The 56326-nt window shown below is 60.6% G+C and carries 55 protein-coding genes and 1 tRNA gene (1 of these 56 cut by a window edge); 24 read left to right on the forward strand and 32 right to left on the reverse strand.

The annotated features are described in order from the left end of the window. Positions 1 to 530: 530 nt before the first annotated feature. A complete protein-coding gene (locus IP76_RS12365; RefSeq protein WP_054158535.1) occupies positions 531 to 1493 on the forward strand; it encodes a hypothetical protein in 963 nt (320 codons plus the stop codon). Between the two features lie 15 nt (positions 1494 to 1508). Continuing rightward, positions 1509 to 1631: a hypothetical protein gene (locus IP76_RS23610; protein ID WP_306765478.1), complete on the forward strand. Its 123-nt coding sequence runs from the start codon at positions 1509 to 1511 to the stop codon at positions 1629 to 1631. A gap of 5 nt (positions 1632 to 1636) precedes the next feature. Here IP76_RS23610 and uvrB read toward each other — a convergent pair whose 3' ends face one another. Continuing rightward, positions 1637 to 4675: an excinuclease ABC subunit UvrB gene (gene uvrB / locus IP76_RS12370; RefSeq protein ID WP_054158536.1), complete on the reverse strand. Its 3039-nt coding sequence runs from the start codon at positions 4673 to 4675 to the stop codon at positions 1637 to 1639. Positions 4676 to 4935: 260 nt separating this feature from the next. Here uvrB and IP76_RS12375 point away from each other — a divergent pair, with 260 nt between their 5' ends. Continuing rightward, positions 4936 to 5811 (forward strand): hypothetical protein, encoded by an 876-nt coding sequence (locus tag IP76_RS12375; protein WP_054158537.1) that lies wholly within the window; start codon positions 4936 to 4938, stop codon positions 5809 to 5811. A gap of 22 nt (positions 5812 to 5833) precedes the next feature. Here IP76_RS12375 and IP76_RS12380 read toward each other — a convergent pair whose 3' ends face one another. The 3 genes from IP76_RS12380 to IP76_RS12390 form a co-directional block, all read right to left on the reverse strand. Then, positions 5834 to 6607, reverse strand: a complete 774-nt coding sequence (locus IP76_RS12380; RefSeq protein WP_054158721.1) for a DeoR/GlpR family DNA-binding transcription regulator — start codon at positions 6605 to 6607, stop codon at positions 5834 to 5836. A 137-nt stretch (positions 6608 to 6744) separates the two neighbouring features. After that, complete coding sequence (locus tag IP76_RS12385) at positions 6745 to 9819, reverse strand: autotransporter domain-containing protein (RefSeq protein WP_197278336.1); 3075 nt, start codon at positions 9817 to 9819, stop codon at positions 6745 to 6747. Positions 9820 to 10136: 317 nt separating this feature from the next. Continuing rightward, positions 10137 to 12158: a bifunctional diguanylate cyclase/phosphodiesterase gene (locus tag IP76_RS12390; protein WP_245281453.1), complete on the reverse strand. Its 2022-nt coding sequence runs from the start codon at positions 12156 to 12158 to the stop codon at positions 10137 to 10139. Between the two features lie 330 nt (positions 12159 to 12488). On the opposite strand from IP76_RS12390, the gene IP76_RS12395 reads away from it, so the two are divergent. After that, on the forward strand, positions 12489 to 12839 hold the full coding sequence (locus IP76_RS12395; RefSeq protein WP_054158723.1) for a DMT family protein: 351 nt from the start codon (positions 12489 to 12491) through the stop codon (positions 12837 to 12839). A gap of 79 nt (positions 12840 to 12918) precedes the next feature. On the opposite strand, the gene IP76_RS12400 is transcribed toward IP76_RS12395, so the two are convergent. Next, a complete protein-coding gene (locus IP76_RS12400; protein WP_054158539.1) occupies positions 12919 to 13356 on the reverse strand; it encodes a hypothetical protein in 438 nt (145 codons plus the stop codon). Between the two features lie 122 nt (positions 13357 to 13478). Between IP76_RS12400 and IP76_RS12405 the strand changes: the two genes are divergently transcribed. After that, positions 13479 to 14264 (forward strand): helix-turn-helix transcriptional regulator, encoded by a 786-nt coding sequence (locus IP76_RS12405; RefSeq protein ID WP_197278337.1) that lies wholly within the window; start codon positions 13479 to 13481, stop codon positions 14262 to 14264. 54 nt (positions 14265 to 14318) lie between these two features. Here IP76_RS12405 and IP76_RS12410 read toward each other — a convergent pair whose 3' ends face one another. Continuing rightward, the gene (locus tag IP76_RS12410) at positions 14319 to 14699 is read right to left on the reverse strand and encodes an acyl-CoA thioesterase (RefSeq protein ID WP_197278339.1); all 381 of its coding nucleotides are present in this window, start codon (positions 14697 to 14699) and stop codon (positions 14319 to 14321) included. Positions 14700 to 14881: 182 nt separating this feature from the next. Here IP76_RS12410 and IP76_RS12415 point away from each other — a divergent pair, with 182 nt between their 5' ends. The 3 genes from IP76_RS12415 (at position 14882) to IP76_RS12425 (ending at position 18830) form a co-directional block, all read left to right on the forward strand. Continuing rightward, on the forward strand, positions 14882 to 16690 hold the full coding sequence (locus IP76_RS12415) for a methyl-accepting chemotaxis protein (protein ID WP_054158542.1): 1809 nt from the start codon (positions 14882 to 14884) through the stop codon (positions 16688 to 16690). Positions 16691 to 17150: 460 nt separating this feature from the next. Then, positions 17151 to 17879 (forward strand): hypothetical protein, encoded by a 729-nt coding sequence (locus IP76_RS12420; RefSeq protein ID WP_054158543.1) that lies wholly within the window; start codon positions 17151 to 17153, stop codon positions 17877 to 17879. 126 nt (positions 17880 to 18005) lie between these two features. Then, complete coding sequence (locus IP76_RS12425) at positions 18006 to 18830, forward strand: sulfite exporter TauE/SafE family protein (RefSeq protein ID WP_054158544.1); 825 nt, start codon at positions 18006 to 18008, stop codon at positions 18828 to 18830. A gap of 564 nt (positions 18831 to 19394) precedes the next feature. On the opposite strand, the gene IP76_RS12430 is transcribed toward IP76_RS12425, so the two are convergent. From IP76_RS12430 to IP76_RS12440, 3 genes are all read right to left on the reverse strand, one after another. Continuing rightward, positions 19395 to 20423: a GlxA family transcriptional regulator gene (locus tag IP76_RS12430; protein WP_054158724.1), complete on the reverse strand. Its 1029-nt coding sequence runs from the start codon at positions 20421 to 20423 to the stop codon at positions 19395 to 19397. A 281-nt stretch (positions 20424 to 20704) separates the two neighbouring features. Next, positions 20705 to 21013, reverse strand: coding sequence for a hypothetical protein (locus IP76_RS12435; protein WP_156318559.1), 309 nt, complete (start codon positions 21011 to 21013; stop codon positions 20705 to 20707). A 20-nt stretch (positions 21014 to 21033) separates the two neighbouring features. Continuing rightward, a complete protein-coding gene (locus IP76_RS12440; protein ID WP_054158546.1) occupies positions 21034 to 21234 on the reverse strand; it encodes a hypothetical protein in 201 nt (66 codons plus the stop codon). Positions 21235 to 21341: 107 nt separating this feature from the next. On the opposite strand from IP76_RS12440, the gene IP76_RS12445 reads away from it, so the two are divergent. Both IP76_RS12445 and IP76_RS12450 read left to right on the forward strand, forming a co-directional pair. Continuing rightward, positions 21342 to 22238 (forward strand): LysR family transcriptional regulator, encoded by an 897-nt coding sequence (locus IP76_RS12445; protein ID WP_054158547.1) that lies wholly within the window; start codon positions 21342 to 21344, stop codon positions 22236 to 22238. Positions 22239 to 22325: 87 nt separating this feature from the next. Continuing rightward, positions 22326 to 22763, forward strand: coding sequence for a thioesterase family protein (locus IP76_RS12450; protein ID WP_054158725.1), 438 nt, complete (start codon positions 22326 to 22328; stop codon positions 22761 to 22763). Between the two features lie 55 nt (positions 22764 to 22818). Here the strand turns inward: IP76_RS12450 and IP76_RS12455 are convergent, their stop codons facing one another. The 3 genes from IP76_RS12455 to IP76_RS12465 form a co-directional block, all read right to left on the reverse strand. Next, entirely contained in the window at positions 22819 to 23820 is a 1002-nt protein-coding gene (locus IP76_RS12455; protein ID WP_245281454.1) for an alpha/beta fold hydrolase, read from the reverse strand. Between the two features lie 124 nt (positions 23821 to 23944). Continuing rightward, complete coding sequence (locus tag IP76_RS12460; RefSeq protein ID WP_054158549.1) at positions 23945 to 24571, reverse strand: histidine phosphatase family protein; 627 nt, start codon at positions 24569 to 24571, stop codon at positions 23945 to 23947. A gap of 44 nt (positions 24572 to 24615) precedes the next feature. After that, positions 24616 to 25341: a pyridoxamine 5'-phosphate oxidase family protein gene (locus tag IP76_RS12465; protein ID WP_054158726.1), complete on the reverse strand. Its 726-nt coding sequence runs from the start codon at positions 25339 to 25341 to the stop codon at positions 24616 to 24618. A 64-nt stretch (positions 25342 to 25405) separates the two neighbouring features. Here IP76_RS12465 and IP76_RS12470 point away from each other — a divergent pair, with 64 nt between their 5' ends. Beyond that, positions 25406 to 26842 (forward strand): PLP-dependent aminotransferase family protein, encoded by a 1437-nt coding sequence (locus tag IP76_RS12470; protein WP_054158550.1) that lies wholly within the window; start codon positions 25406 to 25408, stop codon positions 26840 to 26842. Positions 26843 to 26863: 21 nt separating this feature from the next. Here IP76_RS12470 and IP76_RS12475 read toward each other — a convergent pair whose 3' ends face one another. Both IP76_RS12475 and IP76_RS12480 read right to left on the reverse strand, forming a co-directional pair. After that, positions 26864 to 28567, reverse strand: coding sequence for a PAS domain-containing methyl-accepting chemotaxis protein (locus IP76_RS12475; protein WP_054158551.1), 1704 nt, complete (start codon positions 28565 to 28567; stop codon positions 26864 to 26866). Positions 28568 to 28734: 167 nt separating this feature from the next. Next, positions 28735 to 29337, reverse strand: a complete 603-nt coding sequence (locus tag IP76_RS12480; RefSeq protein WP_054158552.1) for a TetR/AcrR family transcriptional regulator — start codon at positions 29335 to 29337, stop codon at positions 28735 to 28737. 96 nt (positions 29338 to 29433) lie between these two features. Between IP76_RS12480 and IP76_RS12485 the strand changes: the two genes are divergently transcribed. Continuing rightward, a complete protein-coding gene (locus IP76_RS12485; RefSeq protein WP_054158553.1) occupies positions 29434 to 30030 on the forward strand; it encodes an NAD(P)H-dependent oxidoreductase in 597 nt (198 codons plus the stop codon). Between the two features lie 5 nt (positions 30031 to 30035). On the opposite strand, the gene IP76_RS12490 is transcribed toward IP76_RS12485, so the two are convergent. From IP76_RS12490 to IP76_RS12520, 7 genes are all read right to left on the reverse strand, one after another. Then, positions 30036 to 32069, reverse strand: a complete 2034-nt coding sequence (locus IP76_RS12490; protein WP_054158554.1) for an ASKHA domain-containing protein — start codon at positions 32067 to 32069, stop codon at positions 30036 to 30038. A gap of 276 nt (positions 32070 to 32345) precedes the next feature. After that, on the reverse strand, positions 32346 to 33308 hold the full coding sequence (locus IP76_RS12495; RefSeq protein ID WP_054158555.1) for a methyltetrahydrofolate cobalamin methyltransferase: 963 nt from the start codon (positions 33306 to 33308) through the stop codon (positions 32346 to 32348). Positions 33309 to 33377: 69 nt separating this feature from the next. Then, positions 33378 to 34475 carry a methylenetetrahydrofolate reductase gene (locus IP76_RS12500; RefSeq protein ID WP_054158556.1) on the reverse strand — a complete coding sequence of 366 codons (1098 nt, stop codon included), beginning with the start codon at positions 34473 to 34475 and terminating at the stop codon, positions 33378 to 33380. A gap of 3 nt (positions 34476 to 34478) precedes the next feature. Beyond that, the gene (locus IP76_RS12505) at positions 34479 to 35078 is read right to left on the reverse strand and encodes a methylenetetrahydrofolate reductase C-terminal domain-containing protein (protein WP_054158557.1); all 600 of its coding nucleotides are present in this window, start codon (positions 35076 to 35078) and stop codon (positions 34479 to 34481) included. Beyond that, positions 35071 to 35373 (reverse strand): virulence factor, encoded by a 303-nt coding sequence (locus IP76_RS12510; RefSeq protein ID WP_054158558.1) that lies wholly within the window; start codon positions 35371 to 35373, stop codon positions 35071 to 35073. Before IP76_RS12510 ends, IP76_RS12505 begins: the two co-directional genes overlap by 8 nt. Positions 35374 to 35481: 108 nt before the next feature. Continuing rightward, positions 35482 to 36279, reverse strand: coding sequence for a formyl transferase (locus IP76_RS12515; RefSeq protein ID WP_054158559.1), 798 nt, complete (start codon positions 36277 to 36279; stop codon positions 35482 to 35484). Further along, entirely contained in the window at positions 36279 to 36926 is a 648-nt protein-coding gene (locus IP76_RS12520) for an exopolysaccharide biosynthesis protein (protein ID WP_054158560.1), read from the reverse strand. The genes IP76_RS12515 and IP76_RS12520 overlap by 1 nt, the downstream gene beginning before the upstream one ends. A 260-nt stretch (positions 36927 to 37186) precedes the next feature. Between IP76_RS12520 and IP76_RS22820 the strand changes: the two genes are divergently transcribed. After that, positions 37187 to 37339: an entericidin B signal peptide protein gene (locus IP76_RS22820; protein WP_197278340.1), complete on the forward strand. Its 153-nt coding sequence runs from the start codon at positions 37187 to 37189 to the stop codon at positions 37337 to 37339. Between the two features lie 18 nt (positions 37340 to 37357). Here IP76_RS22820 and IP76_RS12525 read toward each other — a convergent pair whose 3' ends face one another. Beyond that, positions 37358 to 37972, reverse strand: coding sequence for a DUF1638 domain-containing protein (locus tag IP76_RS12525; RefSeq protein ID WP_054158561.1), 615 nt, complete (start codon positions 37970 to 37972; stop codon positions 37358 to 37360). A gap of 35 nt (positions 37973 to 38007) precedes the next feature. On the opposite strand from IP76_RS12525, the gene IP76_RS12530 reads away from it, so the two are divergent. Then, the gene (locus IP76_RS12530) at positions 38008 to 38169 is read left to right on the forward strand and encodes a hypothetical protein (protein WP_054158562.1); all 162 of its coding nucleotides are present in this window, start codon (positions 38008 to 38010) and stop codon (positions 38167 to 38169) included. 28 nt (positions 38170 to 38197) lie between these two features. Beyond that, positions 38198 to 38332, forward strand: coding sequence for a hypothetical protein (locus tag IP76_RS23615; RefSeq protein WP_306765479.1), 135 nt, complete (start codon positions 38198 to 38200; stop codon positions 38330 to 38332). Between the two features lie 49 nt (positions 38333 to 38381). On the opposite strand, the gene IP76_RS12535 is transcribed toward IP76_RS23615, so the two are convergent. After that, a complete protein-coding gene (locus tag IP76_RS12535; RefSeq protein ID WP_054158727.1) occupies positions 38382 to 39083 on the reverse strand; it encodes a B12-binding domain-containing protein in 702 nt (233 codons plus the stop codon). Positions 39084 to 39356: 273 nt separating this feature from the next. On the opposite strand from IP76_RS12535, the gene IP76_RS12540 reads away from it, so the two are divergent. Beyond that, on the forward strand, positions 39357 to 40922 hold the full coding sequence (locus IP76_RS12540) for a trimethylamine methyltransferase family protein (RefSeq protein WP_054158563.1): 1566 nt from the start codon (positions 39357 to 39359) through the stop codon (positions 40920 to 40922). A 98-nt stretch (positions 40923 to 41020) separates the two neighbouring features. After that, the gene (locus IP76_RS12545) at positions 41021 to 41773 is read left to right on the forward strand and encodes a hypothetical protein (RefSeq protein WP_054158564.1); all 753 of its coding nucleotides are present in this window, start codon (positions 41021 to 41023) and stop codon (positions 41771 to 41773) included. Here the strand turns inward: IP76_RS12545 and IP76_RS12550 are convergent. Next, on the reverse strand, positions 41751 to 42461 hold the full coding sequence (locus tag IP76_RS12550) for a ParA family protein (RefSeq protein ID WP_054158565.1): 711 nt from the start codon (positions 42459 to 42461) through the stop codon (positions 41751 to 41753). The genes IP76_RS12545 and IP76_RS12550 overlap by 23 nt on opposite strands. Positions 42462 to 42841: 380 nt before the next feature. Between IP76_RS12550 and IP76_RS12555 the strand changes: the two genes are divergently transcribed. Further along, positions 42842 to 43396, forward strand: coding sequence for a phosphodiester glycosidase family protein (locus tag IP76_RS12555; protein WP_245281455.1), 555 nt, complete (start codon positions 42842 to 42844; stop codon positions 43394 to 43396). Between the two features lie 6 nt (positions 43397 to 43402). On the opposite strand, the gene IP76_RS12560 is transcribed toward IP76_RS12555, so the two are convergent. The 6 genes from IP76_RS12560 to IP76_RS23620 form a co-directional block, all read right to left on the reverse strand. Next, complete coding sequence (locus tag IP76_RS12560) at positions 43403 to 43744, reverse strand: hypothetical protein (RefSeq protein ID WP_054158566.1); 342 nt, start codon at positions 43742 to 43744, stop codon at positions 43403 to 43405. 170 nt (positions 43745 to 43914) lie between these two features. Further along, a complete protein-coding gene (gene bmt / locus IP76_RS12565; RefSeq protein ID WP_054158567.1) occupies positions 43915 to 44934 on the reverse strand; it encodes a betaine--homocysteine S-methyltransferase in 1020 nt (339 codons plus the stop codon). 122 nt (positions 44935 to 45056) lie between these two features. After that, a complete protein-coding gene (locus IP76_RS12570) occupies positions 45057 to 46109 on the reverse strand; it encodes a glycine betaine/L-proline ABC transporter ATP-binding protein (RefSeq protein ID WP_054158568.1) in 1053 nt (350 codons plus the stop codon). Beyond that, the gene (locus tag IP76_RS12575; protein WP_054158569.1) at positions 46102 to 47016 is read right to left on the reverse strand and encodes a proline/glycine betaine ABC transporter permease; all 915 of its coding nucleotides are present in this window, start codon (positions 47014 to 47016) and stop codon (positions 46102 to 46104) included. The genes IP76_RS12570 and IP76_RS12575 overlap by 8 nt, the downstream gene beginning before the upstream one ends. A gap of 233 nt (positions 47017 to 47249) precedes the next feature. Further along, a complete protein-coding gene (locus IP76_RS12580) occupies positions 47250 to 48248 on the reverse strand; it encodes an ABC transporter substrate-binding protein (protein ID WP_054158570.1) in 999 nt (332 codons plus the stop codon). 624 nt (positions 48249 to 48872) lie between these two features. After that, positions 48873 to 49001 carry a hypothetical protein gene (locus IP76_RS23620; protein ID WP_306765480.1) on the reverse strand — a complete coding sequence of 43 codons (129 nt, stop codon included), beginning with the start codon at positions 48999 to 49001 and terminating at the stop codon, positions 48873 to 48875. A 241-nt stretch (positions 49002 to 49242) separates the two neighbouring features. Between IP76_RS23620 and IP76_RS12590 the strand changes: the two genes are divergently transcribed. After that, the gene (locus tag IP76_RS12590) at positions 49243 to 50697 is read left to right on the forward strand and encodes a cobyric acid synthase (protein ID WP_054158572.1); all 1455 of its coding nucleotides are present in this window, start codon (positions 49243 to 49245) and stop codon (positions 50695 to 50697) included. 14 nt (positions 50698 to 50711) lie between these two features. Here IP76_RS12590 and IP76_RS23625 read toward each other — a convergent pair whose 3' ends face one another. Next, on the reverse strand, positions 50712 to 50837 hold the full coding sequence (locus tag IP76_RS23625) for a hypothetical protein (protein ID WP_306765481.1): 126 nt from the start codon (positions 50835 to 50837) through the stop codon (positions 50712 to 50714). 181 nt (positions 50838 to 51018) lie between these two features. Further along, positions 51019 to 51108 (reverse strand) — tRNA-Ser (locus IP76_RS12595). A 245-nt stretch (positions 51109 to 51353) separates the two neighbouring features. Between IP76_RS12595 and IP76_RS12600 the strand changes: the two genes are divergently transcribed. From IP76_RS12600 to metG, 5 genes are all read left to right on the forward strand, one after another. Then, on the forward strand, positions 51354 to 52394 hold the full coding sequence (locus tag IP76_RS12600) for a septal ring lytic transglycosylase RlpA family protein (RefSeq protein WP_054158573.1): 1041 nt from the start codon (positions 51354 to 51356) through the stop codon (positions 52392 to 52394). Between the two features lie 80 nt (positions 52395 to 52474). After that, positions 52475 to 53647 (forward strand): D-alanyl-D-alanine carboxypeptidase family protein, encoded by a 1173-nt coding sequence (locus IP76_RS12605; protein ID WP_054158729.1) that lies wholly within the window; start codon positions 52475 to 52477, stop codon positions 53645 to 53647. 165 nt (positions 53648 to 53812) lie between these two features. Then, positions 53813 to 54523 (forward strand): dTMP kinase, encoded by a 711-nt coding sequence (tmk, locus tag IP76_RS12610; protein ID WP_054158574.1) that lies wholly within the window; start codon positions 53813 to 53815, stop codon positions 54521 to 54523. Next, complete coding sequence (locus tag IP76_RS12615; RefSeq protein WP_054158575.1) at positions 54520 to 55545, forward strand: DNA polymerase III subunit delta'; 1026 nt, start codon at positions 54520 to 54522, stop codon at positions 55543 to 55545. Before tmk ends, IP76_RS12615 begins: the two co-directional genes overlap by 4 nt. Before the next feature lie 183 nt (positions 55546 to 55728). Next, positions 55729 to 56326, forward strand: partial view of a methionine--tRNA ligase gene (metG, locus tag IP76_RS12620; protein WP_054158576.1) — the 5' end (the start) only. It continues 956 nt past the right edge of the window; the window shows 598 of its 1554 coding nt (coding positions 1–598); the start codon lies at positions 55729 to 55731; its stop codon lies off the right edge, out of view.

Genomic DNA, 56326 nt, shown 5'->3' on the forward strand with positions numbered 1-56326 from the left:
CCGATCCCGCCTCGCCTGACATCGCATCGTCAGGTGTATCCGAGGGCGGAACGGGGTGAGTGTAATGCGGCTGCAAAAAGCGGGGATGAAAAACAGGATGCGGGTTTGATTTTGCTGGAGGTTTCCTGAAACTCATCCCCGGACCACTACGGGAATTGAGGGGCTTTTTGGTTTAGCGCGAAGGGTCTAGAGCGTCGCCTCCGCATAAGCGTGAATCCGATTCACTTGCTTCTTTCGCAAATACAACTAAAGGTATACTTATTTCGGTGTTGATTGAAAATTCGCAAAACTATTTGTTGATTGGACGTATGGCTCAAATCGCGTTCCGAAATAGCCCTCTTATGGCTACAGCGGTGGCTACCGTACCTAAGTCGCGAAATATAAATATGTGAGTCTGTGAAGATCCGCTGCCTGAATGAGGTGGTGGTGTCGCTTAATGAAGCCTTCGTATTTTGTCACGGGTGCTTGAGTAGATTGCGATTTGAATTCAATTTGAAAGTTCCGGAGTTTTCTCGGGTTGCGGTAATTTCATGAATAACATCATGCCACTGACCTTCCTGGCGCTCGGCATACTCGTCGTGCTTACGGCCATCATTTATGCTTTTATTCGCATCGGAGGATATTGGCTTACCGGACTTTTAAGCTGTCAACGCCGGTTCGCTACTGTCCTTCAGATCCTGGTTGTAATCGCAATCGCAGCGCCGTTTCTTTTTTTGAGCGGAGATATTCTGCGAGGCCGGATCCTGGGCATTTTCGCGCTAACGACGACCGATCCTCGGGAGCTATTTGGACGCTTCGAAAACTCAACCAGTTTGGAACCCGTTACGTTTGAGTTTCCTGATTCAGAAAGACTGCGATCACCCACCGTCATGCCGCAGATGCGCCTGGCAATTCCCCGCGCATATATCAATCGGACGTCTCCGCTGAACTCCGGAAACGGCATTTTAAGTGTCGGACTTAATGTCATCTCCTCGACCTTCGAGCCATATCGTTTAGGCATTCGGCGGATTGCAGCCGAGAGGAAAGCCAGTGGCCTTCCTGCCGGCAGGAGGAAAGGAGAAGCGGATCCAGAATTGAACATAGTGCTGCGCACCGATCCGGTATTGTCAGAGGAGGAACGTCAGAGGACGTTGCGGGACTTCGTTCTTAATCGAAACGCCAGTGATGATGCCTGCATACGGCAAGCTGGGCCTTTCCCAGGTTCCGTCGAGTATCGACCGAGGGATATTAATTCGCCTCGCAGCGCGGCATGCCTTCACTCCCATGAACGAGACGGATTTTTCGCCGTCCTGATCTACCGCGATGGTCGCGTCATTCACAGCGTCATCTGCCGGGAGGCAACTACTCCATGTTTCGTAACGGGATATCGACAAAAATATTGGTTTTATTACATTAATTTTTCGAGGTTCAAGCTTGCGGAAACGTTGAACTTTCTCCAGCGCACAGATGAGCTCCTTTCTCAATTCGAAATCCGCCCAGATACCGACCTTTAGGAGCACTTGTGTGCAATGGTGAAGATTACCTCCAATTACACCATGTCCCTGTCCAAGGCCGAGCTGGACATGCTGGACGGCTTGCTCCAGGCAGGTGGGAAAGCCGCCTTCTATAGTGCTGCCTATTCAGGGAAATAGAGCCGTCACCGCCCCGGTCGCCCCGTCTTGCCCTTCGTCCGGCCCTTGCGCTTCTTATCCATCGGATCCTCGTAGGAGCCGGCGCCAGCGCGGGCGCGGATGATGGGGCGGGGGTCGTCGGGATTCCCCTCCCCAACCCTCCCCACAGGGGGGAGGGGGCTGGTTGTGCCTGCCGGCTTCTCCGGCAGCTTGCCGGTCACCGGTTTTTCGGTGCGGCCGACGGTCATTTCGTCGAGTGTGTTCTTGCGGAAATAGGAGCTTTCCGGGCCGGATTTCGGCAGGGGGACGGCGCCGTCGGTGCCGGGGCCCATGTCGTCGATATGGGGTTTGGAGAAATAGCTGCCCTTGCCCTCGGGAACGCCGGATTTGTTGCGGCCGGAGGGGGAGATGCGGGGTTGGTCAACAGACCCCTCTCCAGCCCGCCCCACAGGGGGGAGGGAGTCCGTCGCGTTTGGAGCGACCTTGCGGCTTCCTCCACCGCCGCTCTCCGTTGCCTTCGCCTCCTGCTTGGCGATGGGGTCGTCCATGGCGGCGAGTTCGACGGCTTTGAGGCGCTTGATTTCGTCGCGCAGGCGGGCGGCCTTTTCGAAGTCGAGATCGGCGGCGGCGTCGCGCATGTCCTTTTCCAGCGCGTTGAGATGGCTCTGGAGGTTGTTGCCGACGAGGTGACCGCCATCGGCAAAGCCCTTGCCGGAGACGCCGGAGATATCGGCGCGGACATGGTCGCGCTCGTAGACGCTGTCGAGAATGTCGGAAATGCGGGCCTTGACCGATTCCGGCGTGATGCCGTGTTCGATATTGTAGGCCACCTGCTTTTCGCGGCGGCGCGCGGTTTCGTCCATGGCGCGCTGCATGGAGCCGGTGATCTGGTCGGCATAGAGGATGACCTTGCCATCGACGTTTCGCGCGGCGCGGCCGATGGTCTGGATGAGCGAGGTTTCCGAGCGCAGAAAACCTTCCTTGTCGGCATCGAGGATGGCCACGAAGCCGCATTCGGGAATGTCGAGGCCTTCGCGCAGCAGGTTGATGCCGACGAGCACATCGAAGGCGCCGAGGCGCAAGTCCCGGATGATCTCGATCCGCTCCAGCGTGTCGATGTCGGAATGCATATAGCGGACGCGCACGCCCTGTTCATGCAGATATTCGGTCAAGTCTTCCGCCATGCGCTTGGTGAGCACGGTGACGAGGGTGCGGTACCCCTTGAGCGCGGTTTCGCGGATTTCGCCGAGCACGTCATCGACCTGGGACTTGGCCGGACGGATCTCGACCGGCGGGTCGATCAGGCCTGTCGGGCGGATGACCTGTTCGGCAAAGACGCCGCCGGCGGCTTCCATTTCCCAGTCGCCGGGCGTGGCGGAGACGGCGATGGTCTGGGGGCGCATGGCGTCCCACTCCTCGAAGCGCAGCGGACGGTTGTCCATGCAGGAGGGCAGGCGGAAGCCGTATTCGGCGAGCGTCGCCTTGCGGCGGAAGTCGCCGCGATACATGCCGCCGATCTGCGAGACCGAGACGTGGCTTTCATCGATGAAGAGCAGCGCGTTATCGGGGATGTATTCGAACAGCGTCGGTGGCGGCTCGCCGGGCTTGCGGCCGGTGAGGTAACGCGAATAGTTCTCGATGCCGGCGCAGGAGCCGGTGGCCTCGAGCATTTCGATATCGTATTTCGTCCGCTGTTCCAGGCGCTGGGCTTCGAGCAGGCGGCCGCCCTTTTCGAGCTCCGCGAGGCGCATTTTCAGCTCCTCCTTGATCGACTTGATCGCGCCGTTGAGGGCGGGCCTCGGCGTCACATAGTGGCTGTTGGCGTAGATCTTGACCGTCTTCATGTCGCCGGTCTTGTGGCCGGTGAGCGGGTCAAATTCGGTGATCGACTCGATCTCGTCGCCGAACAGCGTGATGCGCCAGGCGGCATCCTCCAGGTGGGCGGGGAAGAGTTCGATCGTGTCGCCCCGCACGCGGAAGGAGCCGCGGACAAAGTTGATGTCCTGGCGCTTGTATTGCTGGGCGACGAGGTCGGCCAAGAGCTGGCGCTGGTCGATGCGGTCGCCGACCGACATCTGGAAGGTCATGGCGGTGTAGGTTTCGACCGAGCCGATACCATAGATGCAGGAGACGGAGGCGACGATGATGCAGTCGTCGCGCTCGAGGATGGCGCGGGTGGCGGCGTGGCGCATGCGGTCGATCTGTTCGTTGATCGACGATTCCTTCTCGATGAAGGTATCCGAGCGCGGCACATAGGCTTCCGGCTGGTAGTAGTCGTAATAGGAGACGAAATATTCCACCGCATTGTCGGGGAAGAAGTTCTTGAACTCGGAATAGAGCTGGGCGGCCAGCGTCTTGTTCGGTGCGAGGATGACGGCGGGACGCTGGGTGGCTTCGATCACCTTGGCCATGGTGAAGGTTTTGCCCGAGCCGGTGACGCCGAGCAGGACCTGGGTGCGGTCATCATTCGACAGGCCCTCGACGAGGTCCTTGATCGCGGTCGGCTGGTCGCCGGCGGGCTCGAAATCGGAAGCCATGCGGATCTTGACCCCGCCTTCGGATTTCGCCGGGCGGGCCGGGCGGTGGGGCATCCACAGTTCGCCATTCTTGAACAGCGGATTGCCGCTTTCGATCAGCGCCGAGAGGGCCTCGACGGTGGCGGTCACGGCGCCGGTCGCCAGCGATTCGGCTTCTTCCAGCGACACATCCATGCCGGCGATCGGGTTCAGGCCGGCAGCGGCGCGGGTCTTCGGGTCGGAGGACGCGCCGATCGAGACGCCGCGGGAGGTCTTGGTCGAGGTGGTGTTCTTGGCGGTTGTTGGCTTGGCCTTTTCCAGCGCCACCTTCTCCGCATGGCGGCGGGCCTCGATCTCGATCTTCTTGCGATGTTTGCCGGCTTTTGACGCCAGTTCGCGCTGGCTCTCGACGGTCGAGGCCTCGGCCTCCGCCTCCAGTTGCTTCACCCAATCCGAAACCGAGCCGGAGAGCGGCGCGCCTTCGAAAGCGGTCTGCGGGGCTTCCTCGAAACCGGTCGAGGGGGCGGAGGATTTGGGAGACTTGGCCATGGCCGGAATATGGAGAAGCCCGCGTGGGATTGGAAGGGGCGGCGGCGGTTATTCGGAACAAAAACGCAACGGGGAGGCGGGTTGTTGCCAGGGTGGTGGCAGGAGGGAACACCGGATTGAGTGAGGGATCTATTGCGAAGGTCCAACGGGTTGCGCATAGTGGGGATGCAAGCTCGGGGAGATGCCGTATCAATCCTATCCTCACGCCCGCGCCAGAGACGAGGTCGTCGGAACCCGACTGGTCCGCAGTCCGGGCCTCCGTGCTTGTCCAGAACAGTGAACGCGCCATCACACTGCGACGGCTCAGGGGTCTCAAGGCTTTTGGCTGGGTGGGTTTCGCGTCGATCTGTGGCGTCGGACTCTGGATCAGCCATATCCGGTCCGAACCGGGGATCTTCGCCGCGACGCTGTTTCCGGCAGTGCTGGGGCTGGTAGCTTTCTCCCTGCTCATCGCGGCGAAGGAGCGCCGCCTCCAGACGGACTCCTATGTCGCGATTCTGCCCCTGCTGCTGCGGTCGCTGGATACCTGGTCGATCGTCACGCGGCGTCCCGCACGGCAGATCGCACGCATGCCGGGCCACTATTTCGTTCCGCGTGACGAGATCGATTGTGACTTTCATATCGAAGGCTCGATGCGCGGCATCCCATTCTCAGTGACGCAGGCTGTGCTGACACGGTCACCCGGTGACGAGACCGCCGAGACGACGTTTCGTGGCTTGATCGTCTGGACCCTGGCTTCGACTGCGTTTCCAGGCGACTTCGCGGCGCTGCGGCGGCCACCTCAACAGCGTTCGCTTTTGCGTGGCACGATGCTGCCGGATGGACTGATCCCTCTTCCGAACACCACGCATCTCGGGCGTTGGGCCTACGACTTCGTCACGACCGAACTGGGTGCGGCCAGCACCCGGTTGAAGGGAATGGTAGAGGCGACCGACGCCCTGCTAACGCTCAAGCTCGAGGACTTGCCGCAGGTGGCAATCAGGGGCTCTGACATATATGTGCTGCTTCCTGCGGCGCGCTTTGGCTGGGATGGACAAGAGCCAGTGCCGGTTCTCGATGTCGAGATCCATCTGAAACCATTTGTCTTGAACCTCATGAACGTGGTCGCATCGTTGGCCATAGTGCGAACTGTATAGACGCGACGCCTCTACGCCTGCATCAATCCGCCACCCTCAGCACGGTACCAGCCTCGGCCACCAGCCGGTCGAAGGGCGCGGCCGGCGGGCGGTCGGCGATGATTTCGTCGACATCGGAGAGATGCGCGAGTTTGACCAGGGCGCGGCGGCCGAATTTGCTGGCGTCGACGGCGAGAATGATGCGTTCGGCCTGGCGCATGGCGGCCTGGACGGCGGCGACTTCCGCGTGGTCGTCATCGCCGATATCGCCGGCGCTGTCGATGCCGCTCACCGAGATCACGGCATGGTCAAACTTGAAGCGGCTGATGAACTCTGGCGTTTCGGCCCTGAAGACACCGGCATCGACGGGCCGGACGAAGCCGCCGGGCACGGCGACGGTGAAATTCGTGCCTTCCGCCAAAAGAGTTGCGACGCGCAGGCTGTAGGTGACGATCCGCAGGCCTTCATGACGCAGGAGGGCGTGGGCAACCGCTTCGCAGGTCGTCCCCGTATCGATGAACAGCGCCGAGCCATTGGCGATACCAGAGGCGACCGCCTCGCCGATCCGGGACTTGGCTTCGGCGTTTTCGACGCGTCTGGCGCGCAGAACCGTCGGGTCAATCGGCTGGGCAAGGGTGACCCCACCATGCAGGCGGCGGACCTTGCCGAGATGTTCGAGTTCGAGCACATCGCGGCGGGCGGTCTGGGTCGTGACGTCGAAATGCCGGGCGACGTCTTCGAGCGAAATATAGCGCGCCTGCTCAAGCTGGCGCAGCAGCGCGGTCTGGCGGCGCGTCTTCTTGTCGATTGTCGTCATCAAAATCATCCCCCGATGTCTGCGACCGCAGCGGGAAAGCTAACCTGCCACCCAGGAGGCGGCAATGCTGTGCCCAGCCCAGATCACAGGAACAGGGCGGATTGCTCCGCCCTGTTCACAACTTGCATGGCCAAATGTCAGAAGCGGACTTTCAGTCCGGCATTGACACCATGGCTACCGCCATCGGCGGCGAAGGCGCCGACATAATCAAGGGTGAGGGAGGCGCCGGGGTTCAGGTCGAAGCCAATGCCGGCCTTGACGAAAGCCGCATCTCGGTTGGCAGTGGTTCCTTCGATGGCAAAGGCGTCGCCGCGATCAAAGGCCAGCTCCGTTTCCGGCGCATCGCCAATGGCATGACGCCAGCCTGCCTCTCCATTGAGACGGAGCGCGGTGTCGCCGAGCATCACCGGCGTGGAGGCGCGAAGACCAAGGCTGGCAAAAGAGGCGTCATACTCGAAGCCTGCGCCAGAAAGGGCTGCTGCCCCACCCGTTTCGGCAAAGCTGCCGCTGCGAACATGAACGTGAGCAAGTCCGGCAAAGGGTTCGATCGTGCCCTGCGAGAGTTCGAAGCTATAGGCAGCTTCTCCGAAGAACTGGACCGTTGTGGTGTCGAGATCGGCACGCAGCGTTTCGTCAAAGCTGCCGAAGCGAACGTCACGGGTGACGTCAGCCTTACCGAAGGCGAGCGAGGATCCGTAGCTGAGACGCAGCTTGTCGAGTTTCGTCGCGCCATAGACACCAAGCACCAGACTGTCCACATCGGCCGAAGCATTGTAGCCGTCAGTCGACAGGCTCGTGCGTCCATAGCCCATCATCATGCCAAGGCGAGTGGAAGGGGCAGCCAGCGTGTCGATACCGAAGTACACGCCGCCACTGGTCCTTCCAAGATCGGCGACCCCGGCCGCTTCGGTGCTGCCATGTGCACCATAGGTGTTGATCCAGGGCTGATAGGCGGCATCACCGAAATCGCTCGTGTTCAGCGAGCGCAAATGGCTGCTGACAGCATCGCGGGCGTAGAGTGCATCTTCAGCCAAGGCACCGGAAAGCGACGGATAGATCTCACCCGAGAGCTGCCGCAGCGCCAGATCCGCCGTCGGCACGTCGAGCGTGACGATGGCGTCATAGAGCGCATCGCCGGTCGCGAAGTCTTCGACGATGCCGGCCACATTGCGGCCGTTGCGCGTTGATGCAATGTCGGCGAAGGCGGTGTTGTTGCGGTTGAGCCGCATGGTGACACCGTTGGCGCCGTAAGTCAGTTCCGGCAAGAGGAACGCGGCACTGGATGCAACGGATGCGAAGCTGCCGGAAATGCCGTTTCCAGCTGTCAGGATGTCATAGTCGGTTGCCGGCATGTAATTGCCGTTGGTGGGAATGAAATAGAGCTCTCCGCCAAGCGCGATAGCGCCGGTTGCGATCAACTTGTCCGTCTTGCCCTGATCGTCGACCTCAACCCGGAAGGTCGAACCGGCGTCAAAGGTCACGTCACCATTCACGGTGAGCGTGCCAATGGAATTGCCTGGCGCAAGCGTTCCGCCATCAGCCACACGCAGCTCGCCGACTGTGCCAACACCACCCAGAATGCCGCCGTCGAGAACCGTGGTGAGCGACGAACTCGCAATAGAGCCGTTGACCGACAGCGTGCCCGCTGCGATGCGGGTTTCCCCCGTATAAGTGTTGGTGCCGCGCAGATCGAGTTCGCCAGCACCTTCCTTGGTCAAGGCGCCCGTGCCCGAGATGATCCGGCCATGAGTGAGCTTGTGGCCAGCCGATGCGACATCAATGCTGCCGCCTATTCCTTCCAGGGAGACGTTGCGGTCAAGAGTGGTCATGCCGGTTCCGGCAATCCGCAAGCGACCGTCCGACAGGCGAAGCGTTGCCGCTGCGCCGCCAAGCGCCGCATCTTCATCGACGATCACGGTGCCGCCGTCCTTCACCAGTGTTTCATCGATGAAGCTGTGATCGTCGATGCAATAGTCGATGATCGCCTGACGCAGGCGCGGATCTGTGCTGGTGCAGTCGAGCAAAGTCTTCTTGTCTGCAAGCGTCAGGTCCGTCAGGATCGGCATGCCGTTGTCGTCGGCAATCTGGCCCAGATAGACGTCCGTTCGCATGTTGTTACGGGTCAGATAAAAGACCTTGTCCTTCTCGTTGAAAACAGCAGCTTCCGTACCCCAGACCAGTCGGCTCTGATTGGCCACACCCTGGGCATCCGCATATTTCTGGATGGCCGGACCGACCCACTTCATGTCATGCGCGACGACCTCGTGGTCGCTCAGTGGCGTCGTGCCGTTGTTGGCATAGCCGACATCATCAAGAACGCCGAGATAGGGGTTGGCGGGATCATCAGCGAGCTGCCACCACTTGCCATAGGGGCGGGAGACCAGGAAATGGTCAATCTTGACGCGATCCCAGCTCGGCCATGTGTTCGTGGCATCTTCGCCGGCGCTTGGCCATGTCGTGCTGCCATCCTTGATCGGATGAGGCTCGAAGCCTTCGCGTTCGCCCGGATTTTGCAGGAGCATGAACTGCTTCTTCAAAATATTCATGGTCTGAGGCGTGTTGCCCGCGACCGGATAAGTTTCCGGCGCGAACATCGCATCGGGGATCTGCGGATTGGTCAGCGTCAAGCCACGATTGGCCGCAATGAAGGCATCGAGCGCGGCACGATCGACCGCATATTCTGTGAGGAGCTGGTAGTAGAAGCTATTATTGGAGCGCAGGTAATCCCTGAGCAGAAGTTTCTGCTGGTCGACGTGATGCAGACCACGCTCCGATACGTCCCCGGCGTTGAAATCACCGACCACAATCACTGGACCATCAATCGTCTTCGACCAGTTCGTCAGGTTACGGGCTTCGTTGATACGATTACTGGACTGATCGCTGTAGTCGAGATGAACCGATGCGAGAGCTGTCTGGGGCAACATATTCTGTTCGCCAAGCGTGACATAGGCGAAGCGATTGCCCTGCGAGCCACCACCCGTCACAGTGCCCGGCGTGCTGTCGAGCCGTGTGGTGATGCCGGTGTCACCGGTCTGGGTGCTCGTGTAATTTCCGAGCCCTTCATTCGCCAGGACAACAGGGACCTGGGAGGCATAATTGCTGTTGCCGCTCAGTTCCTGCCAGGCAAAGGCATCGTAATTGCCGTTTTTGAGAAAATTGGAAATCTGGGTGAGGTCGGCTTTGAAGCGATCGTGCCACGTATTGATGGTCACGAGCCGAAACGTGCCGTCGGCCGCAAGGCTCGGGGCGGGCAAAGCGTAAAATGCGGCGCAGCAAAGCGCAATCGCGAGGGATGACGTGCTGCTGCGCCGCGCAATATCTCTTGCTCCAAAATGTAGTTTTTGTGACATAAATATAACTCCGCAAAATCAAAAGGTCATCGAAAGGGCAAAAATCGCTCTCCGACGAAGGTTATTGCAAAGTTAAATGTAACCTTTGTGACATTTTGGCTGACGACAAGCCGCTGCGACAGCACACTGAAGTCGCGCGCTGATTGCGATCATCTGTGGTGTCGTTCGGCGGTTTTGCCTCAGACGAGGGACAGGCGGGTGCGACCTGTTGTCTTACTGCGGCGTTCGACGCGCGCCGGACCGGCATTGTCGGCCAGCCACTCGACCAGGGCAACCGCTGTCATGGCGCGGGCGAAAAGGAAGCCTTGTGCGGTGGTACAGCCGAGCCGCTTGAGTTCGGCGGCATCTTCCTCGGTCTCGACGCCCTCGACGACGATGTCGAGCGAAAGCGAGCGGCCGAGGCCAACAAGGGCGGTGATCAGCTTCTGGTTCGTTTCGCTCAGTGAGACGTCCTGGACGAACTGTCGGTCGATCTTCAGCCGATCAAGTTTGAGGCCGATCAGATAGGCGAGGGAGGAATGGCCCATGCCGAAATCGTCAACGGCAAGACGGTAGCCGGCCTGTCCGAGCGCCGTCAGCTGCGTGTCGGCATGAGCCGGATCGAGGATCGCTTCCTCTGTGATCTCGATCTCAAGCCGATGCGGTTCGACGCCATGCGCATGCGTCACGCGCTCCAGCATGGCATCGACGGGGTAGAGGGCGAATTCGCGCGGTGACAGATTGACGGCAACCGTGATGTCGGAATGGCCGAGCGCATCGAGCTTGCGCACCAGCAGGCAAGCATCGGCGACGATGCGGGCCGTCAGCGCCTCCGATTGGTCCGTCGCGCGCGCGGCATTGACGATTTCCGGCGGGGGGATGAAGCCGAGCGTTGGATGATGCCAGCGGACCAGCGCTTCGACGCCGGTGACGCGGCGAGAGCCGAGATCGACCTGTGGCTGAAACCAGGCGCAGAGCATGTCGCCCTCGATCGCCTTCAACAGGTCCTGTTCGATCATCCGGCCCCGTTCGGCGTTGCGGCGCAATTCAGGATCGAATTCGCGCAGACCCCGGCGCTCCTGACGCTTGGCGTCATAGAGCGCCATGTCGGCGCAGGCGAGCAGATCCTCCGCATTTTCGGCATGGCAGGGATAGACCGCAAGTCCGCCGTTGAGGGCGATCGTCGACTGGCGCTGGCGCCAGGTCAGTGGCGAGCGGAAGGCCTCGAGCACGGCATCCGCATGGGCATGCCCGCGAGAACCCGCATTCTTGCCGGTGACGATGATGGCGAATTCATCGCCACCGAGCCGGGCGATCAGGCTGCCATCGTCCACCACCGAAGACAACCGGCGGCCGATCTCACGCAGGAGCGCATCGCCGTTGCTATGGCCCAGCGTATCGTTGATCGCCTGAAAGCGGACGACATCGAAAATGACCAGAACGACCTGCTCTCCGAGAACTGCGGCCCGGGCGATGTCGCCGGCAAGGCGGCCATGAAAGTGGACGCGGCTTGCCAGATCGGTCAGCGGATCGCGATTGGCCAGGGCCTCGAGCCGTCTGTTCTGGCGCAGGATGTCGCTGTTGGCGCGCGTCAGACTATCGGCCAGTGCTGTCGCATCCCGCCGTGCCAGCTGGCTGCTGATGAACAGGCGCTCGGCCCAGAGACTGCGATGGATGAAGACCCCGATGATGAAACCAAGCAGGGTGCCGACCAATGCGGCATCCAGTCCGCCCTGAAAGAGCAGGCTGACCATCAGCGATATGAAGATGGGCAGGGAATAGGACATGGCCATCGGCGTGTAGCCGATCTGGCGAATGACGGAGCCTGCTGCCATGCCCCCCATGATGATCAACAGCGAGGCATGCGCGCCGATGGCATCAAAGTGCGGGATCACAACGGGCAGGGCCGCCCAGACCATGCCCAGGCCGAACCCGCCGATCCACAGGACACGAAGACTAAGAAGAGGTGCCGATTGCAGAAGGCCGCGATGCTTGAGCAGCCAGAGAGACAAGGCACGAACGCCGATGACGATGAGGGCTGCCGCATACCAGAGAGCAACAGCAGGATCGGCCTCGCCCTGGCCGCGGAGAATGAGGACGGCTGCCGTCAGGCTGACGAGATTGAGAAGAAGCGCCGTGCGAAATCCGCCGACGATGTCTGCGACCTGCGCTTGCATCACAATAGGCAGAAATCGTCCGTCCCGGCCTTCCTGAATACTCATAAATCAACGCCTGTACAATTTGAATACACCCCAATAGCAGCTAGGGGTTTAACGCGTCGTTACAGTCGATGTGTCGATTCTAACCCAAAAAATCACGTATTTTCCAGCGTTTCTGCATATGCAGTTAGTTGAAATATCGACAGGTCGATTGGGTCCTCGCCAGCATTGTTGCAAGCGAAGCGAGCATTTCGACTCCTGTTTATCGAAGTCTCGAGATACAACCTGCAGACTCCTTGCAGCAGTCGGAAAAGCGGCCAGTATCAGGACTTCGATTCGCGAGGCTCCTTGCCGATCACGCCCAATCTCCCTCATTCCTCCGGTGCTCCGCTCATGCCAACTTTTTCGCCTGCCGCCCTCTGGCCCATCCTGCTTCTGTCCCTGTCGAACATCTTCATGACCTTCGCCTGGTATGGGCATCTCAAATACAAGACGTCCGCGCTCTGGATCGCCATCGTCGCGAGCTGGGGCATCGCCTTCTTCGAATATTGCCTGGCGGTCCCCGCCAACCGGATCGGGGCCGAGGTCTATTCGGCCGCCCAGCTGAAGACGATTCAGGAAGTCATCACGCTGATCGTATTCTCGGTTTTCTCGGTCTTTTTTCTCAAGGAAAGCCTGACGATCAACCATGCCATCGGTTTCGCGCTGATCGCGACAGGCGCGGCTTTCGTCTTCCGCGCCTGAGGACGTTCGCCCACGCCGACCTTGGCGGCGGCGTGGGCACGCTCTTCATTCACCGGCAAGAGTACCGGCTCCACTGGTCCTATGCGCCTGCCGGTCTCGCTACGCGCCCAAGCGACCAGGCGGGATAGACGATCATCAGCATCAGCCCTGTGTTCAGCACCATGTTGATGTGGCCACCGGCGAGGAAGGACCCGGTCGTGTCGACCAGATACCAGGCAAGCGTCCCCTCGATGAACAGCAGGCGCGCAAGGCTCGGATCAGCCGGCAGAAGACGGGTGGCAATCAGCCACATCATCACGCCCCAGCCGACCATGACGCCGCCGCTGATCGCCAGGAACAACCGTGTCTCCTCGGCCGCGATCTGCTGAGCGCCATCGAAGGGAAGGAAGACGAGATCGGTCAGCCAGACTGTCGGTAGCGACAGGGCGGGATGGGAGGCGAGGGCGACAAGTGCGCCAAGCAGGATGACGGCGACGCTGGCAAATTTCAGCCAGATACTGGCAGTGTCGATGGACATGACGGGTTCTCCTTTGCAATGTCACGGCCATGACGATCAGGCTTGGAAGCCCGACCTTCAATTACCAGGGAGGTAAGTGACGAAAGGATGGGGCAGCCTTAGGGTGGGTTATGGAGGGGCTGATGCAGATCGAATTCGGCAGACATCTGAAGGATTGGCGCGGCAGGCGGCGCATGAGCCAGCTGCAGCTTGCACTGGTGGCAGAGGTCTCGGCACGGCATGTTGCATTTCTCGAGACGGGGCGGGCAAAGCCGAGCCAGGCCATGGTGCTGCGCCTGGGCGAAGCGCTGGAAATGCCACTGGCGGCCCGCAACTTGATGCTCGATGCGGCCGGATTTCGGGCCACCTATGCGGCGCGGCCGCTGGAGAGCGAGGCCATGGCCGCGGTAAAAGCCGCAATCCGCCATATCGTCGACAATCACGCGCCCTATCCAGCCGTGGTGCTCGATCGCCATTGGACGGTCCTGGACGGCAATCGACCGGCAGGTGCCATGCTTGCCGCACTGGGACTTCAAAAGGGCGACAGCCTGCTTTCCCTGGTGACGGAGCCGGGGCGCGGTGCAGCGCTAGTCGAAAACTGGCCGGAACTGGCAAGCCATTTCATAAGCCGGCTCAGGATCGAAAGCGCCCATGTCGGCGGCGATTCCGTGCTTGACCGGGCGGCCTCGATTCTGGCGGCGGACCCGGCCTTGACCGGCGCGGTGCAGCATGGAGACATGCCGCCGGTCCTGCCGTTGAGGCTGAAGGTCGGGGGCGACGTGTTTCCGATGTTCTCGACGATTACCCAATTCGGGACCGCGACGGATATCGCGCTCAGCGATATCAAGATTGAAATGTTCTTTCCTGCCGACGCAAAGACGAAGACCCTGTTCGACGAACTGGCGGCGACGGGCGACGCCGATGGATGAACCCGGCCGGCGGTAAGCCTCAAGTGTTACCCGCAGGCGCGGTCGCCGATCCCGTCAGTTTGGCGGAACCGGCGTCGGTGCGCCTGAGGCGTCCAGCGCCACCATGACGAAACTGGCATGGGTCACCTTTTCCATCACATGGGTCAGATAGCGCTGAGCCCAGACCTCGACCGCAAGCGTGATCGATGTGTTCCCGACCCTGACGACATCCGTATAGACACAGAGCGTATCGCCGATCTTCACCGGAAGGGCGAACGCCATTTCGTTGACGGCAGCTGTCACGACGCGACCGCGCGCCCGTTCCGCCGCCCGGATGCCACAGGCCAGATCCATCTGCGCCATGACCCAACCGCCGAAAATGTCCCCGGCGGCATTGGCATCAGCCGGCATGGCGAGCGTGCGGAGGGTCAGTTCGCCGGTCGGCGCGACATGGATTTCGGCGGTCATGGCTTGCTTTCATAGTCAACGGAGAAGACCGAGATGATCACGCTGCGCGAAATTAGGCAATCAGTTCAATAGTGTCATCCGCAACGATCACCTGAAATTTAGCAGTTATTTATTCATGCAAATTAGAATGGGTTAACATCAAATTTTCCCAAAATCTAATGGGGGTACAAATGAAATCCATGTCCTTGTCCGTGCGGCTCTATGCGCTGGTTGCGCTGTCGCTGGCCGTACTGATTGGAACGCTGACCTACAGCCTGTTCTCATCCTATGATGCGTTGACACAGGAAAGACGTCTGGGGCTTGCGCAGATCAACGACAATGCCATGGCCATCTTCAACAAGTACCACAAGATGGAGCTCGAAGGCACGCTGACGCGCGAGGAGGCTCAAGCGCGGGCCAAGGATGTTGTTTCGGCCATGCGCTATGCGCCCGATGGCTACCTGTGGATCAATGACATGCAGCCGGCGATGGTGATGCATCCGATCAAGCCAGAACTCAACGGCAAGGATCTGAGCCAGAACAAGGATCCGAACGGCAAGCATCTCTTTGTCGAGTTCGTCAATGTCGTGAAGGCGCAGAAGGAAGGCTTTGTCGACTACTACTGGCCCAAGCCAGGATTCGATGCTCCGGTCGAAAAGTTCAGCCATGTCATCGGCTTCGAGCCCTGGGGCTGGGTGGTGGGCACCGGCGTCTATTCCGATGACCTTGCAGCACTTTTCCGCCAGACGGCGCTCAAATACGGTCTTTTGATTGCGGTTGCGATCGTCGCCATGCTGACCTGTGCCTATCTCGTCGTGCGCAGTGTCGTCCAGCCAATCAACCGGCTGAAATCGGCCATGAGCGATATTGCGGCCGAGCGCGTCGACACTGAAATCACCGATATCCGCCGCAAGGATGAGATTGGCGGCATGGCACAGACACTGGAGGTCCTGCGCGGCAGCGTTCGCGAACGCATCGACATGCGCCGCCGCGAGGCCGACCAGCAACACAGCCTTGATGGAGAGCGGGCCGAAAACGAGTACCGCCTGCGCAGCGCCTCAGACCGCCAGGCGCACGCAATCGGCACCATCGGCCAAGCCCTGGAGCGTTTGGCCGATGGTGACCTGACGGTGCAGATCGACGCGCTCGGCGCCGATTACGAAAAGCTCCGCCACGACTTCAACCGCGCCGTCGAATCGCTTTCGGGTGTCGTGTCGGCCATCAATCACTCCAGCGATGTCGTCACATCGAGTGCCGCCGATATCAGCGATGCGACCAACAACCTGTCGCGCCGAACCGAACAACAGGCGGCAGCCCTGGAAGAGACCGCAGCGGCCCTGGACGAGATCACGGCGACCGTGCGCACGGCAGCCGAACGGGCCGTCGAAGCCCGCGAACTGGTCTCCGAGACGAAACGCAGCGCCAACAAGTCCGGCGAGATCGTTCGCAATGCCGTGAATGCCATGGGCCGGATTGAGGGTTCGTCACAGAAGATCAGCCAGATCATCTCGGTCATCGACGAAATCGCCTTCCAGACCAATCTGCTCGCGCTCAATGCCGGTGTTGAAGCAGCAAGGGCTGGAGAAGCCGGTCGCGGCTTTGCCGTCGTCGCCCAGGAAGTGCGTGAACTGGCCCAGCGCTCGGCCAATGCCGCGAAGGAAATCAAGGAACTGATCAGTGCCTCCGCTACAGAGGTCGGCACTGGCGTCAGTCTGGTGCGCTCCACCGGCGATGCGTTGCTGGAGATCGAGGCGCTGGTCAACCGCGTCAACGACAGTGTCGAGACCATTGCGACCGCCGCACGCGAACAGGCGACAGGCCTTGCCGAGATCAACACCTCCGTCAACCAGATGGACCAGATGACCCAGCAAAATGCGGCGATGGTCGAGGAGACCTCTGCAGCCGGGCAGTCGCTGGCGCAGGAAAGCCACAAGCTGCGCCAGTTGCTGGCACGCCTGAAAGTGCATCATGCCGCCATGGCCGGCCGCCGCGCGGCCTGATCGAGCAACCGAGGCAATGAGGCATAAGGGCCGGTGCGACATGCGCCGGCCCTTATACCAAATCCCGAACACAGATACCGATGGGATGGTTTAGAACAGCCCCCTGCGAGGCGCGACGCGCTGTGGGCTCCTTGCGCATCGGCCAAACGGCACAAGCAAGGCGCGGGGCCTGTCAGCACCACCTTCGGCCGACTTCTCGGCCCCGCTGGCGTCGTCGAGATCCTGGACCGATGTGCACCGCTCTTCAAACCTCTTCTGGCCAACAGGACCGATGGAGCCGGTGCTCCGAGTTCCTATTTTCGAGGCTTGGAATTCACCTTTTGCTGAGGCTAATCTTTCTTAGTTCGCGTCAAGCCACCGCTTTGGTCGGCGGAATGGTTGCCGTTCATGGCGCGTTAAGCCGCCCGGGCTTAGCCTCCGGTTGAATGGCCCGTTTCGGGTCAACCGGGGAGAAATGAGTATGGTGTTTTCATCCCTTGCTGCGCGCTCGGCCCTGGTCGTGCTCGCCATCGTTTCCCTGCAGGGCTGCAGTGGCAGCGACCGCGTACCGCTGCTCGACATCGGAGCCAGTCCCGCCCGAGGCGACGTGCTGATCGGACGGGTCGATCCGCGGCGCGATGGCCGCCAGTTGATCGGTCGTGTCGATGCGCCAACCGCCTATGCGCCAGCACGCGCCAACACGGCTGCGCAGTCCGGCATCGCGGAACTGTCCCCGACCTCCGCCCCAACAACGCAGTTCGAGCAGCCACTGGCGGCAGAGGCCACGGTCATTCCCGACGGTGGCGTCGATATGGATGCAGGGCTCGGTGTCGGGGCAGGGACCTATGCCTCGGCGGATCTTCCGAGCACCCAGCACACCTCCGCGGAACAAAGCCCGACAGGCGATGGGATCGAGCCGCAGATCGTCACGCCCGTGGGCGCCATGGCGATTGCCGAAGGCTCCACCAGCCAGCCGGTCGTTGATGGCATCGGCTTCGACGATCCCGAGCAGATTGCGACGGGACCAATCACCGACGGCAATGCCGCGCCAGCACCGATGCAAGTTGCCTCCGATGGTGCCGGTGAGATCCTGCCGCTGTCGGTCGACAACGGCAACACCGGCATGACGGCAGACGAGTCCGTTGCCCCCGTCGAGCCGGAGGTGGATTGCTCGCTCTACCTCGACAAGCGCAATTGCCCGCGCGGTTGATGCGTTGGTGTACTGATCCGGGACCATTGGGGCTTGCCCTGTTCGGGACTGGGGCATAGATCGGGCGCCACGACTTGTCCATTCGTGGCGCGGCCTATGCGCTGCGACCTCCTCCGGAGCCATGCCATGCCGCCCTTAGCCGACCTCCTGATGTTTGCCGCCCTCCTGATTGTCGCCGGCGGCGTTGCAGGCCTGCTGGCCGGCGTTTTCGGCATTGGCGGCGGCGCAGTACTGGTGCCGGTCTTCTATCAGGTCTTCGGTTATGCCGGCATTCCCGACGAGATCATCATGCATCTCGCCGTCGGCACCTCGACCGCAATCATCGTGCCGACCTCGATCCGCTCCTTCAAGGCGCATCAGGCGCGGGGTGCGGTCGATATGGATCTCCTCAAGGGCTGGCTGATCGCCGTACCGCTTGGCGCAGTGCTGGCGACGGTTGTGGCCGCCTATGTCTCGAGCGAAGGACTGCGGTTGATCTTTGCCGTGATGGCGCTTCTCCTGGCGGCCCGCATGCTTTTTCTCACCAACCGCTTCCACCTCGGCACCGACCTGCCGGGCCAGCCGGCCCGCTTCATCACCGGCTCCGTGATTGGCCTCTTTTCCGGTTTGATGGGTATTGGCGGCGGCGTGTTCAACAACACATTCATGACGCTTTACGGCCGACCGATCCATCAAGCGGTTGCCACCTCGTCCGGCGTTGGCGTGCTGATCTCGATCCCGGCGCTTGTCGGCTTCGTTATCGCCGGCTGGGGTGAAGGCGGCCTGCCGGCGTTTTCAACCGGCTATGTCAACTGGATCGCTTTTGCGCTGATCATCCCGATTGCCATGGTGGTGACGCCCTATGGCGCCAAACTGGCCCATGCATTGAGCAAGAGACAACTGGAAACAGGTTTTGCCGTGTTCCTGCTGTTCGTTTCGGCACGGTTTTTCTGGAGTTTGTTTGGCGGGTGAGAGCCAAAGTTCAAGCTGCAGGTCGAATCACAACGCCGGATATATCAGGTCCGTTGAAACGGACGCGACTAGCCCTTCAATTTGCCAGTCAGGCGCTTCTCGTACCGAGAGAAACACCATAATTTGCGAAGGCTCCGATGGGGCAAACGCCTTGAACAACTTAAGGCTATGCCAAACTTCTGCAATCGGAAGCCCGAAGCTTTTTTGCATCGGAAATCGGGAGCAGGCCGGCACGGTGCGGCAATGTAAGCCTCTCAAGAAGTCCTTTCCGCCAGCCTTTGCAAGCCCTTGCCGACGACTCCAAGACGCGTGCTTATCGGGTACCGCTAACGGCTAGCCCTCATCCTGAGGCGGGAGCGTAAGCAACCCTCGAAGGACGAGGGCGGGTGGTCTGGTCTCGGGCCTTGGTCCTTCGAGGCCCGCTTGCGCGGGCACCTTAGGATGAGGAGTAACGTTGTCTTCATGCCACTTCTCTTTAGGGTAGGCGTTGGGCTCAGGAAAAGACCCCTCCCAAACCCTCCCCACAAGGGGGAGGGCTCAACCCCGCCCTTTGTGGCTCGCGGCTTACACCACGATCCCCGTCCGGTTGCTCGACATGGTGAGCTTGCGCTCTGCGCGCTCCTGCTGAGGCGAGCGGTTGTAGAGTTCGCGGTAACACTTGGAGAAGTGCGAGGCGGAAACAAAGCCGCAGGCGACGGCGACTTCAACAACCGGCATGGACGACTGGACGAGCAGGTGGCGGGCGCGGTCGAGGCGAATTTCGAGATAGTAGCGGGCAGGGGAGCGGCCCATCTCCTGTCGGAACAGTCGCTCGATCTGGCGGCGGGAGAGACCCGCGTCGTCGGCGATCTCAAGGAGCGACAGCGGCTCGGACAGATTGGCTTCCATCAGCTCGATGATCTGCAGCACCTTGGAATTCTGCACGCCGAGGCGCGCGCGGAGCGGAAGCCGCTGGCGGTCATTGGCGGAGCGAACGCGGTCAGTCAGGTGCTGCTCGCAGACACGGTTGACCAGGCCCTCGCCGAAATCCTGGCCGATCAGGTTCAGCATCATGTCGAGCGAGGCAGTGCCGCCGGCACAGGTGTAGAGATTGCCGTCGACTTCGTAGAGGTCGGCATAGACCTCCGCCTGCGGGAAGGTTTCGGAAAAGCCCGGCAGATTCTCCCAGTGGATCGCGCAGCGCTTGCCATTCAACAGGCCGGCCTGCGCCAGCACATGGGCGCCCGTACAGAGGGAACCGACGGCGACATTGCGGTTATAGGCTTCGCGCAGCCAGGCATTGACCGACTTGTTGTTGAACTCCTCGACATAGATGCCGGAACAGACGATCGCCATATTCGGGCGGTTTTCACCCCCGAGGAAGCGGCGTTCGTCGGCCAGCGACGAGTTCACCTCGATGCCGATGCCGGAGGAGGAATAAACCTTCTGGCCATCGACCGAGGCGAGCCGCCATTCGTAAGCCGCATAACCCAGCATGCGGTTGGCGATGCGGAGCGTCTCTATGGCGCCGGCAAAGGGCAGGAGGGTGAAATGCGGAACGAGAAAGAAGACGAGCGATCGCTTCCGGCTCTGCTGCTGTTTGCTTGTGGTCATGCCCAATGTTCCCTTGTTTTTTGTCATGCTCGACTGGAAACGATCGCAGGGATGTTCTCTCCGCGACATTGGCATGAAATCGCGCGGCAGAAAAGTATTCGAGTCCGCTAAAATGCGACATTTTTCGCGGTTTTCGGTTTGCGACGGACCCAAATCCCGGATCGGGACATTCCTAGACAGTTTCTAGGGATATCAGGGCTTACCGTTGTTTTTGCAGATTGTACAACCTCGAGGATGGCCGGCCTGTTTGCGACGCGGGGACACATCCGCGTCGCGCCTGATTACGGAAGCCGGCGCCGATGGCCTGTGTCGCCGGCAGGCCAGCCCAAATCCTTGCGCAGATCGAACGGCATGGCCTGCAGCGCGGCCTGTTCGCGACGAAGACGGCGTGCCGTGCGCATATGGTCGACAGCCCGCGCGATACGGTCGGAGACGAACGAGGAAAGGCGCAAGGGCAGGCCCGCGGCAATATGCGCGATCACTGCCGCAATTTCGGAGCCGCGGCCGGTTCGGACAGATGGTGTTTCGGCATGGAACAGGGTCATGACCTTCATCCTTTCGGGTTTGACGCTGCCTGATGTGGCAGTCATGCTCCGCTCACAACCATCAATCAATCGAATGTTTTTGATGCCATGCATTCGTTTGATTGATGAATCCGCAGGGCACCGATGGTGAGCAAATCGCGCTGCACATGCAGCGGAAAGCGATCAATCTCGTCTATGGCGACGCAGCGGTCGCTGATCAGTTTGCGGCGACGTTCGGCGCTGCGCCAGCGTGCGAAGACCGGCTTGATTGAGAACAAAAGTGACATGGCGGCACCTCCTTCGGTTGGCCTGGTCGGAGTGTCCTGGGGAATTGACATTCAATCAAACGCAATAGTATCGTCCTTAGGATCAATTTTCCTGAAGGTCAGTCGCCATGACACTGATGCTCCGCCAACCCTTGCCTCTGCTCGACAATGATGTTTTGCGGACCTTCGTCGCCATTGCCGATACCGGCAGTTTCACGACGGCAGCCGACCGGGTGTTTCGAACACCCTCGGCGGTCTCGATGCAGATCAAGAAACTCGAAGAGCAACTGAACGTGACACTCTTCCTGCGGGACGCCCGATCGGTGTCGCTGACCGAAGGCGGGGAAGTGTTGCTGCCTTATGCGCGCCGCATGCTGGCACTGTCCAACGAGGCTGTCGGACGCTTTCGCATGCCGGAAATGAAAGGCGTGGTGCGGCTCGGCGCACCCGACGACATCGGCGAACGCTTCATGCCCAGTATTCTCCGGCGCTTTGCCGAACTCTATCCGCTGATCATGGTCGACCTGACGGTTGATACGTCGGGCGCGCTGAGGCGGCGCCTGCAGGAGCAAAGGCTCGATCTGACGCTGGTCAATTGCGCGCCCGGGACGGTAGTGCATGAAGGGGAAGTGATCCATCAGGAACAGCTCGTCTGGGCAGGCGCCAAATGCGGCACCGCCCATCTGCGCGACCCGCTACCGGTGTCGATCTGGGAGGATGGCTGCTGCTGGCGGGCCGATGCGCTGGCGAGGCTCGACAAGGACAAGCGGCCCTACCGCATTGCCTATCTATCGGCGCATACCATGGCGCAGCGGGCAGCCGTCATCGCCGATCTGGCGGTCGCACCGCTTCCGCGCAGCTACCTCACCGACGACATGACGGCGCTGGGGGTCAAGCACGGGCTGCCGGAGCTCGGATCTTTCGAGGTTCGGCTTTTGACCGGCAAGGAGACATCGGAGACGATCCAGGCGGTGGCCGATAGCGTGCGTTATGCCTTCTCCGAAATGATCGGCATGGCTGCGTAAGCGCTTGCGTAATTCGGCAATGAGCGAAATACGCAAGGGACGAAGCGCGATGCGGTTTGAGATGATGACGATCAGGATGTGAATGCCGTGAGTGACGGAACGAAGACCGACCTTCGGCTCGAGGATTTCCCCGGCCGGGCCTATGACAAGCTGCGCTATGGCGACACCGACCGCCAGGGCCATGTGAACAATGCAGTCTTCGCCACCTTCATGGAGACTGGCCGCGTCGAACTGATCTATGCCGAAGACGAACCCTTGCTGGAGCCCGGCTTTTCCTTCGTACTCGCCAAGCTCGATATCGACTACCTCGCCGAAGTGCTCTGGCCCGGCACGGTGGAGATCGGCACGCGGGTGTTGAAGGTCGGGCGCTCGTCGGCGACGATGGAACAGGCAGTGTTCCAGAACGGCATCTGCTGTGCGCTGGCGCTGACAGTCGTCGTGCATTTCGACCAGCAAACACGCAAGTCGCATCCGTTCAGCGAGGACCAGCGGTTCAGGCTCGCGCGATGGATGCAGGCGGTGTGAGGGTGCAGGTGATGGCGGTGCGAGCAGATGTAGCGCCATCGTCGCACAAGGTCCGCTACGGATTGACTGTGAGGGCATCGGCCAGGAAGCCGGTCACGAGATATGCCGTTTCACGGTGAATTTCCTCACGTCTGCGGCTTCCTCCATCCTTGCAGACGATGCCGTCACCGGGCGTTTCTTCCTCGATCAGGGCCACCGCATTCGGCTTGCAGAGTTGCATAAAGCTGAAATGCGTGGCGTCAGAAATCGTCACATAGGTAGAGGATGCCTCGGGCAGATACTCGGCGAGGTAGCCGCTCTCGAGCTGTGCGGGCATATCGCCGATATCGGTTCCGGCGGCGATCACCAAGGCGGGTATGTGGATCGTGGCCAGGCTCTGTGGAGAGAAACCCCGGGCCAGACCGAGATCGAGCGAAACGAAGGCCTTTATGCGCGGATCGACCAAGCTGTGTTGCAGTTGCGGGTCGGCAAGGCCGAGTTCCATTGCAAGCGCGCAAGCCCGAGGTCTCGTCTTCGCCTGACAATCCTGTACAATCCGTGCGTTCTCAAACCGTGCACCCGCCAAGGCGGCCACGGTCCATCCACCCAGCGAATGTCCGATGGCGGCGATCCGTTGCGGGTCGACCGTGATCGCCGTGTCGGACAATAGCGCGTCGATCACTCGACTGAGATCTTGGGGGCGCTCCCATAGCTTGGCGGCCTGAGCCGCATCCTTGTTGAAAGTCGTCGTTCCCGGATGATCGGGCGCGGCCACGACATAGCCGCGCTCGACAAGGGCGCTCGCCAGCCAGCTCAGATTGCGCCAACTGCCGCCATAACCATGCGAAAAGACCAAAAGCGGATGTTCACCGCGCGACGGACGCGCGTTTTGGATCGCGAGAACCCCGTGGAAAGCGGGATTCTCCCCTTTCACTTCCACAGGGGACCCTTCATCGCTCGGGTACCAGATCACGGCATGGAGCGGGCGGGCGTCGTCTTGGTTGATCTCGACGTCACGAAAGCCGATCTGGTCGGCGGCGGCGAATGTGGCGATCGGCAGCCAGGCCAGGATCGTCAAGAGAATAGTCTTTAACATCGACAACTCCTCGGGCAAATGCGCTGAGCACCGACATGCATCCGAAACATGCCGTCGGAGACCTCGAACGCGATCGAGGACGGAAAAAATGGGCTTAGACTAGCCCCTAGGTGCCAAGGAGGTGGCCGCTATCGCCGAGCGCAATCACGGCGCGGCTTTTCCAGAACGCATGTTCCCCGAGATGGGTGATACTGCCTGACGAGACCGGTAAGTTCACCTTTCCGAGGCTTTCGATCGGCATGCCGATCCACCAGGCGATGACGAAGGTGAGCGCGAAGCCGTGGGTGACGATGATGTGGCAGCTGGCGGGATTGGCAAGGATCTCATCCATGGCGCGATAGATGCGGGTTGCCACCATGCGACGGCTTTCGGCGCCTTCGATGCCGCCAGTGTCATCAAGACCAGCCTCGTCCGGCACGGGCAGGCGACGGGCGTCGAGCCAGGCTTGCGGTCGGCCTTCGGCGACGCCGTAACTCATTTCCCGCAAGTCGGGCGTTCGGCGCGGTATAAGAGACAGTCTGTGACCGATGATCTCGGCGGCTTCACTGCAGCGCAGGAGGTCCGAAGAGAACAGGCTCGCAGACTGGTCGGCGCAAAGGGCGGCGAGGCGGGTCGCGATCACTGCCGCCTGGCGGCGGCCAAGGTCGGTCAGTGCGCTATCGTACCAGCCACCGACCTTGCCTTCGACATGGTGAACCGATTGCGGATGAGTGACGACATAAAGGGTCTTCATACGGGGCCTCGCAATCGCTGCGGGCCCCGCATAGGGAGGCGCGCTCAGCCCTGTTTTTCGTAGAGCAACTGGCTCTCCGTCAAGACCTCGTCGAGCCGGCGCCCGCCTTGAAAATGGGCGAGGTGATCGGGATAAGCGACACCATCCGGCACCTTGGAGCAGATTTCGGGCGCACGAAGTCGTGTCTCGACCGGGATGACGCCAGCCCAGACGCGAGCGTCGATATCGGCGGGATCGTCTGAGACGCCGCCGGTGCGGACCTTGGCTGAGGCCTCCTCGATGCGCATACCAATGACCATCGTGCCCTTGGCTTCCTGTGGGTCGGTTTCACGCAGTGTTTCCGTGCGGCCGGGATAGAAGCGGTCAACGACGGCTTTCAGTGCTTCCGCCTTTTCTTCCGGATCATCGATGATGTGGGCTGTGCCGAAGCACATGGCAGATCGGTAGTTGGCGGAGTGGTGAAAACCGGAACGGGCGAGCACGAGGCCATCGAGAAGAGCGACGGTGAGGCAGACGGCAATACCTGCCTTCTGGGTCTTCAACATGCGGCTCGCAGATGAACCATGCCAATACAGCCAATCGCCCTCGCGCCAGTGGATGGTTGGCGTGCAATAAGGTTGACCATCGATCACATAGGCGACGTGACAAAGGAGGGCCGCGTCGAGGACAGAATAAACCGCTTCGCGATCATAGGCCGCGCGTTCATGCAGGCGTTTTGCCCGGTTGCGCGGGGTGACGGGAAAGGTTTCTGCGGCTGGTCTCTCGTTCATGCTTGTCTCCTTGGTCCAATGCGGTAAGGCATAGGCGACGCAATTGGTCTGAAGAAGATCCACCATGGCAAAGAAACTGCGAACCAATTCCGACTGGTCGGCCGCGACCCCGATGCTGCCAGCAGCTGGGCCAAGGCGACTGGCACTGTATCGATCGTTGCGAGGGTTGATCGAAGGCGGTCAACTGGCGCCCGGCGATAAGCTGCCGACGACGCGGGATATCGCCAGCCGTTTTTCCATCTCCCGCGGCGCCGCGGTGGCCGCCTATGACATGCTTGTGGCTGACGGCTTTGCCGAAGCACGGGTTGGCGCAGGGACCTTTGTGGCAATGAACGTGCCGCAGGTGATGCTCCATGGCGGGAATACCGCGGCCCATCCGGTCGCTGGCGAATCGGCCTCTGAACGCATCGTGCCCAGGCAGGACGAGCCCCCTTTACCGGGTACGCTCGGCTGCTCGACAGCCGATGCGGCAACGCTACGGGTCTTTCGCATGCTGATGAACCGGCATCTGACCAATCCGTCCGCCCGACACTTTCAATACAACGATCCGGCAGGGAGCCATGCACTGCGGGTCGAGGTTGCCCGCTACCTGCAGGCAGCCCGCGGTGTGGTTTGCACGCCAGACCAGGTCATCATGACGGCTGGCACGCAGCAGGCACTCGACCTCACCGTGCGCGCACTTCTGACGCCGGGGGATCAGGTCTGGATCGAGGATCCCTGTTATGCGGCGGCCCGCGAACTTTTTGTCGCGTCAGGTCTGCAGGTGGTGCCAGTTCCGGTGGATCGCGAAGGCATCGTTGTCGATGCGGGGCGCGGCCTGGCGTCGAGGGCCAGCGCCGTTTACGTGACGCCATCGCATCAATACCCGCTCGGCGTCACGCTCTCCATGACCCGGCGGCTGGCCTTGATCAATTGGGCGCGTGAGGCCGGCGCCTATATCATCGAAGATGACTATGACAGCGAGTTCCGCTTTGCCGGACCGCCACTGAGTGCCCTTCAGGGCATTGATGATGCAGGAAGGGTGATCTATGTCGGCACCTTCTCGAAAACGCTGCTGCCTGGTTTCCGCTTTGGATATCTCGTGGTGCCGGAGGCACTGCGTGCGCGGGCGCTGACCATACGCCGCCTGGCCGATCGCTTTCCCTCGACGCTCGCCGAGGATGCGCTCACCGAATTCCTGCGTGACGGGCATTTCTCGGCGCATGTGAAACGGGCGCGGCGACGGGTGAGGGCGGCTCGCGACGCGCTTGTGGAAGCGTTGTCCAGTAGCCGGCTAATGGTGACCTCGCCGGAGCAGGGGCTGCATCTCCTCGCGGAACTCCCTGATGATGCCGACGATGTCGCACTGGCAAGACAGGCAATGGACTGCGGTTTCGGCACCAAGGCCCTGTCGCCACTCTATGCGGCAGGGACAAGGCGGCGCGGACTGGTGATCGGCTTTGCCGGCTTTGCCCCCGACGCGCTGTCGGAGGCTGCCCGGCGCTTCGTCCAAACGCTCTGATCCGGGCGCTCCGGCTAAGGCTCAGGCGGCCTGGCGCCGGACGGAGGTGATGACGCCGTGCGAATCGCGGATCGTCTTGCGGCGGTTCAATTTGAAGAGATCCACGAGCGTCTTCATCTTTCCCGAGCCGCGCGCCATGACGCTGGCCGCATTTCCAATGCTGCTGACAAGCGCAGCATTGGCCTGGGTGGCCTGGTCGAGCTGATTGACAGCGGAACTGATCTCGCCAAGGCTGGTGGCCTGCTCGGTGGCTCCGACAGAGATCGCGTCAATGCTGCGGTTGATCGTTTTGACGAATGCATCGATGCGCGCCAATGCATCGCCGGTTTCGGTCACGAATTTCACGCCCTGACCCACTTCGATCGAGGAATTGTTGATCAGGGCCGCGATTTCCTTTGCGGCCTTGGAGGACCGTTGAGCCAGTTCGCGCACTTCCTGGGCAACCACCGCAAATCCCTTGCCGGCTTCACCGGCGCGGGCAGCCTCGACACCGGCATTGAGGGCGAGAAGGTTGGTCTGAAAGGCAATCTGGTCGATGACGTCGATGATCTTGGAAATCTCACCCGATGCCTGTTCGATCCGGCCGATGGCTTCGATCGCAGACTGCACGACACGAACGCTATCGCCGGTCGCCGTCTGCGCTTCCCGAGAAACTTCGCGGGCCTGAGTGGCCTGGCGCGAGGCCTCTTTCACGGTTGCGGTGATTTGCTCAAGAGCGGCGGATGCCTCCTCGAGCGCGGCAGCCTGGCTTTCGGTACGGTTGCCGAGCGACAGGGAGTCGGCCTCGAGCCGATGACTGTGCTCGCTCATTTCGCCCGTCTCGCCAAGCACCTTTTCCAGTGTTTGCTGGAACTGGCTGATCGCGGTGTTGAAGTCGTTGCGCAGGCCTTCGAATTCCGGGATGAAGGGCTCGTCCAGGGTGATGCGGATATTGCATTCGGCCAGCCGATTGAGGCCCGCGGCGATCTCGTCGACCGCCCGGACACGACCGGTCACATCGGTCGCATATTTGACCACTCGTATGACACGGCCTTCATGATCGAAGATCGGGTTGTAGGACGCCTGGATGTAGACCGATTTGCCCTCCTTGCCGAAGCGCTGGAATTCGCCAGCGGCAAACTTGCCCGACCGCAGCATCTCCCAGAAGGCGTGATAGTCGGCCGAGGCCGCATAGGTCTTGTCACAGAATATCTGGTGGTGGCGGCCCACGATTTCGCTGAGCTCGTAGCCAACCGTATCAAGGAAATTCTGATTGGCGGAGAGGATCTTGCCGCTCGGATCGAACTCGATCACCGCCTGCGAACGGCCAATGGCTTCGAGCTTGCCGGTATTGAGCATCTGCTCCGTCATCTGCGCGGTGATATCGACCGCAACCTTGACGACGCGCACGACCTTCTCGCCCCGCTTGATCGGCATGTAAGAGGCCTCGATCCAGATTTCTCGATTACCCTTGGCAATGCGCTTGTACCGGCGGCTCTCGGTTTCGCCCTTGCTCAGATCCAGCCAGAAGTTCCGATATTCTGCCGAACCGGCATAGGTCGGATCAACGAACATCGAATGGTGTCGACCGACGATTTCCGACAGTTCGTAACCGATGGCGGCGCAGAAATTTGCATTGGCATCCAGGATCTTGCCTTGCGGATCGAAGTGGATCATGGCCTGCGCCCGGCTCAAGGCCTCGACCACTGCGCTGTCCTGCGATGCAAATATGGAAAAGCCGTTCACGGTCCTGAAACTCCCTAGGGTTGTGGGTCTCAAGATAGGCGGGATGCCATTGTGGCGAAGTTAATCAGGCCAGGTCGCTATAATTGATAAATAACATTTTTTGACGGCGGGATGCCCAAAGGCTGATTGTCGGATGATCTTGCCTGTCGCGTTCGCTCGTTTTGCGTTCAAAGGGCGGCATTTGCGCCCGCCAGCCAGATGGTGATGAACTGGCGCAGCATGTTTGACGATTCCGCGTGATCCGGGACCCATCCCGAAAGTCGATAGACGATCACTTCGTGGAACAGCGCCTGCAATCCCCGACTGAGAAGGAGACTGCGCTCTGCCGTGCAGTGGGGCAGGCGATCTGCAATCACGGCTGCGACCAATCTTTCCAGTTCCTGACACACACCGACAAACCGCTCGGTCCAGGGACCGCCGGACAGGCCGGACTGGCTGAGATAGAGCCGCGCGAAGGCCGTATCCTCGCCGAAATAGGCAAGCCATGGCTCAAAGACGTGGAACAACTGGGCGGCGAGGGGGGCGTCATGATCGTGCCCGCAGAGGCTGCGGCTTTCAACGAGAAGTTCCTCGATCCGAGCAATGCCAAGGGCAGCCAAGAGATTGGTCTTGTCGCCAAAATGGGCGAAAATGCTCGCCTTGGCCACGCCGGCCCGTGCCGCGACCTGCTCGATGCTGGTGTCGTCGAAGCCAGCGGTTAAGAACAGCGCGCGTGCGGCCTCCAGGATCTGCTCTCGGGTCTGGCGGCTGCGTTCCTGGCGGAGCTTCATGAGTGAATCCTTCTTTGTCGCTTTGGACGACGAATATATTGACCGCGGTCAAATTTTGCGCATATTTTGACCGCGGTCAGATAATTGGAGGTCAGCATGCCGTTCCTGTCAAGCAGTGCTCAGCCGTCATGCCTCCTGGTGTTGAACGGAAATCCCGGTCGAGACACTCTCTGCGCCGCCATGGCGGAAAAGATCGCCGCTGTCGCACAGGATCGCGGACAGACGGTGCGGCTGGTGCATCTCGCGGATCTGACCTTCGATGCCAATCTGCAGGAAGGATATCGCGTCCGCATGGACTGGGAGCCGGACCTTCGGGCTCTGGCCGAAAGCGTCACATGGTGTGATCGGCTGGTCATCGTGCATCCACTCTGGTGGGGCTCAGCCCCCGGACGACTAAAAGGCCTGTTCGACCGGCTGCTGATGCCGGGCTTCGGCTTCCAGTATATCGAGGGCAAGGCGCTGCCAAAACCCTTGCTGAAGGGCCGCAAGGCCCGCGTGGTAATCACCTCCGACACGCCCACCTTCTTTCTAAAGTGGTTTTACGGCAATGGCTGGGTAAAGGTGCTCAGGCGGCAGATCCTGGCCTTTTGTGGCTTCTCAGATCTGAAGGTGATGTATTGCGCGCCTGTTCGAGGCGCCCCGCCGGACCGCATCGCTGGCTATATCGCACAAGCGTCGAAGATCCTGGATTGAATTTCTCAATCCCGGCTTCGCCGGCGCCTCCGCCCGCCGCCGTCACCATCCCCCTCCGCCAACACCTTCCGCTCCGGCAGCGTCACGACACTCGCCAGCTTCGGGAAGGGGTCGACCTTGTTGGGCAGGGCCATGGCGTCGATGAAGAGCTGCTGGAAATGCGGCTCCAATGCGGTTTCGATCTTTTCGATGCGGGTGACCGTGTCCTCGATTTCGCGCCGGTGGTCGCGGTTGAGAAGGGCCATCAGGGCGCCGGTGCCGGCGGCGTTGCCGACGGCCTTGACCTCCGAGAGTTCGCAGTCGGGGATGAGACCAAGCACCATCGCGTATTTCGGATCGATGAAGGAGCCGAAGGCGCCGGCGAAGCGGATGGTGTCGACGGTTTCGACTTCGAGCTTTTCCATCAGCAGCTTGATGCCGGCGTAAAGAGCGGCCTTGGCGAGCTGGATGGCGCGCACATCGTTCTGCGTCACCGTGATCTTCTGGGCGCCGTCATGCAGCAGGTAGGAGAAGGTACGGCCGTTTTCGAGGATGCGCGGGCTTTTCGCCGCCATGCCGCCATCGACCACGCCATCCGTCGAGATGACGCCGGAGAGATACATTTCGGCGACGACCTCGATGATGGCCGAGCCGCAGATACCGGTGATTCCGGTTTTTTCAGCCGCCTCGGCAAAGCCTTCCTCATCCGACCACTGCTCGACGCCGATAACCTTGAAGCGGGGTTCGAGGGTTTGAGGGTCGATGCGGACGCGTTCGATGGCGCCGGGGGCGGCGCGCTGGCCGCAGGAGATTTCAGCGCCTTCGAAGGCCGGACCGGTCGGGGAGGAGGCGGCCACGGTCCGCTCCCGATTACCAAGCACGATCTCGGCATTGGTGCCGACATCGACCAGCAGCATCATTTTGTCCTGGCGGTGCGGGCCTTCCGACAGCGTGGCGCCGGCGGCATCCGCCCCGACATGGCCGGCGATGCAGGGGAGCAGATAGGTGCGCGCACCGGGATTGAGCGACAGCTCGATGTCAGAGGCCTTGCAGGCGACGGCGCCGGAGACGGCGAGCGCAAAGGGCGCCTGGCCAAGCTCGGTCGGGTCGATGCCGAGGAAGAGGTGATGCATGATCGGGTTGGCGACGAAGACCGCATCGAGAATGTCGGTTCTGGCGACGCCGCCGGAGGCGCAGACCTGATCGACGAGATCAGAGACGGCCTGGCGGACGGCTTTGGTCATGGCTTCGCGGCCATCGGGGTTCATCATCACATAGGAGACGCGGCTCATCAGATCCTCGCCGAAGCGGATCTGCGGGTTGGACGCGCCGGAGGAGGCGACGATGCGGCCCGAGAGCAGCGAGACGAGATGCATTGCGATGGTCGTCGAGCCGATGTCGCAGGCGATACCATAGGCCTCGTTATGCAGGCCGGGCCAGAGGGCAATCACCGTCGGGCGCGAGGTTTCGCTGTCGCGGTGGATCGCGGCAGTGACGGTAAAGCTTTCCTTGCGCAGGATTTTTTGCGCGAGCGGCAGGAGATAGGGTTCGATCTGGAGATCGGCATAACCCCAGTCCTTTTCCAGCATGACCTTCATGCGGTCGAGATCGCCGAGCGGCTTGTGCATGTCGGGTTCGTCGACTTCGACATAACAGAGATGGACGGCGGGGTTGCGCTCTATGACGCGGTCTGAAGCCGCCTTGCGCACGACCTGGGCATTGACCACGGTATCCTGCGGCACATCGACGACGAGGTCGCCCTGGATGGTCGCCGAACAGGAGAGGCGGCGTCCTTCGGGCAGGCCGCGGACACGGTCGTAGCGCTCTTCCTTCGGGCCGACAGGCGAAATGTGGTCGTTGGACGAGGTGATGCCGTGTTTGGCGAACTGGCCTTCCTGGACCTCGATCTGGCAGCGCCCGCAAGTGGCGCGGCCGCCGCAAACGCTCTCGACATAGACCCCGAGCGTGCGGGCCGCCTCCAGCACGGACGTACCGACGGGGAAATGGCCACGCTTGCCGGAGGGCATGAAGAGGACGAGGGGATCGGTGGTATCGGTCATCAGGGTCTTTCGGTTTCGAGGGACGTCTCCCTCATTTGCGTTACGAGGCGGTTTTACCCCTCTCTGTCACTGCGTGACATCTCCCCCACAAGGGGGAGCGTGGTTTCCTCCTCTTCTCCCCAGCGGGGAGAAGATGCCCGAAGGGCAGATGAGGGGGCTGCTCGTCGAGACGGTGGTTCGCCGCAATTATGGCTTCGCCCATCATCCGGCGCGCTGCGCCACCTTCTCCCGCAGGAAAGAAGAGGGCCGGCCGGCGTCTCGCCCACCTCGGGCAAGTTACTCCGTTGCAGCGCCCGAACCGGCTCGCGCCGCACGGCCACCGCGACGGCCGGAGGCGGCCGCCGGGGCGGTGGTGGATGCGGGGGCGCCGGCCTCGGCGGGCTTGTGATCGCGGTAGGTCATGATCCAGTTGCCGCAGTTCGGGTCAGTGCCGTTCAGGACGTTGGCGGCACGCACGGCTTCCATTTCCTGCGGGCGGCAGGGGTTCATGATGGCCGACGTCATGCCCGCACCAATGACCATCGGGATGAAGCCGGCATTGATGCCGTGGCGGTGCGGCAGGCCGAAGGAGATGTTGGAGAGGCCGCAGGTGGTGTTGACCTTCAGCTCGTTGCGCAGGCGGTAAAGCAGCTGGAAGACCTGGCGGCCTGCATCACCCAACGCACCAATCGGCATGACCAGTGGATCGACAACGATGTCATGCGGCTTGATGCCGTAATCCATGGCGCGCTCGACGATTTTCTTGGCGACGGCAAAACGCACGTCCGGGTCCATGGAGATGCCGGTCTCGTCATTGGAGATGGCAACGACCGGCACGTCATACTTTGCGCAGAGCGGCAGGATGGCTTCGAGTTTCTCTTCCTCGCCGGTGACGGAATTGACCAGCGGCCGACCCTTGGCGACCTTCAGCGCTGCCTCGATGGCGGCGGTGACGGATGAGTCGATCGACAGCGGCACGTCGACCAGCCCCTGGACGATCTCCATGGTCTTGACCAAGAGGCCCGGCTCGGTCTCGTTCGGGTTCACGGAGGTGACACCGGCATTGACGTCGAGCATGGTGGCCCCAGCGGCGACCTGTTCCAGCGCATCCTTGATAACCGTGTCGAAGTTGCCCTCGATCATTTCGGCGGCCAGCTTCTTGCGACCAGTCGGATTGATGCGCTCGCCGATGACGCAGAAGGGCTGGTCGAAACCGATGATGATTTCCTTTGTGGCGGATGCGACGATGGTGCGTGTCATTTCAGTCCTCCGGTCGGTGCCGGCTGTTGCGCGGCGATAAAGGGATGTGCCGGCATGTGCCGGGAGAAATCAATGCGGTTGCGGATGGGCAGCGCGGCCGGCGAGTTCCTGCTGATCCTGGACCGGGTCCGTACCGATCTCGTGCATCCGCTTGGCTGCGATGTCATCGGCGCGAGCATGCTCGCGCTTCCATGGCTGACGGCCTTTCAGCACGCCCGATTCGTGTACGATCTCGGCGACATACTCCTCCTGCCGGTAGGCCATCACATGCACGCCGGAGACGCCTTCGATCTCCTTGACCTCGTTGATGATGTCGATGCAGAGCTGCTTGCCTTCCTTCTTCTGGTCGGCGGCACCTTCGAGGCGGGCAATGACGTGATCGGGAATGTGGATGCCGGGCACGTTGGAGCGGATCCACTTCGCGGTCTTGGCCGAAGCGAGCGGCCCGACACCGGCAAGGATGAAGCATTTCTCGTGGAAGCCGAGGTCGCGGACCTTCTTCATGTATTCGCGGAACATCGGAACGTCGAAGCAATACTGGCTCTGGACGAACTGGGCGCCGGCCTCGATCTTTTTCCCGAGACGATAGGGGCGGAAATCATAGGGTGGCGCAAAAGGATTGATCGCGGCGCCGAGAAAGACCTTGGGCGGTGTGCTGAGCTTGCGGCCAGACAGAAATTTCGCCTCATCACGCATGGTGCGCACGGTCTCAAGCAGAGACATGCAATCAAGATCGAAGACCGGTTTCGCACCCGGCTGATCACCGGCCTGCACACCGTCACCTGTGAGGCACATGATGTTCTGGACGCCCATGGCGGCAGCCCCCAGGACGTCCCCCTGAATGGCGATGCGGTTCTTGTCGCGGCAGGCGATCTGCATGATCGGCGCATAGCCCATGCGGGTCAGCAGCGCGCAGATGCCAACGGACGACATGTGGCAATTGGCACCGGATGCATCGACCGCGTTGATGCCGTCGACCCATCCGTCGAAAACCTTGGCGCGCTCGTAGACGTCTTCAGGATCGGCGCTGTCAGGTGGGTTGAGTTCGGCGGTGACGGCGAATTCGCCGCGACGCAACACGCGTTCCAGGCGGCCGAGTGAGGAATGGCCGGGCAGGGGATCAAGCGGCAGATGGGCGCCAAGCGGATTTTCATCGATATGGGCCATGGCTCAGGCTTCCTTTGCCGAATTCTTTTCCCGCTCCGCAGCCGCCTCGGCGGTAACGCGCAGCCAAGAGGATGTTTCGCGCAGCGACTGGTTCACCGGCTTCTGCACCTTCAGGATCGCATCGCTGGCGACCATATTGCGCGAACCGTTCCAGGCCTGCACCCAGACGCAGGGCATATCGGGCTCGACTTCACAATTCCCATTGGCGCGCACGCCACCGCAAGGGCCGTTGCGCAGTTGCTTGGGACAGTTCATCGGGCAGGACATGCCGGTGGACGACAGCACGCACTGGCCGCACATGCGACAGTCGAAGAGCAGGCCCTTCACATTGCGCTCGACGAAAGTGACCGGGGTCTCGACCCTGTTGTAGCCGAGTGCCTTCCAGACAGGATGGAGGAACAGGAAAGCATTGGCGAAGTTGCGGTAAAACCATTCGAGGAAGCGCGAATTGCGCACGGCCCACAGGCGGATGGTGTAGGAACGGCGGGCGCGGCGGTTTGGCGAAACGCCAGAGGGCGTGAAGGCGCCGGCAGCAGCCTTGGCGCCGGGTGCGGCATTACCCTTTTTCGGCGGACCGGGCTCCAGGAGTTTCGGCTCAGCCATTGTCGCGGCCTCCGGCATGCACGAGGGCGACCAGTCGGGCCTTGTCATAGGCAGCTTCGATCTCGGCGACTGCGGCATCGGCTTCCGCGTCAAGATCGTCACCGACCGGGACCGGATCGGCCTTGCGCCAGTCGGCAAGATAAGCATCGGTTTCGGCAGCGCCTGAGCGCATTGCGGCCATGTCGATGGCCTCGGTGAAACGCAGAGACAGCTCACGCTTTGCGTTCGCGCGTCCCTTTTTCACGATGACCTGAGCGGGAATGTCCCGCCAGAAAACGACGATCTTGTCTGCCATGCCACTCTCTCCCTTTAAGGCCAGAATGCACGGGGGGCATTCGCCGGACTGCGCTTTTCACGACGTCGCTTGTCGCCAAAAACGACGCTGCCATGAGTCCGGTTGTTTTTACCAGATTCGTCGGGTGATACCGCACCAGATCCAGGACCAGAGCGTGGGTGGAAAACGCAACGCGGATGGACCTGCGGGCGGGATCGGACGGAGCGTGCCATTCAAGGCGTCACTGATTGCGCGTGCGGTGATGTCGAGGGCAGCAAGGGTCAGGACAAGCGGATATGTGGAGATGAAATCGCCTTTGGCGGGACGCGTCCGGGCCTCGTACAGCGTACCGCCCGTATCCGTGCCAGCATCGACGAGATGGACCGTTGCCCCGAAATTACCAGCGTCATTTTCACGCAAGGACCAATAACCGCCCATCTGGCCACGATAGTTCGGGTTGATCCCGGCATGCAAATTGATGACCGGGCAGGGCATGGATGCGAGCTGCGCAGCAGACATGAGGCGTGTCGAAACGAGCAGGATGGCGGCGGGGTTCAGATCCCTGACAAGGCCTGCCGTCTCGCCGGCATTGATCGAGGTGACCGGATGGATCGGAACCGTCTCGGGCAGGGTTTTACCGATACCATTGGAGGCCAGAAGTTGACTGACGCGGCGGTCGGCGAAACGACGCAGGAGCCGGGCAGCGATCATGGTGCCGAGCTGACCGAGGGCGGATGTCCATCCGAGCTTGCGGGCGCGGCGGCGGGTAATCTCGCCCTTTCCTTCCGGCTGTTCGAGGCAAACATGGACGTTAAAGCCGCGCCTTGCCAGGTCGGCGACGACAATGGTTGGGTTCAGACCACCGGCTGTCATGACGAGAACGATGGGACGGGCGTCGGCGGAATGTGTCGAGACTGGACCCGGCATCAGACCACGAGCATGATGACGGCACAGGCGGTGTAGACGACGAAACCGGCGACCAGCAGCGAGGCAAGCCCGATGACGCATCCGGCGATGACGCCGAGGCCGTCCCGCTGGGAATGGGCAAAACCGAGGACGGCGAGCGCAAAGGCCGGCGGCCAGTTGCCAAGCGGGATAGGCAGGAAGACGACGATGGCAAGGATGAGCGCGAGAAGGCCGATCAACCGCTCGGCAAAGCGGCTTTCAAACAGCCAGAAGCGCGGAACAACGAGCTTTTCGGCCCAGCGCATCCATGGCACCAGGCGATTGACGATGGCTTCGAAGGTCTCCGGCTGGACACCGTAATCGCCCACGCGGCTGGGAAAGAAGACGCGACCACCGGGAGAGGCCGTCATCTGCCACGCGACAAAGACCAGGGGCAGGCCCAGGATGAAGGTACTTCCAGGGGGAAGGGGGACGAGATTGGGCAAGGCGAAGACCAGGAGGAAGGCGCCGAAAGATCGGTCCTGAAGCGCGATCGCGATGTCGCGAATCGTCACCTTGCGGTCCCGCGTACGGGCCAGCCGGACCAGAAGGTCCGAGAGATTTTCCGGTGTCTGCCGTTCTGTCGCGGTGGCGATCGTTGCGCCCCACGTTTCCGCCCTGTCGGTCATGCCTGCTTCTCTTGGTTTCTTCGTTGACCTGAAGGCGAGTGTCGCCGGATATGATTACAGGGCAATTAAGGGGGCCATCTCGATGACCGCGATCGGGCCGGATGGTAAAGGCATTGTGAATGGTTTCTGAAGGAGCGCCTCATGCTATCCTGGTAAGCTTACAAGCTTACCGTCCTGCCTTGATTTCTCCCTGATCCTTTGCGACCGCTCCTCCTTTAAGTGCCGCTTGACCGGGGAGATTCGTCATGGCCCAGCAGATTCTGAACCACTCGGCGCGTATCGCGCTTGCGCTGTCCCTCGTGCTCGGACTGTCCGCTTGCGGCAATACCATCCGTGGCATCGGCAATGATGTCGGCAATGTCGTGGATGCCACGCAGGATGCTGGACGCAGCGTCGCAAGATCAGCGCGCTGACGGCGCTGATACGGGCGCTCAGGACGCTCTGGCTGCTGCCACGAGCTCTGGCTCCAGGTCGCCATAGCCGGTAAACCGGTATTCATAATCCAGTTTCAGATAGTCCGCGGCCCAGCGGGCCTTCTGCTGTAGCTCAGGATCTTCGGTCTGGGCCAGATACACGATTTTCGTATAATTGCCGAACACCATGTCCCGGAGCTCCGGGTGACGATCGAGCTTCAGCGGTTCGATAACAAACGCCTCGAACTGTCGGGTAATCAGGTCGGTGAGGTAAAATGCGGTGATCTCTTCGCCGCATTCGGCCAAAAACTTCTGCGTGCCGGTGAAGAACGCATAGCAGTGCGGCCCCTCGACACGGCGGATACCTTCCTCGCGACAGATTCGGTCGATTTCACCCTGCGTGCCGCATTCGGCATAGCCGAGGAAGATATTGTCGTGGCCGGCTGCGCGAGCTTCGGCAATCTTTTCGCGCAGCGCCGGCGCGATCTTCTGCGGATAGACATGCCAGATGGCCGGCAGACATTCGAGTGTCAGGTGATCGAGCCGGTTGAGGGCTTTGACAGCCAGAATCTCACGCGCAATCGCGCCGCAAGCGATGACGTGAACCTTTTCCGTTTTGGCGCGTTGTTCCATCGTATTCCACTCGTGACACCAGAAGGTAGATCAACATGATGGCGAAAAAACTGACAGCCGGCGCAGCCCTTGTTCTCACCGTTTTCGCACTCGCATCCTGCGGCAACACGATCCGTGGCGTTGGCCAGGATGCCGCAAACACGGTCAATGCGACCCAGGATGCCGGTCGCACGGTCGACGGCGCAGCCTCGCGCTAAGGTCTAAAACGGGATCGGGGGACAGAGCATGACGCTCGAAGGTATTGCCAAGGTCAGTGCCATCTACATGATGACCGCAATTTTGATCGCCATGGGCCAGCTGGCCTATGACCGTCTGGCGCAGTCTACGCAGAACCCCGTTACCATCGAAGCCGGCCTTTAAGGCCGGCTTCGTATCACTTGCACAGACAGCTCTTGGCGCCGTCAGCCGATCAGGCGCGGGCGCCGAGGCTGTTGTGTTTGCGCGTGATGAAGTCCTTGGCTGTTTCCACGGCCACGGCAGCATCGCGACAATAGGCGTCTGCACCGACAGCCTTGCCGAACTCTTCGTTCAGCGGTGCGCCACCGACGAGCACGACGTAATCGTCGCGGATACCCTTTTCCTTCATCGTGTCGATAACGACCTTCATGTAAGGCATGGTGGTCGTCAAAAGCGCGGACATGCCGAGGATATCCGGCTTTTCGCGTTCCATTGCTTCCAGATAGTTCTCGACCGGATTGTTGATGCCGATATCGATGACGTCGAAGCCGGCACCTTCCATCATCATGCCAACAAGGTTCTTGCCGATGTCATGGATGTCGCCCTTGACGGTGCCGATCACGACCTTGCCCTGCTTCGGCGCGCCGGTGGCGGCAAGAAGCGGCCGCAGGATGTTCATCCCCGCCTTCATGGCATTGGCCGACAGAAGAACTTCAGGAACGAAGAGAATGCCGTCGCGGAAGTCGATGCCGACGATCCGCATGCCTTCGACCAGGGCCTGGGTCAGCACGTCATACGGTACCCAGCCGCGATCCAGCAGAATCTGCGTCGCTTCCTCGATTTCTTCCTTCAGGCCATCATAGAGGTCGTCATGCATCTGCTGCACAAGTTCCTCGTCGGAGAGTTCGGAAAGGATGATGTCGTCGTCGGCCATGTTGGTGCTTCCCGCTTTGCTTTTGCGCGCGATTCCGGTCGCGTTCGGCATGAGACTGCCTGAGGCAGAGTAAAACCGCAACTTGATGAAAAACTCTTTTCGAAAGCGACGCCGCGGATGTGAAAAGCGACGGTGTCAGGCAAGTGACAAGTCCCCCCGATGTCTGTGGAATGCAAGTCCTTGGCGCATAAAGGATGGTTTCGCGACAGGATTGGAATAGCATAAAGAAGGATGAGAGCAGCGCAGTCGAGCGCTCGAGCGAGGAAACAGGACATGGATGACATTTCGGCAGAACAGGGTGCAGGTCGACGCTCGCGCGGCGAGGGACGGGGAGCGGCCGCTCGCAGGGCGTCGCGCAGCGGCGCGGGTGCCGGTCCGTCCATGCCTTACATCACACGCAAGATCCGTACCTACGAAGTGCTGGATGAAGAAGGCCTGACGCTGATCGAGCGCAATGCCGACACCGTGCTTGAAGAAATCGGCATCGAGTTCCGCGACGACCAGGAGGCACTCGATCTCTGGAAACAGGCAGGCGCCGATGTGCGAGGTCAGCGTGTGCATTTTCCGAAAGGTCTTTGCCGCGAAATCCTGAAAACGGCGCCTTCCGAATTTACCTGGCATGCGCGCAATCCCGAGCGCAGCGTCCAGATGGGCGGCAATGCGACCGTGTTTGCCCCGGTCTATGGCTCCCCCTTTGTCCGCGACCTCGAAGGCAATCGTCGCTATGCAACGCTCGAGGATTTCCGCAATTTCGTAAAACTCGCCTATATGGCGCCGTCGATCCATTCGTCCGGCGGCACGGTCTGCGAGCCGGTCGATATCCCGGTGAACAAGCGTCACCTCGATATGGTCTACAGCCACATCAAATATTCCGACAAGCCGTTCATGGGATCCGTCACTGCGCCTGAGCGCGCCGAGGATTCGGTTGCCATGGCCAAGCTGGTCTTCGGTGACGACTTTGTCGAAAACAACTGCGTCATGCTGAACCTGATCAATGCCAACTCGCCGATGGTTTTCGACGAAACCATGCTCGGGGCAGCCAAGGTCTATGCACGCCACAACCAGGCCTCTGTGATTTCGCCCTTCATCCTGTCCGGCGCGATGAGCCCGGTGACGGTTGCCGGGACACTGACGCAGATCCTGGCCGAAGTTCTGGCTGGGGCAGCCTTCACCCAGCTGATCCGTCCCGGCGCTCCGGTCCTGTTCGGCACCTTTGCGGCCTCGATCTCGATGCAGTCCGGCGCCCCGACATTCGGCACACCGGAACCGGCGCTGGTATCCTATGGGGCGGCCCAGCTCGCACGGCGCATGGGTCTGCCGTTCCGAACCGGCGGCTCGCTCTGCGCCTCCAAGGTTCCGGATGCACAGGCAGCGCATGAGAGCGCCAATACGCTCAACATGACACTGCTCGCCGGTGCAAATTTCGTTCTTCATGCCGCCGGCTGGCTCGAAGGTGGCCTGGCCGCCTGCTATGAGAAGTTCATGATCGACCAGGATCAGCTCGGCATGATGCAGAAGCTCGCCCAGGGCGTCGACTTGTCGGAGGACGGCCAGGCGATGGACGCGATTCGCGAAGTTGGACCGGGTGCCCACTATCTCGGCTGCGCGCACACCCAGGCCAATTTCCAGACGGCCTTCTATCGCTCGCCGCTCGCCGACAACAATTCCTTCGAGCAGTGGGATGTCGAAGGACGCAAGCGCATCGAAGATCGCGCCAATGCACTCTGCCGCTCCTGGCTGGAATCATACGAGCCTCCGGCGCTCGATCCGGCAATCGACGACGCGTTGTTGGCCTTCATTGCCAGCCGTAAGGATTCCATGCCCGACGCCTTTACCTGAAAGGGTCCCGCAGCCAGGGAGCAAGGCGGAGCAGACAAGGTCGCCGACATGATTCAGACGGAGGTCTGGCGACCGCATTACAAGTTCGAGGGGCCGCGATGAGCGGCCCTTTCGGCATGATGGAGAAGGCGAGGCAAATCCTTGTGGAGGCGGGGCTGCATGGTCTCGGCCATTTGCACTTCCAGGACCCGCAACATGCGCCACACCTCGCCAATGGCGAAAAGGCGGCGAGTCTCATCTTGATTGGCCCCATCGGCGGCTCGTTATGGCCGGCTTTCTCCGCATGGCGAGACCGCCAGTCAGACGGTGGCGGAGACAATCCGCTGGACACCTGGTCGCGAAGCGTCATGGAAGGCGTTGCCAGCATGGTAGGGGCAACGGCCTATTTTCCATTCGACGAGCCTTACCACCCCTTTCAGAACTGGGCGATGCAGGCCGAGGGTCTGGCGACTTCGCCGCTCGGTCTGTTGATCCATCCGCGCTTTGGCTTGTGGCACAGCTATCGCGCAGCGCTGGGGTTTTCAGATCAGAGTGCAATCGGGGCGTGGCACTTGCTCAATCCGTCAGGGGAAAGGTCCAGGGCCGATATCTGCGGCAGCTGCGTCGATAAACCTTGCCTGACGGCTTGTCCGGTCGGTGCGGTCGATCTGCAACATTTTGACGTGACAACATGCCGGATGCATCTGGCAATCCTGGCACCTGGCCAAGGCTGCATGGGTGAAGGCTGTCTTGCCCGAAACGCCTGCCCGATCGGAAAAGCGTATCGACCACCGGCAGAGCAATTGCGATTTCACATGGCGGCGCTGTCGCTACCGCCGAGAGGCCATGTCACGCCGCAGAGCGAAGGCTGACTCCGGCGGAGGGGCGGCGCAAAAGGGCGCGCTGAGGCACAAGCTGCATCACTTCATCGGCAAAGCGGGCGGCATTGTCGAGCGCACGCGACAGGTTGGACACTTCCATCGGGTCGAGATCGTGGATCAAACCACCCTTGTCGAAGACATCGCGGTAGGCAGCGCGTTCGGTGATGGCGGTCCCCATGGTTTCAATGCCCCGGGCCGCGAGAAAATCCTTGGCCGCATGCAGCGCGCGTGTGGTCACCGCAGCGTTGACGCGGGTGAGCACGACGGAATGGGCGATCTTGACGTTGCAGCGCGTGTCGAGCTCGTTGAGAAGGTCCAGCACTTCCGCACCGCCCTGGGCATCCATGGCGCATCCTTGAACCGGAACCAGCACGCGGTCAGCCAGTGCAACCGCGCGGGCAAGAACCGTCTCACCGGAGGAGGGCAGGTCGATCAGCACGTAACCACCGGCCTTCTTGGCCTTCATCGTCGCTTCTTCGATCGTCTCGTCCGAGACCTGCTGCACGGTCAGGAAGGGCGTGACGACTTGCTTGTGCCACCAGCGCGTGAGCCAGCCACTCGGATCGGCATCAAGCATGGTGACACGGATTCCGCGGGTCGAAAGCTCCGACGCGAGCACGAGGGCTGCCGTCGTCTTGCCGGCGCCGCCCTTGGTATTGGCAAACGTAACTACTGGCATAAATCTTTCCCCGTGAATAAGGAGCCGAGGCCGGTCATTGTCTTGTGAGATGCGTCGCTGTTCATCGTCCGCGTTATGGATGATCAAGCGACACGGTTAATCAAAGGTTAACGCAGTGCAGGATTTGTTAATGGAATGGCGCATTGGCCAAAAATGAGACCATCATGTCACTGATTGACCACATATGCGGCGCCTCCTGCCTCATTTTGGCGCTGCTTTTTACCTTGGTCGGTTCCAGCAGCGTTTCGGCCATGCCCGAATGTCGGCAGATATCCGAGGAATCGGTAGCGTACACCGTATGCAGCATCGACCCGAAAGAGGCGGAGTTTCGCATTCATCTGGCAGATCCAAATCACGCGATTTATGGAGGGTTTGATCCGTTGCGCCGCCAACTCTGGGCCGAGCGCCGCGTGCTGTTGATCGCGATGAATGCCGGCATGTATCACGACGACCGGAGCCCGGTCGGCTATCACGTCGAATACGGTCACGAGATCAAATCCGCAGTGACCAGTTCGGGCTATGGCAACTTCCATCTGCTGCCGAATGGTATTTTTTTTATGCGAGAAGGCCAGCCGGGCGTCATGGAGACGAAGGCCTTTCTCCGCTCTGGCATCAAGCCTGATTTCGCTACGCAGTCTGGCCCAATGCTGGTCATCAACGGCAAGCTGCATCCGCGCTTCGTGCCGGACAGCGACAGCTTCAAGATCAGAAATGGCGTTGGCGTGGACGCAGAAGGCCGCGTCCATCTGGTCGTATCGAAGAGCCCAGTGCGGTTCTATGACTTCGCAAGGCTCTTCCGGGATCGACTGAAGTCACCGAACGCGCTCTATCTCGACGGAACAGTCTCGAGTCTCTTTGATGCTGCGACCAACCGCCGGGACCGGCTCTTTCCGATGGGCCCAATCGTGTCGGTCAGCGTGCCGATCCCACAATAGCGCTTGTCAGACCGCAGCCTTTGGATAGGCACGCTCAAGCCCGCCGGACCGCGTCAAACCGGTGCGGAAGGCTGCATAGGCGGGATGCTGGGCGGAGCGGGCAGCCTCCGTCAGACGGATCTGCAGGCGCGCTGGCGCATTCAGGCCGATCCATTCGCCGGCGCGCTCAAGTTTCAGGGAATTCAGGAAAGGGGCTGCGGACGCCCTCTGCAGATAGAGATGAATGCCTTCCAGCAAAGCTTCGTCCTGCACCGGATTTTCGAACAGCAATTGCAGAAAACCCTGATCGGCATCCTGCAGCGCAGCGATCTTGTCAGCGACGGTGTCGCGATCCGGAAAAGCGGACATGAACTTACTCCTTGGTCGTCATCTCTCAACTGGTACCGTTACTGTCACGGCTCCATTAGCCAGATCTACACCATGAAGACTTTGCCCGAGGCTTGCCCGAAGCGCAGCCAGGTCGAGAAATGCAAAACGGCGACCCGAAGGCCGCCGTTTTCAAAGTTCTCATCAGCCTGTCAGGCGCCGCGACGACGGTTTCGGCGGGAGCCCTCCTGGCTGCCCGATTCGGATGCGGTCTTGTTGCGCAAGGGTCCGATCCGCTCGACGATGACGTCAAGGGTCGGACGTGGCCCTGGCGTATAGTCATCAAGCGCCGCACGCATCGCGGCCAGATGGTTGCAGGAGGTGCCGCAGCAGCCGCCGATAATCTTCGCACCAGCATCGCGGGCAAGCCGCGCATAATCGGCCATCAAAGGCGGCGTGCCGGAATAGAAGATCTCGGTGCCGCGGAATTCCGGAATGCCGCAATTGCCCTTGACTATCACGGTCGCCTCCGGATTGGCAGCGGTCATGTCGAGGAGGCTGGCCAGGATATCCGAAGCGCCCACGCCACAATTGGCGCCAACAGCCAGCGGGCCCGCTCCGATGTCGCCAGCAACGCCATGGATGTCCTTGGGGTCAAGGCCCATCATCGTCTTGCCGGCCGTGTCGAAGGAACCGGTGAACGTATAGGGCAGACCAACTTTAACGGCGGCCTCCGCCGCGGCCCGGATTTCCTCCGGCGAGGACATGGTCTCGATCCAGGCGACATCCACGCCGCCCGCCTTCAAGCCTTCCATTTGCTCGACGAAGGCAGCGACCGCTTCGTCATAAGTCATGGCGCCGAGTGGGACCAACAATTCGCCGGTCGGGCCGACCGAGCCGGCAACGATGACCTTGCGCGGCGCTTTGTCAGCGACAGACCGCGCGATCTCGGCGGCCTTCTTGTTCAACTCATGCACGCGGTCCTGCGCGTGGTGGAGCTTCAGCCGATGGCGCGTGCCGCCGAAGGAGTTGGTCAGAATGATATCCGCACCGGCATCGACAAAGTCCTGATGCAGCTTGACGATCTTTTCCGGCTGCGCATCGTTCCAAAGCTCTGGTGCTTCGCCTGCCTCGAGACCCTGAGCGAACAGGTTGGTGCCTGTCGCGCCGTCGGCGAGGAGCACGCCTTTTTCAAAAAGGAGATCAGTAAGCGGATTGGACGGGCTGGCCATGACGGATCCTCAAAATTGTTTGATAGATCATATAAAGAAGTCCTTATGTCCTTACAATCGCTAAAAACGACAACGGCCCCACCATGAAGGACGGGGCCGTGTGAAATAAGCGACAAGGCTTCTTATTCGGCGGCGATCTGATGATCCTCATGGCTCCGCGGCGTAACCATGGCAGCAATGATCTGCTGCAGGTCAATGCGGCCGATCGGCATTCCCGCGTCATCGACGATCTGGGCCGAAGTCTGACCGACTTCCGTCAACTGTCGGGCAGCCGCCTCAAGTACGGTCGCCCGTGGCAATTGCAGGCCATCGCCCTGAGCCGGTGAGGGGGACATGATGGTGTCGACACGAATGACCCGTCCGCGGTTCACTTCCTTGACGAAGGCGGAGATGTAGTCGTCGGCCGGTTGCAGGACGATATCCTGGCCGGTGCCCTGTTGGATCACTTCGCCGTCCCGGAGGATGGCGATCTTGTCGCCGAGGCGCAGGGCCTCATCGAGATCGTGGGTGATGAAAACGACGGTTTTCTTAAGTTCCTGCTGCAGATCCAGCAGAACTGTCTGCATGTCGACGCGGATCAACGGGTCGAGCGCGGAATAGGCTTCGTCCATCAACAGGATGTCGGCATCGTTGGACAGTGCCCGCGCCAATCCGACACGCTGCTGCATACCGCCGGAAAGTTGGTTTGGATAATGACCTTCAAAGCCAGCGAGGCCGACGCGATCAATCCAGCGCCGACCGATTTCCTCGCTCTTCGAGCGGGGCATGCCCTGGATATCGAGACCGTAGACGGTGTTTTCGAGCACGGTGCGATGGGGCAGGAGGGCGAACTTCTGAAAAACCATCGCCGTCTTGTGGCGACGGAATTCGCGCAACTCGGTCTCTGACATCTGACAGACATCGACGCCATCATAAAGGACTTCGCCAGCGGTGGGATCGATGAGCCTGTTGATATGGCGGATCAGCGTCGACTTGCCAGAACCGGAGAGCCCCATGACGACAGTGATGCCGCCGGCCGGCATCGAAATGTTGATATCCTTGAGGCCGAGGACATGTCCGTGCTTCTCATTGAGCACGGATTTGGACATACCCGCTTTCACCGCATCGATATGCGCTCGGCCATTCGGACCGAAGATCTTGTAGAGATTGCGGATTTCAATGCCGTGACTAGCCATGGACGACCTCCGTGTGGCGCTGAAGGCGCTTGCCGTAAGCCTGGCTGGCGCGATCGAAGATGATGGCGATGGCAACCAGCGCAAAGCCGTTGAGGAAGCCGATGGTGAGGAACTGGTTTGAAATGGCCTGCAATACGTTCTTGCCCAGACCACCGACACCGATCATCGACGCAACGACGACCATTGCGAGCGACATCATGATGGTCTGATTGATGCCGGCCATAACGGTCGGAAGCGCCAGCGGGATCTGCACATTCATCAGCTTTTGGCCAGGCGAAGAGCCGAAGGCGTCTGCGGCTTCGAGCACTTCGCGGTCGACGAGCCGAATACCGAGATTGGTCAGTCTGATCATTGGCGGCACGGCATAGATGACGACCGCAATCACGCCGGGCACCTTGCCGATCCCGAAAACCATGACGACAGGGATAAGATAGACGAAGCTCGGCAGCGTCTGCATGACGTCGAGGATCGGATTGACGATCGACTGGGTCCGGTCGGAGCGTGCCATGAGGATGCCAATCGGAATCCCGATGGCGATGGCAAGCAGCGTCGAGACCGTCACGATGGCAAGCGTCACCATCGTATCCTCCCAGAGGCCGACGAAACCGATGAACAGCATGCCGATAATGGTGAGAGCGACGATGCGCATGTTGCGGCTGGTCAGATAGACGATGACGACCATCGCCAGCAGGAAAACAAACCAGGGCGCATTGACGAATAGCGCCTCAAGCCAATTGAGAAAGAGCTGCAGCGGATGCGTCAATGTATCGATGACATTGCCATAGGCCCGCACGAAACCCTTGAAACTGTCGTCGACCGACTTTCGGACACCGCGCATCAGGGTGTCGTCGATCTCCGGAAACCGGCAGAGCAGTTCCGGTAGGAAATTGCATAAAGTTGAAGCCATTATAGTCCCCTTGCTGACCCCTCGCTCACTGGCAACGCTTGGGTTCGGCGACGCCCCTCTTGGAGTTCGTCGCCTCGCTGCGCGGCTCGGGTTGCCCAGAGGCTAACCGAGTTCCAAGGTAAGTTTCATGCCGAATGCGACGTTGGGTGCCGTCGATTGGCGCCAGTATCCGGCATACGTCGCGCCACAGAGCGCTCGGCGGGCTGGATGCCCGCCGAGTCTGTTCATCAAGCTTAAAGCGCTGCCTTGACCTTCTCGGCAACTTCAGGGGCGACCCAAGTGGACCACATCTCCGGGTAGGTTTCGAGGAAGTGCTTCGCGCCGTCCTCGTTGGTGCCCTGGTTCTCATCCATCCAGGCCAGAACCTTGCCAACGGTGCCATTGTCCCACTTGCGGGTCTTGACATAATCCATCGCAACGCCAGCCTTGGTAGCGAAATCCTTGGTCACGACCGTGTAGACGTCGGAAACCGGATAGGCATTCACCTTCGGATCCGGGCAGTCCGGAATGGCGGTGCAGGCATCCCATGCGGCCTTGTCGTGTTCGACGCCGAAGGAGAGCTTCACCATTTCGTACTTGCCGAGGATTGCGGTCGGAGCCCAGTAGTAGCCGAGCCAGCCCTTCTTGTTTTCGAAGGCATTGGCGATCGAACCATCGAGGCCGGCAGCCGAGCCGGTGTCGATCAGGTCGAAGCCCTTTTCCTTGGCGCCGACGGCGCGATAGAGGTTTGCGGTCGAAACCTGGCAATTCCAACCCGACGGGCAGTTGGTGATTGCAGCCTTGGTTGCATCTTCCGGTGCCGGGAACAGTTCCGGGTGGTTCAGTGCATCCTGGACCGTCTTGATATCCGGGTTAGCATCGGCGATGAACTTCGGAATCCACCAGCCTTCAACGCCACCGTCGGAAAGCAGTGGGGCGGCCTGGATCAGGCGACCTTCGGCAATGGCCTGGTCGAGCGCCGTGCGCACGGCATTGACCCACATTTCGGGCGCCATGTCAGGCTGACCCTTTTCGTTCATCGATGCGAAGGTCGGCATGGTATCACCCGTGACAACGGTGACCTTGCAGCCATAACCGCTTTCCAAAATGATCTTGTCGACATAGGCGGCGACACCGGCCGATGCCCAGTTCATTTCGGCGATGGATACGTCACCACATTCGGCGGCCTGGGCCGAACCGGCAGCGGCATAGAGACCTGCGGCAAGAATGGTGGACGCGAGGAGCTTCTTCATGGAGTTAAGACCTCCCAGTCTTATTGTGCAGCGTTCAACGGAACGGGCAGACGCGGCTACTGCTTACCGCACTGCCAATGATTGCTCTTGATCGGAACACGTACCGGCTATCATCCGGATGCGCAGTCCCGGCACGACCGGCCCTTGTCTTGAGAGGCATCACGCCTGTTCGAGCTCGTATCGCAAAGCAAGCCTACGTTTTTGAATTGAGAAATCAACCTCCCGGCGGGCAACCCTCCATGGAGAGGCCGGCTTCAGGCAGGTGCGCGCGACGAAATTTGCCGCAATTTCGCGTGTGTTATTCAGCGATCCGCTCAATAGGAGGGCATTTGCGCATGTGAGGCCAAAAGCTCGCGGCGCCCGCAGTCTCAGAAAAGACGTGGATTGTCTCAAGGACGCCAATATCGGACATGACCGGACCCATGCTGAGACCGGCAAAAAAATCAGAAAAAAAATTTTGAAAGCGACGACGCTAACCGTCCGGTAACACCTGGACCATTAGATCAGGCGGTCGGACAAAGCGCCGACGACGCTCCCGGCTTCCAGTTGTGCGTACCGGGTGCGTCAGTTTTTCAGTCGCTGAGGCAATGCCTCATAGAGCCACCGGCCTTTAAGGCGCGGATTTCAGATTTTCTTCAAACCGAAACGGCTGCGCAGGTTCAGCACTTCCCAGCGCGCAACAGTGTGCTGCTGTGGAGCGCGGCCATTCCAGGCGATGGCCAACCTATTGCGGTTCTCAAGGATGTAGAGCATGGGTGTTTCCTCGTCACTGCCTGCCGCGTTTCTCGGGCCGGCTTTCGCAGCGAGATAGTCCTTTGCCGAGGGCTGCGCCAGAGCACAATCCGTCATGACGCGTCGCAAAGAGACAACTGCGGTGAAAGTCGGCGCGGCAGGCTGTCGCAGCGACGCAATTGGACCAGTCTCTCGACGGATCCTCATGCGAGGCAGTACTTGTTAGGGCATTTTCGTGGCGGCGCGAACAGGACATCGACGAATGACAAAAGCCATAATGTTACAAGGAACGGGATCGGATGTCGGAAAGACGATACTGGTCGCGGGCCTCTGCCGTCTGGCGTCCAATCGCGGCTTGAATGTTGCCCCCTTCAAGCCGCAGAACATGTCGAACAACGCGGCCGTCTCGGATGATGGGGGCGAGATTGGCCGGGCACAATGGTTGCAGGCGCTGGCCGCCCGCACCAAGTCCTCGGTCCACATGAACCCCGTGCTCTTGAAGCCGCAAAGCGAGACTGGCAGCCAGATCATTCTGCAAGGCCGTGTCTTTGGCCAGGCCAAGGGGCGCGACTACCAGCGTCTGAAGCCGCAGCTTCTATCCGCGGTGCTCGAAAGCTATGCGATCGTGGCGGAAGGCCGCGATCTGGTAATTGTTGAAGGGGCCGGCTCGCCGGCCGAAATCAATCTGCGTGCCGGTGACATTGCCAATATGGGCTTTGCCACGCGGGCCAAGGTCCCGGTCGTGCTGGTCGGCGACATCGATCGTGGCGGCGTCATCGCTTCGCTGGTCGGCACGCACACGATCCTGCCGGAAGAGGATCGCCAGCAGATTGCCGGCTATATCATCAACAAATTCCGTGGTGATGTCAGCCTGTTCGATGACGGACTGAAGGCGGTCGAAGCCTTTACTGGTTGGCCGTGCTTTGGCGTCGTGCCCTGGCTAAAATCGGCCGGACGGCTCCCGGCCGAGGATTCGGTCGTGCTCGAGCGGCTGGTGCGGGCCACTGGCGGCGCTTTGAAGATTGCCGTGCCGGTCTTGTCACGCATCGCCAATTTCGACGACCTCGATCCGCTCGCCGCCGAGCCGCAGATCGATCTCGTCTATGTGCGAGGAGGCGAGCGCCTTCCGGCCGATGCTGGTCTCGTGGTGTTGCCGGGATCGAAATCGACGATTGCCGACCTTCTGGAATTTCGCAGCCTGGGTTGGGATGCAGATCTCACCGCGCATGTTCGACGGGGCGGGCGGGTCATCGGTCTTTGTGGTGGATATCAGATGCTCGGCAAGACAGTGTCGGATCCGCTTGGGCTCGAGGGCGGCCCGCGTTCCGTGGAAGGGCTCGGCCTCCTCGACATCGCGACGGAAATGGCCTCGGAAAAAACCGTACGTAACAGTGCTGCACGCTCTCTCGAATATGACGTGGCGCTCAGCGGCTATGAGATCCACCTTGGCATCACCTCCGGCCCCGATTGCGTGCGTCCAGCCGTCAGTATCGAAAACCGACCCGATGGCGCAATGTCAACCGACGGAAAGGTCGTTGGCACCTACCTGCACGGGCTATTTTCCAGCGACGCATACAGGGCAAAGCTGCTTGAAAGCTTCGGGATCAAGGGGGGAGGGCAAAACTATCGTGCAATGGTCGATCAGGCGCTCGACGACGTCGCATCAGAACTGGAGGCGCGGCTGTCACCATCATGGCTGGCCAGCTTCCTCGGCTGAGAACACGATGAGCCTCAGCTGGCAGCCTTGGCATCCATAGGCGACGCCATCAGCTCACCGCCGCCCAGCGAATTGTTGGCGTATTTGAAAGCCAGAATGCTGAGCACCGAGGCAATCAGCACCACGAATATCCATCTCATTTAATTGCTCCTGCAATGAGGATGTTGAACGAGAATGCGGCAAAACCGGTTCCAGCCGCTGAAAATTATCGGTAAAATTTGAGAGTGATTGGCGAAATGAACCGAAATGCAACAGATTTGTCGCGCCGATGCGAAATCACGGCGCGCATACACGCATAAATTACAACCTGAAAGCGCATTTTGGCGGATGGGGTGGGATTCGAACCCACGGTAGGCTCTCACCTACGCCGGTTTTCAAGACCGGTTCCTTAAACCACTCGGACACCCATCCGGACGCTGGCGTTTATGCTGAAGTCGAGCGCGGTTGGCAAGTGTGATTATCACATCCGGCAAGTGCTTTTCTGGGTGCGGCGATTAACCTTTGGCAAACCATAAAATCAGATCGCGACCTCAGAAACTGTGGCTTTCCCAATTTGGTCATATTCGGCAGGCCTCTTGGCCCGCGAACGTTTTCGATCGCGCACCACCAGTGGGGTACTGTGGTGCGCGTGTTCGATGTGATCAGAAGTGGGACACATGCATTCTTCAAGCTTCGGCCGGCTGGCCGCCGGTGGCAAATGGCTCGGGCTCATCATGCTCTGCGCCATGACAGCTTCCTGCACCTCGACCAAACAGGCGGCCGACAAGCCGAAGCGCTCGAAGGAATACTTTGCCGAATCCGTCTATGGCGTAAAGGCGAGTCCGCGCATGGTCACAAGCGGTCCCGTGCCCAAGGGCGGCGGTCGCTATTTGGTCGGCAAGCCCTATGTCGTCAAGGGCAAGACCTTCGTGCCAAAGGAAAATCCGGCTTATGACAAGGTCGGTATTGCGTCCTGGTATGGCGATGCTTTTCATGGCCGGATGACCGCCAATGGCGAGCTCTACGACAAAGAACATCTGTCGGCCGCCCATCCAACCATGCCCTTGCCGAGTTATGCCCGTGTGACCAATGTCAGCACCGGCAGTTCGGTGATCGTGCGGGTCAACGATCGCGGACCATTTCATCAGGGCCGGATCATCGACCTGTCTCGCAAGTCAGCGGACATGCTTGACATGGCCCATAGCGGCACCGGCGAGGTTCGCGTCCAGTATATCGGGCCAGCCCGCATGGATGGTCACGATATGCCCTATTTGATGGCCTCGTATGTCAAGAAGGGCAATCGCGGCCCGGTCATCGATCCAGCCGGCCAGATCGCAACGGGCGTCATGGTTGCATCGAACGACACCCGTATGCCGACGCCGAGCCTTCGTACCGCACTGGCAGGAACCACGCCAAGCGGCGGCACGGCAGGAACGCTCGACGCGCAACTGGCAGCACAGTCCATTCTTTCCCCCACAGCAACAGAGGGGGCGGAGGTTTTCGCAGCACTCCCGGACTGGGGTCCGGTCCCGACCGCCCGGCCGCATTACGTTCCCGGTTATGACGGTACCGGATTTGCATCCGCCTATGCGGCAGAAAACGGCGGCACAGCCAATCTTGCCTTTGATGCCATTCTCGTGCGCAATGATGCTCTCACTGAGCGTTCGATTCTCTCTTCGGTCGCAAAAGGCGGCATTCGGCTGAGCAATAGCCGCTGATGCGCCTTGCGAGACGGGGCGGTGGCTTCGGTGAGCCTGCGGCCTTTTTTCCGCCTGCTTTCCGTAGCCGAAGAGTGATCATGCACCATCGTATTCTCCTAGCCCTTCTGCTTGCCATGTCGACCCCGTTGGGCTTGCCGCAACATTCGGCATATGCGCTCTCAGTCGAACCGCAGCAACTGATCGAAACGAAGGCAAGCCGAGTCTATCTGGTGGAATCTTCGACCGGAACAGTGCTTCTGTCCAAAAATGAAAAACAGAGCTTTGCCCCAGCATCACTTGCGAAGCTGATGACGCTGGAGGTGGTATTTGACGCTCTGGTCAAAGGTGAAATCCGCGAGGACACGGTCTACCCTGTGTCGGAGTTTGCCTGGCGAACCGGTGGCGCGCCATCGCGGACATCCACCATGTTTGCGGCATTGAAATCTCAGGTGCCGGTCGCAGACCTGGTGAAGGGGATTGCGGTACAGACAGCCAATGACGGCTGCCTGATTGTCGCGGAGGGGCTTTCGGGTTCAGAGGCGAAATTTGTCGAACGCATGAACAGGCGGGCGGCTGAGCTGGGGCTGTCCGACAGTCGCTTCGGCAATGCGACCGGTCTTCCGCATCCCGAAAACCGCTCGACGCTGGTGGATCTGATAAAGTTGGCCAGACATCTCCAGTCAACCTATCCAGACCTCTATGCGACATACCGCCTGCCGGAGTTCGAATGGAACAAAATCCTGCAGCGCAATCGCAATCCACTTTTGAGCATGGGTGCTGACGGTCTTGGAACTGGCTTCTCCGAGGACGGCGGATTTGCCATCGTCGCCTCGATGGAGCGCAATGGTCGACGGCTGTTTCTTGGCCTGTCCGGCATCGCGACCGACAAGGACCGGACCGAAGAAGCGACACGGCTGCTGAACTGGGGTTTCGACAGTTTCGAGATGCGCACGCTCTTTAAGGCCGGCGAAGTGATCGGTGATGCAAGCGTCTATGGCGGCGCGCAATCGACCGTGCAGCTTCAGACCGACAAGCCGGTTGAGGTTTATGTACCAATCAACAATCCCGACCGACTGCAGGCGCGCATCGTCTATCGCTGGCCACTGCGGCCGCCGGTCGCTGCAGGCCAGGAGATTGCCACCCTCAACGTACTGTCTGGCGAGCGCCCCTTGACATCGTTGCCCCTAAAGAGCGCCCAGTCTGTCGAACCCGGCACGCTTCGGCAACGCGCCGTCGATGCACTGATCGAAGCGCTTTTCTTCTGGCTTTGAGGCGGTCATGCCCCTCGAATTTTCATGGGACGTCGACGTTCGGCGGTTCCGTTGCGTCCCATCTTGGTTTACAGCCCTTGAGCGTTGTGAGTTCGATCTGACGGGCGAAGTGTCTTGGACTGTCGAACTGCAACGGGTCCATTGCTGGCGGAAAGAGAGCAGGCATTGTCGAACGGACGCGGATTGTTCGTGACTTTCGAGGGAGGCGAGGGGGCTGGGAAATCGACCCAGATCCACCTGCTGGCCGAGAACCTGCGCCTGAAGGGCTTTCAGGTCGTTACCACACGTGAACCGGGCGGATCACCGGGCGCAGAAGCCTTGCGGCATGTACTGCTATCGGGAGCTGCCGAACCGTTTGGTGTGCGCATGGAAGCGCTGCTTTTCGCTGCCGCCCGTGCTGATCACCTCGACTGCGTGATACGGCCAGCGCTTGCGCTCGGCCAGATCGTGCTCTGTGACAGATTTGTTGATTCCTCCCGTGTTTATCAGGGCGTCACCGGCAATCTCGAGCCGCCTCTGATGGCGGCTCTCGAACGCGTCTCGATCGGCACGACGATGCCGGACCTGACCCTCGTCCTCGATCTGCCGGCAGAGATCGGGCTCCTGCGCGCGCGTCGCCGGGCAGATGCCACTGTTGAAGGCAGTGCGCCCGACCGGTTCGAAAAGGAGCGGATCGACGTGCACGAGATGCGTCGCCAGGGCTTTCTCGACATTGCCACACGGGAACCCGAACGCTGCCGCGTCATCGATGCGACGCTCGACGTTGAACGGATCGCCCGCGACATCCTCTCCGAAGTCACACTTGTGATGGCGCAGCGGAAGATATCGCTGAAGGGCGAAGAGACCGGCTTAGCTGGACGGGAAGGCCGTTCATGAGTGATGAGAGGGCAGGCGTTCTCGAAGGCGCAATCGCGCCAGTGCTCAACACACATCTCTTTGGCCATCGCGAGCAAGAGGATTTTTTCGCCCGCAGCTACCGTTCTGGCAAGGGTCACCATGCCGTCCTGATCGAGGGGCCGGAAGGTATCGGCAAGGCGACACTTGCCTTCCGCTTCGCCAACCACATTCTGCGGTACCCGGAACCATCTCTGGCACCGGACACGATTGCCGACCCGGACCCTGCTCATCCGGTGAGCCGCCAGCTTGCCTCCGGCGCAAGCCACAATCTGTTGCATCTGTCGCGACCGGTAGATGAGAAGACGGGACGGGTGAAGAGCGCGATCACGGTGGATGAAGTCCGCAAGGCCGGACACTTCTTCGCCCAGACATCAGGAACCGGCAATTGGCGGATCGTTATCATCGATCCGGCGGACGACCTCAATCGCAATGCGGCGAATGCCATTTTGAAAATCCTGGAGGAACCGCCGAAGCGGGCGATGTTCCTCGTTCTGTCCCATGCCCCGGGCAAGTTGCTCCCGACAATCCGCTCACGCTGTCTGCCGCTCCGGCTGCACGAACTCTCGCCAACCGCCATGGATCAGGCACTGGGCGGCTTGGGCCTCACCATCCCAGCAGACAGACGCGACCAGGTCCTGGCACTGGCAAAGGGCAGCGTGGCGCGTGCGCTGAAACTGGTGAACTATGGTGGCGCCGAGATTCTTGAGGCCTTTGAGGCTATGCTCGGCGCAAGTGGTCCGACCCAGCGCAAGATGATGTTCAAGATCGCCGATGCGCTCTCTGCCAAGGACAGCGATGTGGCCCATGGCTTCTTTATCGAGCATCTCGGTGACCACCTCGCCGAAACCGCCCGACGGCTGGCGCTGTCCGGTGATCTCACAGCAGCCGACCACTATGCGCGGCTGACATCAACCATTGGCGAGCAGCTGACGGTCGCTGCTGCCTACAATCTCGACCGCAAGCAGACCATCCTCGACGTGCTGACGGCGGTGACCCGCTGACACCTTTGCACCCTGTCTGAAACGCGCAGACTTGCGCGGCATTGCAGCAAAACAATATTCCTAAAGGCACCGGAATGCTCTATGAGCGTTCCACCCCATTTGATTTTGCCGTGCGTGCTTGGCCCGTTTACGGCCATCATCCGGCCGCTGATATCGCAACCGACGAAAAGACAATAAGAAGCCATGAGCGATCCCTACTACATCACCACTGCCATCTCCTATCCGAACGGCAAGCCGCATATCGGCCATGCCTATGAGCTGATCGCGACGGACGCCATGGCGCGGTTCCAGCGGCTCGACGGCCGCGACGTGTTCTTCCTGACCGGCACGGACGAGCATGGGCAAAAGATGCAGCAGACGGCGCGCGCCGAAGGCATCACCCCGGAAGCCCTGGCTGAGCGTAACTCAAACGCCTTTCGCGACATGGGCCAGTTGCTCAACGCCTCGAATGACGACTTCATCCGCACGACCGAACAGCGCCATCACCAGACGGTGCAGGAAGTCTGGCGACGCATGGAAAAGAACGGCGACATCTACAAGGGCGGTTATGCCGGTTGGTATTCCGTGCGTGACGAAGCCTTCTACCAGGAAGAAGAGACCGAGTTGCGGGCGGACGGTGTGCGTTACGGACCGCAAGGCACGCCGGTCGAATGGGTGGAAGAGGAAAGCTACTTCTTCAAGCTCTCCGCCTATGAGGACAAGCTTCTCAAACTTTACGAGGACCAGCCGGATTTCATCGGCCCGAACGAGCGCCGCAACGAGGTGATCTCCTTCGTCAAAT

The sequence above is a fragment of the Rhizobium sp. AAP43 genome, from assembly GCF_001296045.1.
Taxonomy (GTDB): domain Bacteria; phylum Pseudomonadota; class Alphaproteobacteria; order Rhizobiales; family Rhizobiaceae; genus Allorhizobium.

What these genes read in the sequence shown, in the direction of transcription:
- IP76_RS23625 (WP_306765481.1), bottom strand. Translation starts at nt 50,837, where the DNA reads ATGAGATGGATATTCGTGGTGCTGATTGCCTCGGTGCTCAGCATTCTG.
- IP76_RS12500 (WP_054158556.1), bottom strand. Translation starts at nt 34,475, where the DNA reads ATGGCCCATATCGATGAAAATCCGCTTGGCGCCCATCTGCCGCTTGAT.
- IP76_RS12415 (WP_054158542.1), top strand. Translation starts at nt 14,882, where the DNA reads ATGAAATCCATGTCCTTGTCCGTGCGGCTCTATGCGCTGGTTGCGCTG.
- IP76_RS12560 (WP_054158566.1), bottom strand. Translation starts at nt 43,744, where the DNA reads ATGTCCGCTTTTCCGGATCGCGACACCGTCGCTGACAAGATCGCTGCG.
- IP76_RS12490 (WP_054158554.1), bottom strand. Translation starts at nt 32,069, where the DNA reads ATGACCGATACCACCGATCCCCTCGTCCTCTTCATGCCCTCCGGCAAG.
- IP76_RS12510 (WP_054158558.1), bottom strand. Translation starts at nt 35,373, where the DNA reads ATGGCAGACAAGATCGTCGTTTTCTGGCGGGACATTCCCGCTCAGGTC.
- IP76_RS12520 (WP_054158560.1), bottom strand. Translation starts at nt 36,926, where the DNA reads ATGACCGACAGGGCGGAAACGTGGGGCGCAACGATCGCCACCGCGACA.
- IP76_RS12400 (WP_054158539.1), bottom strand. Translation starts at nt 13,356, where the DNA reads ATGTCCATCGACACTGCCAGTATCTGGCTGAAATTTGCCAGCGTCGCC.
- IP76_RS12570 (WP_054158568.1), bottom strand. Translation starts at nt 46,109, where the DNA reads ATGGCTAGTCACGGCATTGAAATCCGCAATCTCTACAAGATCTTCGGT.
- IP76_RS12465 (WP_054158726.1), bottom strand. Translation starts at nt 25,341, where the DNA reads ATGAACGAGAGACCAGCCGCAGAAACCTTTCCCGTCACCCCGCGCAAC.
- IP76_RS12365 (WP_054158535.1), top strand. Translation starts at nt 531, where the DNA reads ATGAATAACATCATGCCACTGACCTTCCTGGCGCTCGGCATACTCGTC.
- IP76_RS12615 (WP_054158575.1), top strand. Translation starts at nt 54,520, where the DNA reads ATGAGTGATGAGAGGGCAGGCGTTCTCGAAGGCGCAATCGCGCCAGTG.
- IP76_RS12605 (WP_054158729.1), top strand. Translation starts at nt 52,475, where the DNA reads ATGCACCATCGTATTCTCCTAGCCCTTCTGCTTGCCATGTCGACCCCG.
- IP76_RS12460 (WP_054158549.1), bottom strand. Translation starts at nt 24,571, where the DNA reads ATGAAGACCCTTTATGTCGTCACTCATCCGCAATCGGTTCACCATGTC.
- IP76_RS12395 (WP_054158723.1), top strand. Translation starts at nt 12,489, where the DNA reads ATGCCAACTTTTTCGCCTGCCGCCCTCTGGCCCATCCTGCTTCTGTCC.
- IP76_RS12590 (WP_054158572.1), top strand. Translation starts at nt 49,243, where the DNA reads ATGACAAAAGCCATAATGTTACAAGGAACGGGATCGGATGTCGGAAAG.
- IP76_RS12545 (WP_054158564.1), top strand. Translation starts at nt 41,021, where the DNA reads ATGAGCGGCCCTTTCGGCATGATGGAGAAGGCGAGGCAAATCCTTGTG.
- IP76_RS12525 (WP_054158561.1), bottom strand. Translation starts at nt 37,972, where the DNA reads ATGGAACAACGCGCCAAAACGGAAAAGGTTCACGTCATCGCTTGCGGC.
- IP76_RS12480 (WP_054158552.1), bottom strand. Translation starts at nt 29,337, where the DNA reads ATGAAGCTCCGCCAGGAACGCAGCCGCCAGACCCGAGAGCAGATCCTG.
- IP76_RS23610 (WP_306765478.1), top strand. Translation starts at nt 1,509, where the DNA reads ATGGTGAAGATTACCTCCAATTACACCATGTCCCTGTCCAAGGCCGAG.
- IP76_RS12440 (WP_054158546.1), bottom strand. Translation starts at nt 21,234, where the DNA reads ATGTCACTTTTGTTCTCAATCAAGCCGGTCTTCGCACGCTGGCGCAGC.
- IP76_RS12420 (WP_054158543.1), top strand. Translation starts at nt 17,151, where the DNA reads ATGGTGTTTTCATCCCTTGCTGCGCGCTCGGCCCTGGTCGTGCTCGCC.
- IP76_RS12530 (WP_054158562.1), top strand. Translation starts at nt 38,008, where the DNA reads ATGATGGCGAAAAAACTGACAGCCGGCGCAGCCCTTGTTCTCACCGTT.
- IP76_RS12380 (WP_054158721.1), bottom strand. Translation starts at nt 6,607, where the DNA reads ATGACGACAATCGACAAGAAGACGCGCCGCCAGACCGCGCTGCTGCGC.
- IP76_RS12445 (WP_054158547.1), top strand. Translation starts at nt 21,342, where the DNA reads ATGACACTGATGCTCCGCCAACCCTTGCCTCTGCTCGACAATGATGTT.
- IP76_RS12435 (WP_156318559.1), bottom strand. Translation starts at nt 21,013, where the DNA reads ATGACTGCCACATCAGGCAGCGTCAAACCCGAAAGGATGAAGGTCATG.
- uvrB (WP_054158536.1), bottom strand. Translation starts at nt 4,675, where the DNA reads ATGGCCAAGTCTCCCAAATCCTCCGCCCCCTCGACCGGTTTCGAGGAA.
- IP76_RS12430 (WP_054158724.1), bottom strand. Translation starts at nt 20,423, where the DNA reads ATGACCACAAGCAAACAGCAGCAGAGCCGGAAGCGATCGCTCGTCTTC.
- IP76_RS12515 (WP_054158559.1), bottom strand. Translation starts at nt 36,279, where the DNA reads ATGCCGGGTCCAGTCTCGACACATTCCGCCGACGCCCGTCCCATCGTT.
- IP76_RS12505 (WP_054158557.1), bottom strand. Translation starts at nt 35,078, where the DNA reads ATGGCTGAGCCGAAACTCCTGGAGCCCGGTCCGCCGAAAAAGGGTAAT.
- IP76_RS12540 (WP_054158563.1), top strand. Translation starts at nt 39,357, where the DNA reads ATGGATGACATTTCGGCAGAACAGGGTGCAGGTCGACGCTCGCGCGGC.
- IP76_RS12600 (WP_054158573.1), top strand. Translation starts at nt 51,354, where the DNA reads ATGCATTCTTCAAGCTTCGGCCGGCTGGCCGCCGGTGGCAAATGGCTC.
- IP76_RS12405 (WP_197278337.1), top strand. Translation starts at nt 13,479, where the DNA reads ATGCAGATCGAATTCGGCAGACATCTGAAGGATTGGCGCGGCAGGCGG.
- bmt (WP_054158567.1), bottom strand. Translation starts at nt 44,934, where the DNA reads ATGGCCAGCCCGTCCAATCCGCTTACTGATCTCCTTTTTGAAAAAGGC.
- IP76_RS12425 (WP_054158544.1), top strand. Translation starts at nt 18,006, where the DNA reads ATGCCGCCCTTAGCCGACCTCCTGATGTTTGCCGCCCTCCTGATTGTC.
- IP76_RS12470 (WP_054158550.1), top strand. Translation starts at nt 25,406, where the DNA reads ATGGCAAAGAAACTGCGAACCAATTCCGACTGGTCGGCCGCGACCCCG.
- IP76_RS12575 (WP_054158569.1), bottom strand. Translation starts at nt 47,016, where the DNA reads ATGGCTTCAACTTTATGCAATTTCCTACCGGAACTGCTCTGCCGGTTT.
- IP76_RS12550 (WP_054158565.1), bottom strand. Translation starts at nt 42,461, where the DNA reads ATGCCAGTAGTTACGTTTGCCAATACCAAGGGCGGCGCCGGCAAGACG.
- IP76_RS12580 (WP_054158570.1), bottom strand. Translation starts at nt 48,248, where the DNA reads ATGAAGAAGCTCCTCGCGTCCACCATTCTTGCCGCAGGTCTCTATGCC.
- IP76_RS12390 (WP_245281453.1), bottom strand. Translation starts at nt 12,158, where the DNA reads ATGAGTATTCAGGAAGGCCGGGACGGACGATTTCTGCCTATTGTGATG.
- IP76_RS23620 (WP_306765480.1), bottom strand. Translation starts at nt 49,001, where the DNA reads ATGCTCTACATCCTTGAGAACCGCAATAGGTTGGCCATCGCCTGGAAT.
- IP76_RS12535 (WP_054158727.1), bottom strand. Translation starts at nt 39,083, where the DNA reads ATGGCCGACGACGACATCATCCTTTCCGAACTCTCCGACGAGGAACTT.
- IP76_RS12495 (WP_054158555.1), bottom strand. Translation starts at nt 33,308, where the DNA reads ATGACACGCACCATCGTCGCATCCGCCACAAAGGAAATCATCATCGGT.
- IP76_RS23615 (WP_306765479.1), top strand. Translation starts at nt 38,198, where the DNA reads ATGACGCTCGAAGGTATTGCCAAGGTCAGTGCCATCTACATGATGACC.
- IP76_RS12485 (WP_054158553.1), top strand. Translation starts at nt 29,434, where the DNA reads ATGCCGTTCCTGTCAAGCAGTGCTCAGCCGTCATGCCTCCTGGTGTTG.